General features: G+C 60.9%; 57 protein-coding genes, 4 tRNA genes and 3 rRNA genes (2 of these 64 running past the window's edge). 24 read left to right on the top strand and 40 right to left on the bottom strand.

Features of this window, described 5'->3' with window-relative positions; genetic code table 11:
- Positions 1 to 67 carry the 3' portion of a TetR/AcrR family transcriptional regulator gene (locus tag ACLQ8T_RS01175; protein WP_413455414.1) on the top strand. It extends 467 nt beyond the left edge of the window, so the window shows 67 of its 534 coding nt (coding positions 468–534); its start codon lies beyond the left edge, outside the window; it ends in the stop codon at positions 65 to 67.
- A 118-nt stretch (positions 68 to 185) separates the two neighbouring features.
- Here the strand turns inward: ACLQ8T_RS01175 and ACLQ8T_RS01170 are convergent, their stop codons facing one another.
- Together ACLQ8T_RS01170 and ACLQ8T_RS01165 are read right to left on the bottom strand one after the other, a co-directional pair.
- On the bottom strand, positions 186 to 425 hold the full coding sequence (locus ACLQ8T_RS01170; RefSeq protein WP_413455413.1) for a hypothetical protein: 240 nt from the start codon (positions 423 to 425) through the stop codon (positions 186 to 188).
- Between the two features lie 186 nt (positions 426 to 611).
- Complete coding sequence (locus tag ACLQ8T_RS01165; RefSeq protein WP_128470770.1) at positions 612 to 1,019, bottom strand: winged helix-turn-helix transcriptional regulator; 408 nt, start codon at positions 1,017 to 1,019, stop codon at positions 612 to 614.
- A gap of 87 nt (positions 1,020 to 1,106) precedes the next feature.
- Between ACLQ8T_RS01165 and ACLQ8T_RS01160 the strand changes: the two genes are divergently transcribed.
- Positions 1,107 to 1,511, top strand: coding sequence for a RidA family protein (locus ACLQ8T_RS01160; protein ID WP_190264420.1), 405 nt, complete (start codon positions 1,107 to 1,109; stop codon positions 1,509 to 1,511).
- Positions 1,512 to 1,632: 121 nt separating this feature from the next.
- Here ACLQ8T_RS01160 and ACLQ8T_RS01155 read toward each other — a convergent pair whose 3' ends face one another.
- The 3 genes from ACLQ8T_RS01155 to kynU all read right to left on the bottom strand — a co-directional run bounded on the left by ACLQ8T_RS01155 (position 1,633) and on the right by kynU (position 5,148).
- Positions 1,633 to 2,256 carry a thymidine kinase gene (locus tag ACLQ8T_RS01155; RefSeq protein WP_128470772.1) on the bottom strand — a complete coding sequence of 208 codons (624 nt, stop codon included), beginning with the start codon at positions 2,254 to 2,256 and terminating at the stop codon, positions 1,633 to 1,635.
- A gap of 105 nt (positions 2,257 to 2,361) precedes the next feature.
- Positions 2,362 to 3,744, bottom strand: coding sequence for an amino acid permease (locus ACLQ8T_RS01150; protein ID WP_413455412.1), 1,383 nt, complete (start codon positions 3,742 to 3,744; stop codon positions 2,362 to 2,364).
- A gap of 123 nt (positions 3,745 to 3,867) precedes the next feature.
- On the bottom strand, positions 3,868 to 5,148 hold the full coding sequence (gene kynU / locus ACLQ8T_RS01145) for a kynureninase (protein WP_413455411.1): 1,281 nt from the start codon (positions 5,146 to 5,148) through the stop codon (positions 3,868 to 3,870).
- 128 nt (positions 5,149 to 5,276) lie between these two features.
- Here kynU and ACLQ8T_RS01140 point away from each other — a divergent pair, with 128 nt between their 5' ends.
- The 4 genes from ACLQ8T_RS01140 to ACLQ8T_RS01125 all read left to right on the top strand — a co-directional run bounded on the left by ACLQ8T_RS01140 (position 5,277) and on the right by ACLQ8T_RS01125 (position 8,371).
- Entirely contained in the window at positions 5,277 to 5,762 is a 486-nt protein-coding gene (locus ACLQ8T_RS01140) for an Lrp/AsnC family transcriptional regulator (RefSeq protein WP_413455410.1), read from the top strand.
- A gap of 71 nt (positions 5,763 to 5,833) precedes the next feature.
- Positions 5,834 to 6,265 (top strand): hypothetical protein, encoded by a 432-nt coding sequence (locus tag ACLQ8T_RS01135; protein WP_413455409.1) that lies wholly within the window; start codon positions 5,834 to 5,836, stop codon positions 6,263 to 6,265.
- The gene (locus ACLQ8T_RS01130) at positions 6,258 to 7,706 is read left to right on the top strand and encodes a sensor histidine kinase (RefSeq protein WP_413455408.1); all 1,449 of its coding nucleotides are present in this window, start codon (positions 6,258 to 6,260) and stop codon (positions 7,704 to 7,706) included. The genes ACLQ8T_RS01135 and ACLQ8T_RS01130 overlap by 8 nt, the downstream gene beginning before the upstream one ends.
- On the top strand, positions 7,703 to 8,371 hold the full coding sequence (locus ACLQ8T_RS01125) for a response regulator transcription factor (protein ID WP_413455407.1): 669 nt from the start codon (positions 7,703 to 7,705) through the stop codon (positions 8,369 to 8,371). The genes ACLQ8T_RS01130 and ACLQ8T_RS01125 overlap by 4 nt, the downstream gene beginning before the upstream one ends.
- An 18-nt stretch (positions 8,372 to 8,389) precedes the next feature.
- Here the strand turns inward: ACLQ8T_RS01125 and ACLQ8T_RS01120 are convergent, their stop codons facing one another.
- The 6 genes from ACLQ8T_RS01120 to ACLQ8T_RS01095 form a co-directional block, all read right to left on the bottom strand.
- Positions 8,390 to 9,208, bottom strand: coding sequence for a polyphosphate polymerase domain-containing protein (locus ACLQ8T_RS01120; RefSeq protein ID WP_413456360.1), 819 nt, complete (start codon positions 9,206 to 9,208; stop codon positions 8,390 to 8,392).
- Entirely contained in the window at positions 9,208 to 9,876 is a 669-nt protein-coding gene (locus tag ACLQ8T_RS01115) for a DUF4956 domain-containing protein (protein ID WP_204720041.1), read from the bottom strand. Before ACLQ8T_RS01115 ends, ACLQ8T_RS01120 begins: the two co-directional genes overlap by 1 nt.
- Positions 9,877 to 10,119: 243 nt before the next feature.
- Complete coding sequence (locus ACLQ8T_RS01110; protein ID WP_413455406.1) at positions 10,120 to 10,536, bottom strand: DUF3151 domain-containing protein; 417 nt, start codon at positions 10,534 to 10,536, stop codon at positions 10,120 to 10,122.
- A gap of 2 nt (positions 10,537 to 10,538) precedes the next feature.
- Positions 10,539 to 11,561 (bottom strand): class II fructose-bisphosphate aldolase, encoded by a 1,023-nt coding sequence (gene fbaA / locus ACLQ8T_RS01105; RefSeq protein WP_413455405.1) that lies wholly within the window; start codon positions 11,559 to 11,561, stop codon positions 10,539 to 10,541.
- A 196-nt stretch (positions 11,562 to 11,757) separates the two neighbouring features.
- The gene (locus ACLQ8T_RS01100) at positions 11,758 to 13,044 is read right to left on the bottom strand and encodes a peptidoglycan DD-metalloendopeptidase family protein (protein ID WP_413455404.1); all 1,287 of its coding nucleotides are present in this window, start codon (positions 13,042 to 13,044) and stop codon (positions 11,758 to 11,760) included.
- A gap of 222 nt (positions 13,045 to 13,266) precedes the next feature.
- Positions 13,267 to 13,923, bottom strand: coding sequence for a TrmH family RNA methyltransferase (locus ACLQ8T_RS01095; protein WP_128470782.1), 657 nt, complete (start codon positions 13,921 to 13,923; stop codon positions 13,267 to 13,269).
- A 200-nt stretch (positions 13,924 to 14,123) separates the two neighbouring features.
- On the opposite strand from ACLQ8T_RS01095, the gene ACLQ8T_RS01090 reads away from it, so the two are divergent.
- The 4 genes from ACLQ8T_RS01090 (at position 14,124) to ACLQ8T_RS01075 (ending at position 17,158) form a co-directional block, all read left to right on the top strand.
- Positions 14,124 to 14,906: an HAD-IIA family hydrolase gene (locus ACLQ8T_RS01090; protein ID WP_239543551.1), complete on the top strand. Its 783-nt coding sequence runs from the start codon at positions 14,124 to 14,126 to the stop codon at positions 14,904 to 14,906.
- 79 nt (positions 14,907 to 14,985) lie between these two features.
- Positions 14,986 to 15,615 carry a TetR family transcriptional regulator gene (locus ACLQ8T_RS01085; protein ID WP_413455403.1) on the top strand — a complete coding sequence of 210 codons (630 nt, stop codon included), beginning with the start codon at positions 14,986 to 14,988 and terminating at the stop codon, positions 15,613 to 15,615.
- A 191-nt stretch (positions 15,616 to 15,806) separates the two neighbouring features.
- Positions 15,807 to 16,436: an ABC transporter ATP-binding protein gene (locus ACLQ8T_RS01080; RefSeq protein ID WP_236641122.1), complete on the top strand. Its 630-nt coding sequence runs from the start codon at positions 15,807 to 15,809 to the stop codon at positions 16,434 to 16,436.
- Complete coding sequence (locus tag ACLQ8T_RS01075; protein WP_413455402.1) at positions 16,433 to 17,158, top strand: ABC transporter permease; 726 nt, start codon at positions 16,433 to 16,435, stop codon at positions 17,156 to 17,158. The genes ACLQ8T_RS01080 and ACLQ8T_RS01075 overlap by 4 nt, the downstream gene beginning before the upstream one ends.
- A gap of 3 nt (positions 17,159 to 17,161) precedes the next feature.
- Here the strand turns inward: ACLQ8T_RS01075 and ACLQ8T_RS01070 are convergent, their stop codons facing one another.
- Genes ACLQ8T_RS01070 through ACLQ8T_RS01055 form a run of 4 tightly spaced genes read right to left on the bottom strand, consistent with a single transcriptional unit; the run spans position 17,162 to position 22,775 of the window.
- The gene (locus ACLQ8T_RS01070) at positions 17,162 to 19,492 is read right to left on the bottom strand and encodes a glycoside hydrolase family 3 N-terminal domain-containing protein (RefSeq protein WP_413455401.1); all 2,331 of its coding nucleotides are present in this window, start codon (positions 19,490 to 19,492) and stop codon (positions 17,162 to 17,164) included.
- 48 nt (positions 19,493 to 19,540) lie between these two features.
- Positions 19,541 to 20,428, bottom strand: a complete 888-nt coding sequence (locus tag ACLQ8T_RS01065; RefSeq protein ID WP_128470787.1) for a carbohydrate ABC transporter permease — start codon at positions 20,426 to 20,428, stop codon at positions 19,541 to 19,543.
- On the bottom strand, positions 20,425 to 21,468 hold the full coding sequence (locus tag ACLQ8T_RS01060; RefSeq protein WP_413455400.1) for a carbohydrate ABC transporter permease: 1,044 nt from the start codon (positions 21,466 to 21,468) through the stop codon (positions 20,425 to 20,427). The genes ACLQ8T_RS01065 and ACLQ8T_RS01060 overlap by 4 nt, the downstream gene beginning before the upstream one ends.
- An 8-nt stretch (positions 21,469 to 21,476) precedes the next feature.
- Positions 21,477 to 22,775, bottom strand: a complete 1,299-nt coding sequence (locus tag ACLQ8T_RS01055) for an extracellular solute-binding protein (protein ID WP_413455399.1) — start codon at positions 22,773 to 22,775, stop codon at positions 21,477 to 21,479.
- 216 nt (positions 22,776 to 22,991) lie between these two features.
- Here ACLQ8T_RS01055 and ACLQ8T_RS01050 point away from each other — a divergent pair, with 216 nt between their 5' ends.
- Positions 22,992 to 24,056, top strand: a complete 1,065-nt coding sequence (locus ACLQ8T_RS01050; protein ID WP_413455398.1) for a LacI family DNA-binding transcriptional regulator — start codon at positions 22,992 to 22,994, stop codon at positions 24,054 to 24,056.
- 80 nt (positions 24,057 to 24,136) lie between these two features.
- Here the strand turns inward: ACLQ8T_RS01050 and pyrE are convergent, their stop codons facing one another.
- Entirely contained in the window at positions 24,137 to 24,694 is a 558-nt protein-coding gene (gene pyrE / locus ACLQ8T_RS01045; RefSeq protein WP_174787674.1) for an orotate phosphoribosyltransferase, read from the bottom strand.
- 39 nt (positions 24,695 to 24,733) lie between these two features.
- Here pyrE and ACLQ8T_RS01040 point away from each other — a divergent pair, with 39 nt between their 5' ends.
- Positions 24,734 to 25,171, top strand: a complete 438-nt coding sequence (locus ACLQ8T_RS01040) for a MarR family winged helix-turn-helix transcriptional regulator (RefSeq protein WP_038992004.1) — start codon at positions 24,734 to 24,736, stop codon at positions 25,169 to 25,171.
- Between the two features lie 92 nt (positions 25,172 to 25,263).
- On the top strand, positions 25,264 to 26,088 hold the full coding sequence (gene nadE / locus ACLQ8T_RS01035) for an ammonia-dependent NAD(+) synthetase (protein WP_413455397.1): 825 nt from the start codon (positions 25,264 to 25,266) through the stop codon (positions 26,086 to 26,088).
- A 3-nt stretch (positions 26,089 to 26,091) separates the two neighbouring features.
- On the opposite strand, the gene ACLQ8T_RS01030 is transcribed toward nadE, so the two are convergent.
- From ACLQ8T_RS01030 to ACLQ8T_RS01015, 4 genes are all read right to left on the bottom strand, one after another.
- A complete protein-coding gene (locus tag ACLQ8T_RS01030) occupies positions 26,092 to 26,391 on the bottom strand; it encodes a transcriptional regulator (protein WP_204720021.1) in 300 nt (99 codons plus the stop codon).
- Complete coding sequence (locus tag ACLQ8T_RS01025) at positions 26,388 to 26,828, bottom strand: hypothetical protein (protein ID WP_204720019.1); 441 nt, start codon at positions 26,826 to 26,828, stop codon at positions 26,388 to 26,390. Before ACLQ8T_RS01025 ends, ACLQ8T_RS01030 begins: the two co-directional genes overlap by 4 nt.
- Positions 26,825 to 27,028 (bottom strand): hypothetical protein, encoded by a 204-nt coding sequence (locus ACLQ8T_RS01020; protein WP_413455396.1) that lies wholly within the window; start codon positions 27,026 to 27,028, stop codon positions 26,825 to 26,827. Before ACLQ8T_RS01020 ends, ACLQ8T_RS01025 begins: the two co-directional genes overlap by 4 nt.
- Positions 27,029 to 27,144: 116 nt before the next feature.
- The gene (locus ACLQ8T_RS01015) at positions 27,145 to 28,287 is read right to left on the bottom strand and encodes an acyl-CoA dehydrogenase family protein (RefSeq protein ID WP_413455395.1); all 1,143 of its coding nucleotides are present in this window, start codon (positions 28,285 to 28,287) and stop codon (positions 27,145 to 27,147) included.
- A 72-nt stretch (positions 28,288 to 28,359) separates the two neighbouring features.
- On the opposite strand from ACLQ8T_RS01015, the gene ACLQ8T_RS01010 reads away from it, so the two are divergent.
- Positions 28,360 to 28,863, top strand: a complete 504-nt coding sequence (locus ACLQ8T_RS01010; protein ID WP_066143502.1) for a MarR family winged helix-turn-helix transcriptional regulator — start codon at positions 28,360 to 28,362, stop codon at positions 28,861 to 28,863.
- Here the strand turns inward: ACLQ8T_RS01010 and mmsB are convergent.
- Positions 28,858 to 29,754 (bottom strand): 3-hydroxyisobutyrate dehydrogenase, encoded by an 897-nt coding sequence (gene mmsB / locus ACLQ8T_RS01005; RefSeq protein ID WP_204720013.1) that lies wholly within the window; start codon positions 29,752 to 29,754, stop codon positions 28,858 to 28,860. The two genes, ACLQ8T_RS01010 and mmsB, sit on opposite strands and share 6 nt — an antisense overlap.
- The gene (locus tag ACLQ8T_RS01000) at positions 29,751 to 30,803 is read right to left on the bottom strand and encodes a 3-hydroxyisobutyryl-CoA hydrolase (RefSeq protein ID WP_413455394.1); all 1,053 of its coding nucleotides are present in this window, start codon (positions 30,801 to 30,803) and stop codon (positions 29,751 to 29,753) included. Before ACLQ8T_RS01000 ends, mmsB begins: the two co-directional genes overlap by 4 nt.
- 105 nt (positions 30,804 to 30,908) lie before the next feature.
- On the opposite strand from ACLQ8T_RS01000, the gene ACLQ8T_RS00995 reads away from it, so the two are divergent.
- The gene (locus ACLQ8T_RS00995) at positions 30,909 to 31,709 is read left to right on the top strand and encodes an exodeoxyribonuclease III (protein ID WP_413455393.1); all 801 of its coding nucleotides are present in this window, start codon (positions 30,909 to 30,911) and stop codon (positions 31,707 to 31,709) included.
- 14 nt (positions 31,710 to 31,723) lie between these two features.
- Positions 31,724 to 32,566, top strand: a complete 843-nt coding sequence (locus ACLQ8T_RS00990) for a hypothetical protein (protein ID WP_413455392.1) — start codon at positions 31,724 to 31,726, stop codon at positions 32,564 to 32,566.
- Between the two features lie 56 nt (positions 32,567 to 32,622).
- Here the strand turns inward: ACLQ8T_RS00990 and ACLQ8T_RS00985 are convergent.
- From ACLQ8T_RS00985 to ACLQ8T_RS00970, 4 genes are all read right to left on the bottom strand, one after another.
- Positions 32,623 to 32,696, bottom strand: a tRNA-Asp gene (locus ACLQ8T_RS00985).
- A gap of 61 nt (positions 32,697 to 32,757) precedes the next feature.
- Positions 32,758 to 32,830 (bottom strand) — tRNA-Phe (locus ACLQ8T_RS00980).
- 49 nt (positions 32,831 to 32,879) lie between these two features.
- Positions 32,880 to 32,953 (bottom strand) — tRNA-Asp (locus ACLQ8T_RS00975).
- A gap of 55 nt (positions 32,954 to 33,008) precedes the next feature.
- Positions 33,009 to 33,081 (bottom strand) — tRNA-Glu (locus ACLQ8T_RS00970).
- A gap of 138 nt (positions 33,082 to 33,219) precedes the next feature.
- On the opposite strand from ACLQ8T_RS00970, the gene ACLQ8T_RS00965 reads away from it, so the two are divergent.
- Complete coding sequence (locus ACLQ8T_RS00965; protein ID WP_204720005.1) at positions 33,220 to 33,591, top strand: metallopeptidase family protein; 372 nt, start codon at positions 33,220 to 33,222, stop codon at positions 33,589 to 33,591.
- A 678-nt stretch (positions 33,592 to 34,269) separates the two neighbouring features.
- Complete coding sequence (locus ACLQ8T_RS00960) at positions 34,270 to 36,027, top strand: NlpC/P60 family protein (protein WP_413455391.1); 1,758 nt, start codon at positions 34,270 to 34,272, stop codon at positions 36,025 to 36,027.
- Positions 36,028 to 36,104: 77 nt separating this feature from the next.
- Here ACLQ8T_RS00960 and ACLQ8T_RS00955 read toward each other — a convergent pair whose 3' ends face one another.
- A complete protein-coding gene (locus ACLQ8T_RS00955) occupies positions 36,105 to 37,082 on the bottom strand; it encodes a universal stress protein (RefSeq protein ID WP_204720001.1) in 978 nt (325 codons plus the stop codon).
- A gap of 169 nt (positions 37,083 to 37,251) precedes the next feature.
- Between ACLQ8T_RS00955 and ACLQ8T_RS00950 the strand changes: the two genes are divergently transcribed.
- Both ACLQ8T_RS00950 and ACLQ8T_RS00945 read left to right on the top strand, forming a co-directional pair.
- Entirely contained in the window at positions 37,252 to 38,703 is a 1,452-nt protein-coding gene (locus tag ACLQ8T_RS00950) for an NCS2 family permease (RefSeq protein WP_413455390.1), read from the top strand.
- A 92-nt stretch (positions 38,704 to 38,795) separates the two neighbouring features.
- Positions 38,796 to 39,305, top strand: coding sequence for a DUF2087 domain-containing protein (locus tag ACLQ8T_RS00945; protein WP_204719996.1), 510 nt, complete (start codon positions 38,796 to 38,798; stop codon positions 39,303 to 39,305).
- Here ACLQ8T_RS00945 and ACLQ8T_RS00940 read toward each other — a convergent pair.
- Entirely contained in the window at positions 39,302 to 40,129 is an 828-nt protein-coding gene (locus ACLQ8T_RS00940; RefSeq protein ID WP_338085731.1) for a fused MFS/spermidine synthase, read from the bottom strand. The two genes, ACLQ8T_RS00945 and ACLQ8T_RS00940, sit on opposite strands and share 4 nt — an antisense overlap.
- The gene (locus ACLQ8T_RS00935; RefSeq protein ID WP_223308856.1) at positions 40,122 to 40,628 is read right to left on the bottom strand and encodes a GNAT family N-acetyltransferase; all 507 of its coding nucleotides are present in this window, start codon (positions 40,626 to 40,628) and stop codon (positions 40,122 to 40,124) included. Before ACLQ8T_RS00935 ends, ACLQ8T_RS00940 begins: the two co-directional genes overlap by 8 nt.
- 152 nt (positions 40,629 to 40,780) lie before the next feature.
- Between ACLQ8T_RS00935 and ACLQ8T_RS00930 the strand changes: the two genes are divergently transcribed.
- Positions 40,781 to 41,161, top strand: a complete 381-nt coding sequence (locus tag ACLQ8T_RS00930; protein WP_413455389.1) for a hypothetical protein — start codon at positions 40,781 to 40,783, stop codon at positions 41,159 to 41,161.
- Positions 41,162 to 41,170: 9 nt separating this feature from the next.
- Here the strand turns inward: ACLQ8T_RS00930 and ACLQ8T_RS00925 are convergent, their stop codons facing one another.
- From ACLQ8T_RS00925 to ACLQ8T_RS00895, 7 genes are all read right to left on the bottom strand, one after another.
- Entirely contained in the window at positions 41,171 to 41,860 is a 690-nt protein-coding gene (locus ACLQ8T_RS00925; RefSeq protein ID WP_204719992.1) for an O-methyltransferase, read from the bottom strand.
- Positions 41,857 to 42,177: an MTH1187 family thiamine-binding protein gene (locus ACLQ8T_RS00920; protein ID WP_128470802.1), complete on the bottom strand. Its 321-nt coding sequence runs from the start codon at positions 42,175 to 42,177 to the stop codon at positions 41,857 to 41,859. The genes ACLQ8T_RS00925 and ACLQ8T_RS00920 overlap by 4 nt, the downstream gene beginning before the upstream one ends.
- Positions 42,178 to 42,230: 53 nt before the next feature.
- Positions 42,231 to 42,548 (bottom strand): AzlD domain-containing protein, encoded by a 318-nt coding sequence (locus ACLQ8T_RS00915; RefSeq protein ID WP_204719991.1) that lies wholly within the window; start codon positions 42,546 to 42,548, stop codon positions 42,231 to 42,233.
- Positions 42,545 to 43,276 (bottom strand): AzlC family ABC transporter permease, encoded by a 732-nt coding sequence (locus tag ACLQ8T_RS00910; protein WP_239543140.1) that lies wholly within the window; start codon positions 43,274 to 43,276, stop codon positions 42,545 to 42,547. The genes ACLQ8T_RS00915 and ACLQ8T_RS00910 overlap by 4 nt, the downstream gene beginning before the upstream one ends.
- Entirely contained in the window at positions 43,257 to 43,943 is a 687-nt protein-coding gene (locus ACLQ8T_RS00905; protein WP_204719989.1) for a hypothetical protein, read from the bottom strand. The genes ACLQ8T_RS00910 and ACLQ8T_RS00905 overlap by 20 nt, the downstream gene beginning before the upstream one ends.
- 5 nt (positions 43,944 to 43,948) lie before the next feature.
- Positions 43,949 to 44,818: a glycerophosphodiester phosphodiesterase gene (locus tag ACLQ8T_RS00900; RefSeq protein WP_204719987.1), complete on the bottom strand. Its 870-nt coding sequence runs from the start codon at positions 44,816 to 44,818 to the stop codon at positions 43,949 to 43,951.
- Between the two features lie 208 nt (positions 44,819 to 45,026).
- A complete protein-coding gene (locus ACLQ8T_RS00895; protein WP_204719985.1) occupies positions 45,027 to 45,584 on the bottom strand; it encodes a dihydrofolate reductase family protein in 558 nt (185 codons plus the stop codon).
- Positions 45,585 to 45,818: 234 nt separating this feature from the next.
- Between ACLQ8T_RS00895 and ACLQ8T_RS00890 the strand changes: the two genes are divergently transcribed.
- Positions 45,819 to 46,340, top strand: coding sequence for a hypothetical protein (locus tag ACLQ8T_RS00890; protein WP_204719983.1), 522 nt, complete (start codon positions 45,819 to 45,821; stop codon positions 46,338 to 46,340).
- A gap of 377 nt (positions 46,341 to 46,717) precedes the next feature.
- Here the strand turns inward: ACLQ8T_RS00890 and rrf are convergent.
- From rrf to ACLQ8T_RS00875, 3 genes are all read right to left on the bottom strand, one after another.
- Positions 46,718 to 46,834 (bottom strand): 5S ribosomal RNA (gene rrf / locus ACLQ8T_RS00885).
- Positions 46,835 to 46,998: 164 nt separating this feature from the next.
- A 23S ribosomal RNA gene (locus ACLQ8T_RS00880) occupies positions 46,999 to 50,133 on the bottom strand.
- Between the two features lie 596 nt (positions 50,134 to 50,729).
- Positions 50,730 to 52,255 (bottom strand): 16S ribosomal RNA (locus tag ACLQ8T_RS00875).
- Together the 16S, 23S and 5S rRNA genes form the textbook arrangement of a ribosomal RNA operon.
- A gap of 97 nt (positions 52,256 to 52,352) precedes the next feature.
- Here ACLQ8T_RS00875 and ACLQ8T_RS00870 point away from each other — a divergent pair.
- The gene (locus tag ACLQ8T_RS00870; protein ID WP_413455388.1) at positions 52,353 to 52,877 is read left to right on the top strand and encodes a hypothetical protein; all 525 of its coding nucleotides are present in this window, start codon (positions 52,353 to 52,355) and stop codon (positions 52,875 to 52,877) included.
- Here the strand turns inward: ACLQ8T_RS00870 and ACLQ8T_RS00865 are convergent.
- Positions 52,874 to 53,638 carry a hypothetical protein gene (locus ACLQ8T_RS00865; protein WP_204719981.1) on the bottom strand — a complete coding sequence of 255 codons (765 nt, stop codon included), beginning with the start codon at positions 53,636 to 53,638 and terminating at the stop codon, positions 52,874 to 52,876. The genes ACLQ8T_RS00870 and ACLQ8T_RS00865 overlap by 4 nt on opposite strands.
- 113 nt (positions 53,639 to 53,751) lie before the next feature.
- On the opposite strand from ACLQ8T_RS00865, the gene ACLQ8T_RS00860 reads away from it, so the two are divergent.
- On the top strand, positions 53,752 to 54,406 hold the 5' portion of the coding sequence (locus ACLQ8T_RS00860; protein WP_413455387.1) for an alanine racemase. 536 nt of this gene lie beyond the right edge of the window; only the first 655 of its 1,191 coding nucleotides appear in the window; the start codon lies at positions 53,752 to 53,754; the stop codon falls past the right edge of the window.

Below are 54,406 nucleotides of genomic sequence, written 5' to 3'. Positions count from 1 at the left end.
CGACGCACCCCTGGCTGATGGCTTCGACTGGGGGCTGCAGCGGGCCGTTGCCGGCCTCATCGGCTAACGCCTCGCGCCGGGAATTCCCAGCTCTGCCAACTCCCGCGCGCTAGCGGTCAATTCTCGAACTTCCTTTTTGGCCAAGGCAGCTTCCGGGTTATCGCTCAGGACCGAGACGTCCTCAATCAAACTTGCCAGGTAGTTCTTCGCTTCCTGCACCGAGTCGACAAGCAGCTGGGCTTGTCGAGCACCCGAGCGGCAGCGATCCATTCCTGCGCGAAGTCCCAGTACGGTTGGGCGTCCTGCGTGATCCGGTGGTGGTCGAGCTCTTCGACCAGCATGCCAGGGTCGTGGAGCACTGCCATGGCAACAGCTTCGGCTGCACGCCCTTTCTCGATCGCACCATGCATCAATTCCTTGTTCACGACTCGCTCCAGGAATCTCTGGTATTTGCCTGCGGCCGCAAGCAGGCGATTCCTTCCGCAATGGGTTTTGCGCCCTCTAGCTGTCCGGCATGAATCGGTGTCGATGAATATTCGAATCCGTGGCCTTCGGTACCGCGCCTTCGGGAGACCCCGATGCGCCGGAAGCAGGGCCAGCGGGATGAATCCTCATTCTGGAGGTTCTTCCTGGAATGAGCCATCGCCGTTCTGTTCTTCGAGCTGGTCGTATCGTTCCCGCGCTTGTTCGATATCGGGCATATGGCTCACTGTCCAGTCGAGGAGCGCATCGATCGGTGCGCGCATGGTCTTGCCAATCGGCGCAACACGGTACTCGACTGCTACCGGACGGGAGCGCAATACCCTGCGGTCGATGACGCCATTTCGCTCCAGTCGGCGCAGCGTATTGGTCAAGGACTTCTGGCTGACTCCCGGAACGGCTCGCCGCAGCTCGTTGAATCGCTTGGGCGATTCGCAAAGCTGGCTCAAGACATGCAAAGACCACTTGTCCAAGACCTGGTCGAGCAGTTCGCGGTGGGAAGCCGATATGCCCAGCGGCGATTCGGAGGTTTCTTCCATTGCACCTAGTTTCGTTGCAGTTGCTTTTGTAGACCAAGTATAAGTTTTATACCTGCAGAAAGCAGCGAACTGCTGAAGGAGAATTCCATGCCAGTGAATTATTCAAGCCCCGCCGGAATGCTCCCCGGAACTCCCTACCACCACGTAGCGGTGGGATCCGGCACGCGGCATATCCACATCGCGGGACAGGTAGCGCACATGCCCGACGGCTCCAGGATCCCCGACGATTTGGCTGGCCAGGTGGCGCAGGCGCTACGCAACGTTTCCGCAGGCTTGAACTCGGCAGGGGCGGAGTTCCAAGACGTCGTCAGGCTGACCGTATACGTAACCGACTGGGAAACCAGCAAAATATCGGAGTTCATGCAAGGAGTCGAATCCGTCGCGGAGGAAATCGGGTTGCAGCTTCCAATGCCGCCTGCATCGTTGATCGCCGTGGCCCAACTGTACGAGCCAGCAGTTCTCGTGGAGATCGAAGCTACAGCGATACTCTGACCCGCAGCGAAAACGCCGAATGGGCCGCGGCCAGCGCCTTACCCGGCTGGCCTCCACTGGGTGGACCGGCCGCCGGCGGCTATCGGCCGGCGCGAGGCTTCCGGTCCGAAAGGCTACCGAGCTAGCTCAGCTTGCCGCCGGAGGCTTCCAGATAGCAGGCAGCGCACAGCGACTCGTACCAGACCTCTTCGCCGTCGATCGCAACTTGGTCCCCATCAAAGACAATCGTCTCCCCCGAGCGGCGGGTATTGAACATGGCCTTGCGCCCGCAACGGCAAATGGTCTTCAGCTCTTCAAGGGAGTGCGCCAGTTCCATCAAGCGCGCCGAGCCAGGGAAGGCACGGGTACGGAAATCAGTGCGGATGCCGTAGGCAAGCACCGGGACATCATCGAGCACGGCAATGCGCAGCAGGTCATCGACCTGGGCTCGGGAGAGGAACTGCGCTTCATCCACCAGCAGGCAGGCCACCGGCGGCGCATCCACATGCGGCAGTAAGGCATCAGGGTCATCACCCAGGGAGTGGGCCGCGAACTTCTCGCGCAGGTTTTCCTCCGGGCCCACGCTGAAGTCGACCTCGCGTTCGATTCCGAGCCGGGAAACGATGGAGCTCTCGCCCTTGGTGTCGATCCCGGGCTTGGCCAGCAGGATGCGCTGGCCGCGTTCCTCGTAGTTGAAGGCAGCCTGCAGCAAACTCGTGGATTTGCCCGAGTTCATCGCTCCGTAGCGGAAATACAGCTTGGCCACCATTGCTCCTCGATAGTTTCGGCTCCTGCCAACTGGCACGCCCTTTAAGATCTTAGTGCCCGTGCAGCCGTTCACCCCTGGAACAGCACGCGGCAGCCAGCTCCGCTACTTCGCCGCCGGCTGCTTCTTGCCGGCGAAGACCAGCTTGTAGAGCACCGACATCACGATCACGAACGGCACTCCGAAGATCAGCGTGTACTTGAATTCCGGCACGAAGAACGAGGTCACCAGCAGGCTGGCCAGCAGCACCGCGCCGAGCATCGAAGCGGCCGGGTAGCCCGGCAGCTTGAATTCCAGGGCGGCCTTCTCCAGGCGCACCCTGCGGCGGAAGGACACATGGGTCAGCAGGATCATCAACCACGTGGCCAATGCGCCGAAGGTGGCCAGCGACATCATGATGCCGAAGCCCCCTTCCGGCACCATCGCATACACCCCGGCCGCCACTGCGATGCCGCCTGCTGACATCCACACCGCATGCACCGGTGCGCCCGCGCGGTTGGTCCGGTGCGCCAGGCGCGGCGCGTGGCCGGAATCGGCCAGCGAGTGCAGCATCCGCGTTGCCGCGTACAGCTGGGCGTTCATCGCCGAGAGCGCTGCGATGATGAGCACGAAGTTCAGCACCGAGTCGGCGAACGGGATGCCGATCTGCGACATCACAGTGACAAATGGCGAACCCCCGGCCAGCAGTTCGCTGGTTGGGGCCACCGCGAGGATCAGGGCCATGGTGAACACGTAGAAGAGCAGCAATCGCAGGAAGGAGACCTTGAAGGCCTTGCGCACCGCGAGCTTCGGGTTCTTCGCCTCGGCGGCGGCAATGGAGATCGCCTCGACGCCCATGTAGGAGAAGATCGCTACGATGACAGCGCTCCACATGCCGAACGGGCCGTTGGCGAAGAAGCCGCCCTCGGCCGAATAGTTATGGAACCCGAACTGGTCGCGGGAGTCGTGGAAGACCAGCCAGAGGGCGATGATGATGAACGCGATCACCGCGAAGACCTTGATCGCGGAGAACCAGTATTCGGTGGTTCCGAAGATCTTCACGCTGCAGAAGTTCACCCCCAAAAGCGCGGCCGAGAATACCAGGACCCACACCAGCCCGGGGATTTCAGGGAACCAGTACTGCATGTACTCGCCCACGGCGCTGACTTCGGTGCCCACCGCGAAGATCAGCGCCGACCAGTACAGGTACTTGGTCAGGTATCCGGCAAACCGTCCCAGATAGCGTTCGGCATAGACGCCGAAGGAACCTGCCACCGGCTGCTTGACGGTCGTTTCAGCCAAGGCGCCCATGACAAGCAAGGCGACGACGCCGCCAATGAGGTAGCTGATGATCACCGAAGGGCCGGCCATGGCGATGGCGAGCTTGCTGCCGGCAAAAAGGCCGGTACCGATGGCGCTGCCCAGCGCGATCATAGACATCTGCCCAGGAGTCAGCGACTTGTTCAAACCCGAACCGACTTCAGTGGCGCGTACCGGCTGCTTGCCCAACAATGCTCCCTTTAGACCTATGCGAACAGCACGGCATCGAAAATGCCGTGCTGTTCTCAAGGTTACTCTCGCGCGGATTCGCTGGCTTCGGGGCACGATGGTCCCAAAGCGGCGGAATTTGCGTCATGTCACGGCATTACGCACGGCGTACTCTTCGCGCTGCCACGCATTGGTGTGCAGAATTTCACGCAGTTTCTCTACCGCATCCCAGATATCGGTGCGCGCCAGGTACAGCGGGGTGATGCCAAAGCGCAGCACTTCCGGTTCGCGGTAGTCTCCGATGACGCCCTGGTCAATGAGGGCTGCGATGATTTCGTAACCATGCTCATGGCGGAAGCTGACGTGGCTGCCGCGGGCCGCATGCTCGCGCGGGGTCACCAGTTCCAGTCCGTAGCCGGCGCAACGGGTTTCCACCAGCTTGATGAACAGGTCAACCAGCTCCAAGGAGTTGGCGCGCACCTTGCCCATGTCAGCTTCCAGGGCAATATCCAGGCCGACTTCAACCATTGCCAGCGAGGTGACCGGCTGGGTGCCGCACATGAAGCGGCGGATGTCGTTGGCTGGGGTGTAGCTATCGGCCATCTCGAAGGGCGACTTGTGCGACCACCAGCCGGAGAGAGGCTGCCAGAAGCGTTCATGGTGGCGGGCATTGACCCAGATGAACGCCGGGGAGCCCGGGCCGCCATTGAGGTATTTGTAGGTGCAGCCCACGGCGTAGTCGGCATCTGCCGCATTCAGGTCGATCGGCACGGCCCCCGCAGCATGGGCCAAGTCCCAGACCACCAGGGCACCCGAGGCGTGGATGGCCGCGGTGACTTGGTCCATGTCCCACATGGATCCTGTGCGGTAGTTCACGTGCGACAGGGCCACCACAGCCACGGTTTCGTCCAGTGCGGCACGCAGCTGCGCCTCGGAGTCGATGAGCTTCACTTCATAGGCGACGCCGGTTTCCTGCGAGAGCGAGTTGACCAGATCGGCCAGACCCTGCGCGATATAGATGTCGGTTGGGAAGTTATCGCGTTCGGTGAGAATCACCCGGCGCTGCGGGGCATCGGCCTTCTGCGTGCGCAGTGCCGAGGCCAGGGCCTTGAACAGGTTCAGCGTGGTGGTGTCGGTGATCGCGGTTTCGCCGGGGTTCGCGCCCAGCAGGCGCCCCAGCTTGTCGCCGAGCTTCAGCGGCATCTCGAACCAGCCGGCGGTGTTCCAGGAACGGATCAGGCCCTGGCCCCATTCTTCGGTGACTACCTGGGCGGCCCGTTCGGCTGCTCCCTTGGGCAGCGCACCCAGGGAATTGCCGTCGAGGTAGATGAAGCCTTCCGGGAGGTTGAAGCGGTCGCCGAACGCCACCAGCGGGTCTGCCGCGTCCAACTGTGCAAGCGACTGGCGGGTCAGTGGGGTGGTCATTGGATCTCCTGTTCGGCCACGATCAAGGATGGAAAACTTCCAGTTCTCCATGATGAATCCATCGTAGAATCAGATTCGATACTGTGCGAGTAGAACTGAAGTTTTTAGAAGAATCGAGTTGATCAGCCGTGCCAGGTTCATTATGGACGGTTCAAGGCGACGCCCTGCCGAATCCTGTTCGTGTCGACGAAACGGACTTGTCCATCCTTGCTGAGCTGAGCCAGGATGCGCGGATCGCCAACAATGTCCTGGCCGCAAAGGTCGGACTGGCACCCTCCACCTGCCTGGGCCGGGTCAAGGCCCTCTCCAAGGCCGGAGTGATCACCGGCTACCACGCTGCGATCAATGAGCGGCTGCTCGGCGTTGCCGTCAACGCCATGATCTCCGTCGTGGTCTCCTCCACTGCCCGGGACCGCCTGCTGTCGTCGGCGCATCAGCTCAAGGAGCTCGCCGAGGTCAAGGAAGTCTTCGTACTCGGCGGGTCTCCGGATTTGCTGGTGCGGGTGTCGACCCGGAGCATCGAAGATTTGCGGACATTCGTGGCCACGCACTTGGGGTCCAACCGCGCGTTCGCTTCCACCCAGACGGTCATCATCTTCGAGCATTTGGCCTAGCACCGGGAAGCCTTCGTCATCTAACGGCATCTCTCATCTGGATCTCATTTATTTCAGCCACAATGAAAAACATGGGAAAGGAAGCTTTGCGCCGTGTCTTTGCGACGATCGCTGTCGTGGTAGTCGTATGCCTGGGCGCGTTCGGAATCAGCCAAGCCTTGGAAGGCCCGGCGGACCAAGACCTCGGTGAAGGGTTCATCTTCGAAGAAGCCACCCCTGCTCCGACCAGCAGCACCCCCAACGGCCCATCCTCCTCGCCTTCCGCTTCTGCGGCCGAATCCCCGAAGCCGTCGTCCAGCCCGAGCAGCTCGAAAAAGCCCGAGCCTTCGGAGAAACCCAAGCCGAGCGCTACTCGCAAGCCGGAACCGAAACCTGCTCCGCCACCCCCGCCGAAGAAGACCGTCGTCCCATTGCCTCCATCCGGCAACCAGTACGACGACGATGACGACGATGACGACGATGACGATTACGAAGAAGCCGACGACGACGGTGACGATGACTAGCCCACCCGAACGCCGGTGGTCCATCCGGGCCCGGGTGCTGACAGGCATGATGCTGCTCGTGGGTCTGGCTCTGCTGGTGGCGGGCACCGCAAGCTTTGCCGTGCAGCGCCACGAACTGAATCAACGCCTCGACGAGTCGTTGACTCGCACCGTCAAGGAATTCAAGGTCCTCACCGAAACCGGTGTCGACCCGCGGACCATGGAGCGCTTCAAGCACGCAGAGGACCTGCTGTACATCGCCATGCAGCGCACCCTGCCGTCCCCGAAGCAGGGCATGCTCGCACTGGTTGGCAACGAGGTGCGCTGGACCGCACCGGATATCGTCAACACCCGGCTGGAAGATGATCCGGAGTTCCTCGAATGGGCCAGGACCGTCCAGGATGCCAACCATATCCGCCTGGGAACTGTAGACACGGACATCACTACCTATCGCGCAGTGGTCGTTCCGGTCAGCCTTCCTGCCGACCATGAACACGGCGCCTTCGTGCTGGCCTACGACTACTCGGCCGAGGCCATCGCCAACGACCGCAACTTAATGATCTACGCCGCCGTCGGCGGCTCGGTCATGCTCGTCGCCGCGCTGGCCGCCTGGCTGGTGGTGGGACGGATGCTCGACCCGATTCGCCGCCTGCAAACCACAGCGCAGCAGATTTCCGAGACCGATGTCTCCCAGCGCATCGAGGTTTCCGGAAATGACGAGTTCGCCGAACTGACCGTCACCGTCAACGAGATGCTGGACCGCTTGGAAGGCGCGATGAGCTCGCAGCGCCAGCTGCTCGATGATGTCGGGCACGAATTGCGCACGCCGGTGACGATCATCAACGGGCATCTCGAACTGTTGGACCCCAGCGATCCAGAAGATGTCGCGCAGAGCCGCGATATCGCCATCGACGAGCTCGGGCGCATGTCCTTGCTGATCAACGACCTGGTGACCCTGGCGAAATCCAACCGCATGGACTTCCTCCAGGTTGAGCCGACGGAAGTCGGCAAGCTGCTGGACGACATCCTCGACAAGGCCCGCGGCCTGGGACCGCGCCAGTGGCGCGTCGACTACCGCACCGAAGCCACCGTGTCGCTCGACCCGGTCCGGACCACCCAGGCCATGCTGCAGCTGTGCGCCAATGCGGTGAAGTTCTCGGCCGAGGGCAGCCGCATCGGCTTGGGCAACGAGATTGTCCGTGATGGCCAGGGCAACACCACCTTGCGCTGGTGGGTTTCCGATGCGGGCGTGGGCATCCAGGCCGAAGATCTTGAACGCATCTTCGAGCGCTTTGGACGTGGCCAGAACTCTGTGCGTTCCTCCGGTTCCGGCCTGGGGCTGAACATCGTGCAGGCCATCGCTGAAACCCACGGCGGACGAGTGTGGGTGAATTCGGAGCATGGCAAGGGATCCACGTTCTACATAGACATGCCGTTGTCGACTGGAAGCAAGGAAGCATGAGCCAGATACTGATTATTGAAGATGAGCCGCGCATCAGTTCGTTCGTTGCCAAGGGGCTGCGTGCCGCGGGACTGACCTCATCCATCGCGGAAACCGGGCATGACGGTTTCAGCCAGGCCATAGAAGGCGACCATGAGCTGATCATCCTCGATCTGGGCCTGCCCGATGAGGACGGATTCTCGGTGCTGCGCCGCCTGCGCGGCGCGCAGATCGATACGCCGGTAATCATCCTGACCGCGCGCGGCAGCGTAGAAGACACGGTCGCCGGCCTGCAGAACGGCGCCGATGACTACATGGCCAAGCCGTTCCACTTCGACGAGCTGCTGGCCCGCGTGCGCTTGCGCCTGCGCTCGGAGGACAATGCCCCCGAGGTGTCCTCGCTGGCCCACGAGAACCTGCATATGGATTTGCTGCGCCGCCGCGTGATGGTCGATGAACGCGAGGTCGACCTGTCCGCGCGCGAGTTCGCGCTGGCCGAAGCGTTCTTGCGCAACCCCGGCCAGGTGCTCAGCCGAGAGCAGCTGCTGTCCCGGGTCTGGGGGTACGACTTCGATCCCGGATCCAACGTGGTGGACGTGTATGTCCGCTACCTGCGCAACAAGCTCGGCACTGAACGCTTTGAGACGGTCCGTGGATTCGGCTACCGTCTCGCCTCGGAGCGGTAGCCGAATCCGCTGATGGCCCTAGCGCAGCGTCGGATCCGGGACGAAGCTCTGCTGCAGCAGCCTGCTCCAGCGGTTGGCCGGCAGCCGCGGGTTCAGCAGCGCAATACCGATGCAGTACTTGGACATCGACACCTCGCGGATGCCCAGCTCTGCCAGGGCCTGGTCCGAAACGCCGCGGCCGTCGGCTGACTTGGTTTCCACGACAATCAGGTCCGGCCCGTCGACTTTCGCCTCGCCATGGGCGTATTCCAGCTCGACGTCGCAGGTCAGCCGTTCACCATCGATCGGGTTCACGAACGTAGCGCGGCGGTAGGCGCTGTCCAGGACCGGCTGCAATTGGGGTGCTTCCTGCCCGTACTCGCTGCGCAGCACCGATTCGAGGAATTCCAGGTTTTCCTCGGTCAGTTCGCCAGCGGTGTCCAAGTCCTGCTCTACGCGGTGCTTCACCGTGGCGCCACGCAGCCCCTTGGTCTTGATCTCGAACATCGACAGCCCGGTGTCCGCATAGGTTCGCGAGCGCACCTTGTAGCGCCGGCGCCGGCCCTGGCGGTGGGCGCGGTACTGGTCGTAGTCCTCGGTGTCGAAATACACCGATTCGTAGCGGAAGGTGCGGCGGCCGTCGATCTGCATGATCTTGAACTGGTCGCCCAAGCGCTCGGATAGCGCGGTGAATTCCTCCGGGGTCAGCAGGAACTTCTTGTCCACGCGGGTCTGCAGCGCGGCTTCGGAGATCACATCTTCGAGGCTGATTGACTCCCGGCCGATGACGGCTGCCTCCAGAGCGACCCTGGCTTGGGAGGAGGCGAGGTCCACACGCTTGTCGGCAAGGGCAGTCATCAGGACCACGACCCCTGCTTCGCTCCGTTCTGCGTGGCCGGGGCGGTCTGGCTGTTGGCCAGTTCATAGGTGCCGGAGAAGCTCTCGGAGGCGCTGGCCTTGGACGCAGGCTTGCTGCCGGCGGCGTTGGTGCGGAAGCGGACATCGACGATGGTCAGGTCGCGCACCATGTCCAGCTCGACAACCACGGTTCGCAGCACCTTGGCATCCAGCAGTTCTTCAAGCGCGGCCTGCATGTCGGCCTTCTTCGGGTAGGCGCGTTCCAGGGTCACGGTCTGGCGTTCGGTGCGCGGGGCGAAGCTCGGGTGGTCGGCAAGGAACATCACCAGAACCAGGGCCGCGGTCGCTGCCGGAGCCAGCCATGCAGGTTCCGGGTGCAGGCCGTTGACCAAGCCGATGGCCAGCGAGATGAAGTAGTAGGCCACTTCTTCCTGGGTCAGGGTGTCCGACCGAAGACGGATGATCGAGAGGATGCCGAAGAGGCCGAGGCCCAGTCCCATGCCCGCACCGCTGCCCGAGAGCAGCAAGGTGACTGCGAAGATGCCCATGCTCAAGGCGATGTAGGCCAGCACGAGGTCGCGGCGGAAGTGGCGGCGGAAGTATACGAAGTACACGAGAACCGTAATGCCGATGATGTTGGAGCCCAGTCCCATCCAGAATGACAACATTGCTCTCCCTTTCGAAGACGTGAGGTGATGATCTCTTCGAAATGAACTCTAGGTGAACTAGATGAGTCCAAAAGTAGAACAACATGAGAACGCCCTCATGTTTCTTAATGAGTCACGACCTGACGGTTTGCTGTTTGTTGAACGAGAGGACGAGACCTTCACAGGGTTGGAAGCCTGCGTTAAATACCGCTCGGCGGCTCTTCTCCTTGCGGGAAGAGCCGCCGAGCGGTGTTGCGGAATTGGCTACTTGCCGGCTTCGATTTCAGCCTTGGCGGTAGCATCCGAGTCGTTCAGGAACTTGCCGATGCGCTCGACTTCCTCGGTCTCGCCGATGGCGGCAGCCGCCCGGCCCAGCGCGTACAGCGAGCGCAGGAAGCCGCGGTTCGGCTCGTGGCGCCAAGGCACTGGGCCCTGTCCGCGCCAGCCGGCCTTGCGCAGCGAGTCCAGGCCGCGGTGGTAGCCCACGCGTGCGAACGCATAGGACTCCACGATGCGGCCTTCGTTATGCGCTTCGTTGGCAAGCAGTGCCCAAGCCAGTGACGAGGCAGGGAATTTTGCCGCCAAGTCCGTGGCTTCGTCCCCGGCTTCGTGGCGTGCCAGCACTGCGGTTTCTTCCGGAAGCAAGGTTTCCGGGATTCCCAGCAGGTTTTCTCCGACCATGATTACTTCAGCGACTTTCCGGCCGAGCCGAGCTGCTGGGCAGCTTCGACGATGCGTGCGGCCATGGATTCCTCAGCCTTGGCGCCCCAGACGCGTGGGTCATAGATCTTCTTGTTGCCAACTTCGCCGTCGACCTTCAGCACGCCGTCGTAGTTGGAGAACATGTGGCCGGCCACTGGGCGGGTGAAGGCGTACTGGGTATCGGTATCGATATTCATCTTGATTACGCCGAAGGAGACCGCATCGGCGATTTCCTGCTCCGAGGAGCCCGAGCCGCCGTGGAACACCAGGTCGAATGGGTTGTCCTTGCCGATCTTGGCGCCGACCTGTGCCTGGATGTCCTTCAGGATCTCAGGGCGCAGCTTCACGTTGCCCGGCTTGTACACGCCGTGCACGTTGCCGAAGGTCAGCGCGGTGATGTAGCGGCCCTTCTCGCCGGAGCCCAGGGCCTCAATGGTGGCCAGAGCGTCTTCGACTGTGGTGTAGAGCTTGTCGTTAATGGCGTTTTCCACGCCGTCTTCCTCGCCGCCCACGGTGCCGATCTCGACCTCGAGGATCTGCTTGGCGGCATGGGTGCGCGGCAGCAGTTCTGCGGCAATGCGCAGGTTCTCTTCGAGGGTTTCAGCCGAACCATCCCACATGTGGGAGTTGAAGAATGGATCGCGGCCTGCGGCAACTTCGGCTTCCGAAGCGGCCAGCAGCGGCAGCACGAAACCCTCCAGCTTGTCGGCTGGGCAGTGGTCGGTGTGCAGCGCGATGTTCACGCCGTAGTTCTTGGCAACCTGGCGGGCGAAGGCCGCGAAGCCCAGCGAGCCGGCAACCATGTCCTTGATGGACGCACCCGACCAGTATGCGGCGCCGCCGGTGGAGACCTGGATGATGCCGTCGGATTCAGCCTCTGCGAAACCGCGGATTGCGGCGTTCAAAGTCTGCGAGCTGGTCACGTTCACTGCTGGGAAGGCGTAGCCGCCTGCCTTGGCAGCATCGATCATTGCATTGTACTTATCGGGGGTTGCGATAGGCATGCTTCACTCCTGGTGATTAGCGAGGTTACGCGTCTCCATTGACGGCGGTTCGCCATCCATCCTATCGGCTATGGCACTGGCTGAGTCCTAAATCTCAGATCATGACACGGGGATTTCCGAGGTTTACGGCAAAGCGAACGGCCAACCCAGACGAGAACTAGTCTCATGACGGTTGGCCGTTGGCTTATTGCGTTCTTTATTCGTTTGTTGCGCTCTGGGAACTGCTTCCCGATGGAGCCACCTGCGTGGTGCCAGTTGTGCTTGGAGCTGGCGCCGAGCTCGTGGACGCATTCGGAGTTTCGCTTCCGGTTGACGTCGACTTCGAGGAATCCGCTTCAGTCTCAGGAGCTGGATTCGTTGGGGAATCCGTAACTGCTTCGTCCTTGGACTTCGTTGGGGTTTCGTCGACCGGCGTTTCCTCAGTGGGTGCAGGAGAAGCCGGGGCAGGCGCCGTTGGCGAGCTCTCGTCCGGGCTCGTCGAACCCTCTGGGCTCTGCGACTCGCTGGGACTTGTCGACTCGTCCGGGCTCTTGGAGCTATCCGGGCTTTCCGAACCGTCAGGGCTCTGCGAGCCAACTGGCGACTGCGAACCGCTTGGGGATTCGCTCTCGCTTGGCGACGGGCGCTTCGTTTCCGATGGGGTCGGTTTCGGCCGAGGAATGACTGGAGTATCGTCCTCGGGAACGATCACATCTGGATCCGGGCCGCTTGGAGCGCGATCTGGCGTCTGGGAGCCGTTGCCCTTCGGAGCGGTGCCGGCGTTGACCGTCAGGCGCTGCGAATTAATCATTGCCTGGCGCTGTCCAGGAATGGTTGGCAGGTAGTTGCGCGGATCGTGCCAACGGCCATCGATGATGACCTCGAAGTGCACATGGCAACCGGTCGAGTTGCCGGTAGTGCCAGCTAAGGCAATCAGCTCCCCCTGTTCGACCCGCTGCCCCACCTTGGCAATCAACTTTGAATTGTGGCTGTAGCCAGTCTGGACATTGCTGCCGTGATCAATGGTCACACGCATGCCTGAGTGGCCTGCCCATGAGGATACGGTGACCGTTCCAGCCTCGGAAGCGTAAACGGGCGAGCCGCAGGCAATCGGGTAGTCCTGGCCGATGTGGATCTGGTTGCCCGGACCGGTTGGGTTGGCACGCCAGCCGTAGGGGCTGGAAATCTTGCGCGTCTTGACCGGGTGCATCAGCTGCAGGTCACCGGGCAGCTTGCCCAGTTCACCGACCATGCCGGCGAGCAATGCGGAGGATTCGTTGTCATCGCCGGATGCTTCGGATTCAGCATCAGCGCCATCGATCATGCCCACTGGACGTCCGTCAATTGCCAGTTCCTTGCCGGAACCGCCGAAGGCGTTCAGTGGAGCGTCGGCGCTGACATAGACGGGCCCGTTGAACATCGACGGATCAGCGACAGCATCTATGCCTACGGGGATATTTCCCTGCCTGGCATCTCCGACCTGCGCCATGATTGGGATCGCCAAGGCTCCTGTCAGCCCGAGCGCAGCGACTATAGAAGTCGACCATATAACCAATGGTTTCCTGCGTCGCGGCAAACCCGGCAACAACAAGTCGTGGTTCACTTGATGACGTCGTTTCACGACCGCCCTCTCCCAGATCACGTTTTCATAACCAAAATCTAGCGTAGGCCGAAAATGGTAACTAATCCAGATGCTCGACTAAACTCGCCAGTATTAAATTTCCAGTTACCCTACTTTTTGCCCGAACACGTGCCTGCGCACCCATGCGTGCATGGCAATCCCGGCGGCGGAAGCCGCATTGATTGAACGAGTCGACCCGAACTGCTCGATGGACAAGGTGTCCTTGGCTGCGGCATGGACTTCCGGGCTGAGTCCGGGACCTTCTTGCCCGAAGACCAGCACGCAGTTCTTCGGAAGATCGTAGGTTTCCAATGGAACGGAATCCGGGAAGATATCGATGCCCAGAATGGTCAGCCCTTCACCTTCGGCCCAGGCAACGAACTCCTCCACCGTTGCATGGTGGCGTACATGCTGGTAACGATCCGTGACCATGGCGCCTCGCCGATTCCAGCGGCGGCGGCCGATGATATGGACTTCCTTGGCCAAGAAGGCATTAGCGCTGCGCACCACAGTGCCGATGTTCATATCGTGCTGCCAGTTTTCAATCGCGATATGGAAATCGTGGCGGCGTTCGTCAAGATCAGCAATGATGGCGTCCATCTTCCAGTAGCGGTATTTGTCCGCGACGTTGCGCCGGTCGCCCTCGGCAAGCAGCTGAGGATCGTATCTTCCGTCGGTAGGCAGCTCCCCTTCCCAGGGGCCCACACCGATGACATGCTGCGCACCGGGATCATTCACTGGTTCATGCGTTTCTTCGTTCACAGCATTAAGCCTAGTTCGTTATGTTCGTGCCCTTGTTCACGGCGCATTTGCGTGAGCCTGTGTAATCTCTTAATAGATACGGGATACTTTCAGTGCCGATAGCTCCCACCACATACTTTCTTAGGGAGGATCCACGCCTCGTGACAACTTCAATCCGCGGTACACGTACCGTCCACGACATCAAATGCTGGCTCACCGACATGGACGGCGTATTGGTGCACGAGAACCAGGCCATCAAGGGCGCCGCCGAGCTGCTGGGCTACTGGCGCAAAAACAACCTGCGCTTCCTGGTGCTGACCAACAACTCCATCTTCACCCCGCGCGATTTGCGCGCCCGCTTGCTGGCCTCGGGCCTGGACGTCCCGGAGGAGAACATCTGGACCTCCGCGATGGCCACCGCCGAGTTCCTGGCTCGCCAGCGTCCAGGTGGCCGCACCTTCGTCATCGGCGAAGCCGGCCTGACCACCGCACTGCACGACGCAGGTTTCATCATGACCGATCAGAACCCTGACTACGTGGTTCTGGGCGAAACCCGCACTTACTCTTTTGAAGCCATCACCAAGGCCATCCGGCTGATCGAAGGCGGGGCGAAGTTCATCGCCACGAATCCGGACGCCACCGGCCCCTCCACCGAGGGCATCATGCCGGCCACCGGCGCCATCGCGGCCCTGATCTCGCGTGCAACCAACCGCGACCCGTACGTGGTGGGCAAGCCGAACCCGATGATGTTCCGCTCCGCCTTGAACCGGATCGATGCGCACTCGGAGACCACCGCGATGATCGGCGACCGCATGGACACCGATATCGTTGCGGGCATGGAAGCCGGACTCCTGACGGCATTGGTGTACACCGGCATCACCACCCGGGAAGACATGGATACCTTCCCGTTCCGCCCGGACCTTCAGTTCCCTTCCGTGGCGAACCTGCATGCCGAACTCGCCAAGGACTCCGCAGCATCGGAAGCGTCCGCTTCCAAGAAGTAGCACTCGCTGATCCATGAGAGGCCGGGCTTTTGCCCGGCCTCTCTGCGTTGGCGCACGGTTCCGGACGTATGCTGAAACCGTGAGCGAGCAAGCACCGAACGAGGTCCCGGATGCGCGGAAGCGCGGGCGGCCCAAGGGCAGCACCACGGGGACAACCAAAGCGGCGATCCTCAGGGCCGCCTCCAAGGAATTTTCCCATGCCGGATACGAGGCAGCCAGCCTCCGTTCGGTAGCGCGCCGGGCCGGGGTGGATCCTGCGCTGGTGCACCACTACTTCAAGGACAAGGACGATCTGTTCGTCCAGACCATGCATATCCGCGTCAATCCAGGGGAAATCATCGCCCAGGGCCCCGCCGGAGCAGATGGGCGAGGCGCTGGTTCGCGCCTGCTCACCACCTGGCGCAAGCCCGCCTTCCGCACTGCGGCAACGGCCATAATCCGGGGACTGATTTCCAGCAGCAGCGCGACGAAGATCCTCCGCCCCTTCCTGCAGAAGGAGATCTTCTCGCGCTTGGGTTCGCGTTTGCCTGAAGAAAGCGCCGAACCCCGGGTTGCCCTGGTCGCCAGCCAGATCATTGGGCTCATTGTCGCCCGCTACATCATTGACTTGGAGCCTTTGGCCTCCATGGATGACGAGCAGGTGATCGAGCTGGTAGCTCCCGCCATCCAGCGCTACCTCACCGGGGAATTGCCTGCACTGGACCATTGACATGCTGCTGGCGGAGGTCTCCAATTCATTATGTGATGAATAAAAAGGCTTGTGTCGATGTGCAGCGGCTCGACGTCAGACGCGGAAGGGCATTGGTCCTGGACCAGGTGGGCTTCCAACTGGCGCCGGGACGGATCATCGGCTAGCTCGGACCCAGCGGCAGCGGCAAGAGCACCCTGCTGCGCAGCATCGTGGGCAACCAGATCATCAGCGGCGGAACTGTCACCGTTCTCGGAAAGCCCGCCGGGCACAAATCGCTGCGCCATCGGGTCGGCTACATGACCCAGGCCGCCAGCGTCTATGACGATTTGAGCGTCAAGCAGAACATCGCCTACTTCGCCAAGATCCTCGGGCAGCCGGCAGCCGAAGTGGAGCGGGTCATGGAAACCACGGACCTCGCGGATCACTCCGACCGGCTAGCCATGGATCTATCCGGCGGGCAGCGCAATCGCGTGTCCTTGGCCATCGCATTGCTCGGCTCGCCGGACATTGTCATCCTGGATGAACCCACGGTGGGCTTGGACCCTGTCCTGCGGGCGGATTTGTGGGCGATGTTCTCGCGACTGGCGGCCACCGGCCTTTGCCTTGTCGTCTCCAGCCATGTCATGGACGAAGCCATGCGGTGCGATGAAGTACTGCTGTTGCGCGAGGGGAAACTGCTCGGCCAGATGACCCCGGAAGCGTTGATGGAATCAACCGGTGCGCAGAATCCCGAAGATGCTTTCGTTGCGCTGATCGAAGCAGGCGGCGCCGCGCAGCTGCCAAGCCGCAATGCATCTGCTCCGAAGCATCGGGCCTCGGCAGAAGGGACGCAGCCATGAAACGCACACTCGCCACCACCGCTCGGGTCTTGGCCCAGGTGCGCCACGATCCGCAGACCATCGCCTTGATGCTCATCGTGCCCAGCCTGCTGATCGGCCTGATCGCCTGGATCTTCACCGACACCCCGGCCTTCAGCCGCATCGGCCCGGCAATGATCGCATTGTTCCCGTTCGTGGTGATGTTCCTGGTCACCAGCATCTCGACCCTGCGCGAGCGGCGCAGCGGAACCCTCGAGTGCCTGCTGAGCATGCCGCTGGCCAAGGGCGAGTTCATCTTCGGCTTTGCGCTGGCCTTCACCCTGGTTGCGATCCTCCAGACGATGATCGCGGTCGTTTTCGCCATTTGGGTTTGCGGCTTGGAAATCGAGGGCAGCTTCTGGCTGCTGTTTGCCGTGGCAGCCCTCGACGCGTTGCTGGGCATCAGCCTCGGGTTGATGGCCAGCGCCTTCGCACGCACCGAATTCCAAGTAGTCCAGTTCATGCCTGCACTGGTCATCCCGCAGTTCCTGCTGGCCGGAATCATCCTGCCCCGCGACCAGCTGCCCGGAGTGTTGGATGCCATTGGAGACTGGCTTCCGCTGTCCCACGCCATCGACGCCCTCTCAGATGTCGCGGCGGGAACAGTGGATTCCGCGACGGCCAGCAGCATGCTGGTCATCGTCGCCTGGATCGCTGCAGCACTGCTGGTCGGATCCCTGACGCTGCGGCGACGTACCGCCTAGCGGCTACGCGATAGCCACCGGGGTGTCCATCACGCGGCCCTCGGCCACTTCACGCACCGTCCCGGTGATCTCGAAATCGGCTTGCACTGCGAGATCTTCGCTGCTCGAGCCCACCATCGCCGTGAACGTTCCCGGTTCCACGATGCGCTTTCCGGACAGGCCGGTGAACGAGGTGCGGTCGGCGTGAAGCGTGAAGGTGACCCGCTTCGACTCCCCTGCTTCGAGCTGCACCTTGGCGAAACCGGCAAGCCAGCGGCGCGGACGCACCACCTGCGACACCGCATCAGCCAGATACAGCTGCACTACCTCGGCGCCGGACCGCGCCCCGGTGTTCGCAACGGTGGCGCTGATCTGGAGGGTGCCATCGGTGGCGATTGACGCCTGCGACAGCTCAAGGCCGGAGATGCCGAAACTGGTATAGGAGCTGCCGTAGCCGAAGGGGTACAGCGGACGCGGATCGAGGTTGGTGACGCCTTCGGCATGCCAGGCCAGCTTGGAGGCCAAGTAGGTCCCCGGCTGCCCGCCGACATGGTGGGGAATCTGCACCGGCAGCTTGCCCGAGGGATTGATCTCGCCAGTCAGCACGCTGGCCAGCGCCGGCCCGCCTTCCACGCCCGGCATGAAGCACTGGACGATGGCCGCGGTGCGATCCGCGTACTGTCCCAGCGCGTACGGGCGCCCGGTGACCAGCACCAGCACCGTCGGGGTGCCGGTCGCCAGCACCGCTTCCACCAGCTCCCCCTGCCGCCCGGGCAGGCTAAGGTCGGCAACGTCACAGCCCTCTCCCGAGGTGCCGCGTCCAAAGAGGCCGGCGAGGTCGCCGACGGCAACCACCGCGACGTCGGCATGGCGCGCCGTGTCGACGGCCTGGGCGATACCCGAATCATCGAGGTCGGTGAAGTCCACGCCGCGGGCATACTCGATCTGTGATCCGGCGAGCGCGGGAGCTTGCTGCAGGGATTCGAGGATGGAGGCCATCGGCACGCCGTAGTCCTGCTGCTCGGCAAAACGCGAGTAGACGTGGTTGGTGAAGGAGTAGCAGCCTAGATGGGTGCGCGGCTGGGAGGCGCTGGGGCCGATGACCGCCAGGCGCGCCGGGTTCTTTAAGGGGAGGATCTGCTGATTGCGCAGCAGGATGATGGATTCCCCAGCCATGGTCCGGGCCTGGGCGCGGTTATCCGCCGAATCCAGTTCCACATCCTCGCCAAGCCAGGCCTTGCGCGGATTCCAGCCGGGATCCAGCAAGCCCATGTCGAGCTTCTGGGCCAGCACCCGGCGCACCGCGGTGTCCAGGACTTCCTGCTCCAGCGCGCCAGCGCGGACGGCCTGGGCGAGGTTGGCGAAGGCGGTGGTCTCCGGCAGCTCAACGTCCATGCCGGCTTCCAGGGACAGCCGGCCGGCCGCGTCCTCGTCTGCGGCGACTTCATGCATGCTGTGCAGGAAGCTGACGGACCAGTAGTCGGCCACGACGGTTCCCTTGAACCCCCAGCGTCCGCGCAGCACGTCGGTGAGCAACCGGCGGCTGCCCGCTGGCGCTTCGCCATCCAGGTCAGCATAGGAATTCATTACTGACTTCACGCCGGCTTCGCGCACTGCGCGTTCGAACGGAGGGAAGACGGTGTCTTCCACGGCGCGCGGGCCCAGGGAGACCGGCGCGTGGTTGCGTCCGGCTTGCGAGGCCGCGTAGCCGGCGAAGTGCTTCAAGGTGGCATGCACCCCGGAGTCCTGCAGGCCGCGCACATAGGCTACTGCCAGCTCGCCCACCAGGTGGGGGTCTTCGCCCATGGTCTCTTCCACCCGGCCCCAGCGGTAGTCCCGGGCCACGTCAAGGACCGGGGACAGCCCCTGGTGCACGCCCATCTTCAGCATGTCGGCACCGATGCGCCGGGCCATGCCTCCAATGAGTTCCGGATTGAAGGTGGCGCCCCAGGCGATGGACGCCGGATAGCAGGTGGCCCCCAGGGTGGTGAAGCCGGTCAGGCACTCCTCGTGGGCAATGGCCGGGATGCCCAGGCGGTTGGCGGTGATGACCTGCTCTTGCAGTTCAACCAGGCGTTGGCGGCCCTCGGCGGGAGCCAGTGGGATAGTGCCGAAGGCGCGGGTGATATGTCCCAATCCGTCCTTGATGGCGTCTTCGAAACTGGGGCTGGCGCTGAAGGTGTCGGCCATCGGCGCGACATTGGCCTCGCCATCGTGGCGTTCTTCCTCCGGGCGGATCCAGTACGAGCCCAGCTGCGCGGCTTTCTCTTCCAGGGTCATTTCATCCATCAGCGCGGCGACGCGTTGCTCGGCCGGAAGGGAGATGTCGTGCCAGGCTTGCTCGACGGTTTTCATTCACAGTTCCTTATCTTCAAAGATTTCGATAGCTTCAGGCGGGCTGGATCAGCCCTTGACCGCGCCCTGCAGGCCGTTGACGATGCGTTTCTGCATGGCCAGGAAGAAGATCAGTGCCGGGATCATGGCCAGCGCGGTGAACGCGAAGACTCCGGCGGTATCCGCCGAGTGTTCGCTGGAGTAGTCGGCGACGCCCAGCGGCAAGGTGCGCATGTCGCCTTGCAGGAGCAGCAGCGGAAGCAGGTACGCATTCCACGAACCCACGAAGGCCAGCACGCCGACGGTGACCATGCCCGGTCCGGACAGCGGCAACAGGATCTTCCAGAAGAAGCCCATGCGGCTGGCGCCATCGAGCTGGGCCGCTTCTTCCAGCTCCTGCGGCAATGCCATCAGGAACGGACGCAGGATGACCACTGTCATCGGCAGCGCGAAGGCCGCCTGCGGCAGCGCCACGCCCCACCAGGTGTTGCCCAGGCCCAGGTCGCGGGTAATCAGGATGAATAGCGGAACGATCGCCACAGTGGCGGGGAACAGCAAGCCGAGCACGAAGACCATGAAGATCGGTTCACGCAGGCGGAACTGGTAGCGGGCCAGCGGGTAAGCGGCCATGATGCCGAAGACCACGACGATGATGGTGGTGATCAGCGCGATCATCGTGGAGTTCAGCGCGTACTGCCAGAAGTCCGGGTTCTTCAGCACGCCCGCGTAATTGTCCAGCACCCACGGCGCGGGAAGGCCTGCCGGGTTCTCGGCCAGCTGGGCATTGGTGCGGAATCCTCCCAGCACGCCGTAGAGGACCGGCCCCAGGGTGATCGCGACGACCGCCAAGGCGATGGCGTAGACCAGGGCGTTTCCGCCCTGCCGGCGGCTGCGCTTCTTGGCGCGGAGGGCCTGGGCCGGGGTGTGCTGCGGGCGGGTTTCCAGGGTGGTGCTCATGCTTTGGGCTTCTTCCGCTTCGGTCGCTCGCCGTCCGGTTGCGCATCGCGCTTGAGGATGAACTGCTGGTAGGAGATGGCCAGCACCAGTGCGACGATGAACAAGATGACCGAGGCTGCCGCGGCAATGCCGAAGTTCTGGCGCTTGGTTCCTTCCGAAACCAGGAAGCTGGCCATGGTGGTCGTGGCGTTCGCCGGGCCGCCGCCGGTGAGGATCCAGACCATGTCGAAAAGCTGGAGCGATCCGATCATGGACAAAAAGCCCCAGGTGCGCAGGGTGGGTCCCAACAGCGGGATGGTGATCTTCCGCTGGATCTGCCACCAGGAGGCGCCGTCGATTTCCGCCGCTTCGTAGAGTTCGGAAGGCACGCCCTGCAGTCCGGCAAGGAACAGGATCACCGCCAGCCCAAGGTACTTCCAGGTCAGTACGCCCAGCACCGTCCACAAGGCCAGTTCCGGCGTGCCCAGCCAGCCTTGGGCCGGCCCTTGGATCCCCAGCTTGGACAAGATGGTGTCGATGACCCCGTATTGCGGCTGCAGCAACTGGAACCAGACCACACCGGCAATGACTTCGGAGAGCACGTAGGGCACGAAGATGATGGTGCGCAGCAAGGACTGGATCTTCATCTTCCGATTCAGCAGCAGCGCGATGCCCAGACCGATCGGGAGCTGCAGGGCGATGGAACCGCCGATGATGACCAGGTTATGGACCAGGGCATCGGTGAACACCTCGTTGCCCAGCACCCGCACGTAGTTCTTGAAGCCTACGAAGTCCACCAGCGGGCCGAAGCCCTTCCAGTTGTACACCGAGAAGCGCACCGCCTGGATGATGGGGATCAGCATGAAGACCGCGATCAGCAGCAATGCCGGGCTGACGAAGAACAGGATCTCCAGATTCTTGCGCCGCTCAGCGGGCTTGCGTGTGCGCTTGGCACCACTGGGCGGTGGCGGTGCGCTGGCCGCCTGGGCGGGCTCGCTGTCGGAATGCCCGCCCAGGCCGCTGGCGGGCGGGCTGGCTGCATAGGTTGCTTCTGGGGCCACGGCTCGGATCACTTCTCCAGGTCAGCGGCATCTTGGCTGGCGTCGACGATCTTCTGCGCATCGGACTTGCCGGCGAAGAGCAGGGCAATTTCATCGTTCATCGCGCCGCCAATCGATGCACCGAAAGCGGTGTCGAAGTAGAGCTGGAAGTACGGCGCGTCATCCCGCACGTCCATCAACGAGGCCAGTGCCGGGTCAGAGATCGCGTCTTTGGCCTCCGGGTTGGTCGGCAGGCCCATGTCCAGTTCGGCGAATCCGCGCTGGACCTCGGTGGAGAGCATGTACTTCACGAAGTCGACGGCCGCATCTGGTGCACCTTCGGAAACTGCCCAGGCATCGCCACCGCCAAGCTGCGCGGCAGGGTCGCCCTGGCCTCCCTCGATGGCGGGGAATGGGAACCACCCGGTGTCCTCGCCCAAGCCGGTGCCATCTTCGGTCAGTCCCTGCATGACTCCTGGTTCCCAGTGGCCAGCCAGCTCCATGGCGACCTTGCCGGTGGCCAGCAAGCCGGAAGCGGACGTGGGGCCGGACTGCGCCGGGGTGGAGAGGAAGCCCGGGTTGAATGGCTCGGCCTTGATCAGCTTCTCCACCTCCTCCCCGGCCGCCACGAAGCACTGGTCGCTGAAGTCGAGGTTGGCGACCGCGTCGGCAAGGGTCTGCTGGGAGCATTCGCGCACCGCCGCGTAGTACCAATAGTGGGCTGCTGGCCACTTGTCGCCTGCTCCAATGGACATCGGGTCGATGCCGGCCTGCTTCAGCTTGCCGGTGGCTTCGATCAGTTCATCGAAGGTCTGCGGAGCCGAGTCGATGCCCGCTTCCTTGAACAAGGCCTTGTTGTACCAGAATCCGGCCCCACCCAGCGAGAACGGCAAGGCGTAGGTCTTGCCGTCGAGCTGCCAGCCTCCCGCGCTCTCGCCGAGGAAGGCGATTTCCTCGGAGGCCGCGTCGGTCAGGTCCTTGGTCAGTCCCGCGGCCACGTGGGCCGCGAGCTCTCCGCCGCCGCGTTCCATGTAGACATCCGGGGCGTCCCCGCTTTGGAAAGCCGCATCGAGCTTGGTGAGCATGTCCTCGTGCTGCATTGCGCTGACTTCGACTTCCACCCCTTCGTGGGCGGCTTCGAAGTCGGCGGCCACTTTTTCGTAGTAGGCCTTGCCGTCGCCGTTGTTGGAGTTGTGCCACCAGGTGATGGTGGTCGTTCCGTCGGCCGAGGACCCATCCTCGTTTGCGCCGGAGGCGCAGCCAGTGGCCAGCAAGGCAGTTGTTGCGGCCAGCGCCAGAATCTGCGCACCTCGGGTCTTGGATAACATGCTCGTGCTCCTCAGCTGTGATGATGGCCTGTCGACCTCGGGCGGCAGGCGATTGGCTCCACCAAGAATTGCACCGTGACGCAGGTCATGTCAATCGTTTTCGATAACGTTTTCCAAATCCATTACGAAAACGTTATCGGAAAGTTTGCGATTCCCCGCCATTTCCCCGTGAAGTCACGGATTTCCAGAGTGTTTTGCGCTACTGTTGGTCGAGTGATGACCCCTCAGACCGGAATTCCCGAGATTCCCGCCCATCAGAAGCTTTCCGGCGAGCCCTCCGGCTCACGCGTGACCATCAACGACGTCGCGCGCGCCGCGCAGGTCTCGGTCTCAACCGTGTCGAAGGTCGTCAACGGCCGCTACGGAGTTGCCCCGGACACCATCGCCAAGGTCCATCAGGTCATCAGCGAGCTGGGTTATGAGACTTCGCTGGTCGCTTCCTCGCTGCGCAGCACCCGCACCAATATCATCGGCATCCTGGTTGCGGAATTCGAGCCCTTCTCGCTGGGCCTGCTCAACGGCATCTCCGCAACCCTGCGCGGAACGCAATACGATCTGATGGCCTACGCGGGCAACCTTTCGCCGGACGGGCATGCCGGCTGGGAGCGCCGTTCGCTGTCCCGTTTGGGCGGAACGCTGATCGACGGGGCGATCATCGTCACCCCGACGGTGGAGGTCCCGCACAGCTCGGTTCCGGTTGTGGCCATCGACCCGCATGCGGGGCCGGAAATGCCACTGGCCATCGATGTGGATAACCGCGCCGGAGCCTACACTGCCACCAAGCACCTGCTGGATCTGGGCCATCGCCGCATCGGGCATATCCGCGGACGAGCAGATCTGGCTTCCGCGCAGCTGCGCGAGCAGGGCTACCGCCAAGCGCTGGAAGAGGTCGGCGTGGACTTCGACCCGCATTTGGCCCACGACGGCGATTACCAGCATGACACCGCTGTGCAGGCCACCAATAACCTGCTCGATCTTCCCGAACCGCCCACCGCAATCTTTGCGGCCAACGACCTTTCGGCCCTGGCCGCGTTGGAAGTTGCCGGCGAACGCGGGCTGCAGGTCCCCGGCGACCTCTCGATCATCGGCTTCGACGACATTCCCGAGGCGGCGCAGGCCACTCCCCCGCTGAGCACCGTGCGCCAGCCACTGCATGAGATGGGTGCCCAAGCGGTGAACATGCTGCTGGGCCTGCTTGCCGGCGAGAACGTCCAATCACCGGACCACCTGCCAGCGGTGCTCGTTCCGCGCGAGACCACCTCACATCCGCGCAACAGCTAGCGGGCAAAGCAAAGCACCCCGCCGCGCACCGGAAATATTCCACTGCGCAACGAGGTGCCCTCCGTGCAAATCTGCGCTGGCTACAGGCCCAGCTCGTCCTTGCCGTAGGCGAAGAGGTAGGGAACGCCGGCTTCTTCCTCGATGCGTTCCTTGGCTCCGGTGTCGCGGTCAACGATCACTGCCACGGCAATGACGTTGCCGCCTGCCTTGCGCACACCTTCTACAGCGGTCAGCGCGGAGCCGCCAGTGGTGGAAGTATCCTCAAGCACGATGACATCGCGGCCCTCGACGCTTGGCCCCTCGACCTGGCGGCCCATGCCGTAGGACTTCTGCGCCTTGCGGACCACGAATGCATCGATGGCGCGCTGCTTGGCACGTGCGGTGTGCATGATGGCGGTGCCTACCGGGTCGGCGCCCATGGTCAGGCCGCCGACATTGGTGAATTCCAACTTGGCCTCGTCCAGCAGGTCAAGCATGACTTCGCCAACGAGTCCGGATGCTTCCTGATGCAGGGTGACACGGCGCAGATCGATGTAGTAATCGGCCTCCTTGCCCGAGGACAAGGTGACCTTGCCGCGCACAATGGCTAGTTCTTGGATCAGTTCTTTTAGTCGCTCACGCGCGCTGGTTTCGCTCATACCCTCGATTCTAGTCGGCATCATGGCTAGGCTGTTTTCATGAACGCAAAACGCCCCTTGGGTTACTGGTTGAAATTGGTGGATTCGCTGATTGACGAGCAGTTTGCAGCGACTCTGGAAGAACACGGTGTGACGCGCAGGCAATGGCAGGTGCTCAACCTGCTGGAGCAGCAGCCTGCCACCGAGGCGCAGCTGGACGCCGGGCTTTCCCCATTCTTCGCCTCCCCGGATGAACCGCAATCATTGCGGGAACACCTTGCCGAGCTGATCGAATCAGGTTGGGTTACGGCAGTGAACGGCGAATATTCCATCACCGAGCGTGGGCACACTTCGCTGCTCAAGCTCAGCGAGCTGGTGGAGAAGATCCGCACCCAGTTCGGCCAGGACCTGGATGGTTCCGAATATGACGCTGTGGTTGAAACCCTGGAGAAGATCGCCCGGAACCTGGGCTGGGATCCCGACCGGGAATCAGCATAGCCCCGCCGGGATTTGTTGAGAACAGATTAACTTTCGTTCCCAACCGGTGCAGCGGTACCGCACGGGGATGGCTCATGCCTAGGATTAGAAGCATGCGTGAACTGCAAGCAAAGATCATTGAAGAGCTGGGCGTGCGCCCGGAAATCGACCCGGCCGGCGAGATCCGCCGGCGCATCGACTTCCTCAAGGACTATCTGTCCGCCACCGGTGCGAAGGGATTCGTGCTGGGTATTTCCGGCGGCATCGATTCGACGCTGGCTGGCCGTCTGGCCCAGCTGGCAGTTGAAGAGGTGCGAGTTGCCGGCGGGGAGGCCCGCTTCGTGTCGGTGCGCCTGCCGCATGGCGTGCAGAAGGATGCTGCCGATGCTCAAGCCGCCATGGATTTCGTGGCTGCCGACGAGCAGTTCGAGGTGAACATCCAGAAGCCGGTCGCCGCCTTCGACGAGGCCCTGGCTGATGCAGGGCACCCGGCGCTGAGCGATTTCAACCGCGGCAACCTCAAGGCCCGCTCCCGAATGCTGACGCAGTATGCCATGGCCGGCGACCGCGGGATGCTGGTCCTGGGCACTGACCACGCGGCCGAGTCGGTCACCGGCTTCTTCACCAAGTTCGGCGACGGTGCAGCGGATCTGCTGCCCTTGGCCGGGCTGAACAAGCGCCAGAACCAGGCGCTGCTGCGCGAGCTGCAGGCCCCTGAGCTGCTGTGGGCCAAGGAGCCGACCGCGGATCTGCTGGATGGCCAGCCCCTGCGCGCAGATGAAGACGAGCTCGGCCTGACCTATCCGCAGATTGACGATTACCTCGAGGGCCGAGAGATCGATCCGTCCGCTGCCGAAGCCATCGAGCGGCGCTTCCTGGGATCACGGCATAAGCGCACCGTGCCTGCCACCTACTGGGACAAGTGGTGGCGCGCCTAGCAGTTATCCCAATCCGGTAATTTCCTTCAGCGCCTGGACATGTTGCGCAAAGGCCTCCTGCCCGGACGAAGTCAGCTTCGCCCAGGTGCGGGGCCTTTTGCCCACGTACCCCTTCTTGATCTGCACGTACCCTCCGGCCTCCAGTGCGCTCAAATGCCTCGACAGCACCGAATCCGAAATGCCGATGGCTTCCTTCAAGGATTTGAAGTCAGCTTCGTCTACTGCGTGCAGGGAACCCATTAGCGAAAGCCGCACCGGGTTGGAGAAATCGTCATTGAGCCGTTCACGGGCATGGGAACTCACTTGCGCACCATCGCAATTCCGGTCAGCGACAACGGTGCGGCAACGATGATCCAGATCAACGCGATGACGCCCCAGCCCATGGATCCGGCTCCGAGCAACGCAACTGCCACCGCGTAAAGCACCATGCTGATAGTAAATCCCCGGAGGTACATTTTTGAATGCCCGCGCGGCAGCGAGCGGTAGAGCTTCCCGTAGGCCAAGGAAATAGCTATAACGGCTATGGCAAACAAAACCATGATGACGATGAAGCCGGTGAAATTCTCGTCGGGGCGATAGAGCTGCAGCAGCGCCGCCAGCCCGCCCATGAGGACCCCCAGGATGATGCAATAGGTGCCCAGCAATTTGGCACCGTATCCGGCAGCCCGCTGCATTCCCTGTTGCGCCATCCCCAGGGCGGCGAGTTGCTCTTGGGGAGTCATTTCCTTGTCGGAGCTCATTTGATGGCCGCCTTGCGGGCCTTCTGCTGACGTTGGGCATGGATGGAAGTCATGGTCATGCAAAGGGCCATGAAGAAGCCCATGCCGATGAAGAGCAGCGAGTTGTTGCCCGTGGCATAGGAGGTCAAGGCCATTGCCGCGAAGGCCAGGCCTGCCGAAACGATGATGACGGTGTACCAAGTGCTGAATGGAATCTTCATTGTCCTGCTCCTTTGACTTCGATCTTCCTTGTTCCTAAACCATAACAAGTACTTTCCATTTAGGAAAGTACTTGTTATGGATTGGAAAGGAAAATCTTGAAGGACGCTGGAGCCGGCTACACGAAGGCGCTCACTCCGGTCAGCGCGCGCCCGACGATCAGCGAGTTGATCTCATAGGTGCCTTCATAGGTATGGAGAATTTCGACATCGCAGAAGACCTTGGCCATTTCGAAATCGCTCACCACGCCATTGCCGCCAAGCATCGCCCGGCCTAACGCGGCCGACTCCCTTGCCAGGCGGGTGGCAGCCGACTTCGCCATGGCAGCATCCTCCATGCGCAGTTTTCCACGCTCTTGCTTGCGGGCAATCTCGCACATCATGGAGAGGCAGGCGCCCAGATTGCCTGCGATTTCGGCCAGCGGCTGCTGAATCAGCTGGAAGGCGGCCAACGGCTTGCCGAACTGCTGGCGCTGCGTGGCGTAGGCCTTGCAAATGTCGAGCGTGGCCATCATCGCGCCGGCAGCCTGCCATCCCACCCAAGCGCGCGATTGCATCAGCAGCTGGTTTGCGGCGGCGAAGCTGGTGGCCCCGGGCAACTTGTTCGCTACTGGAATCCGCACATTCTCCAGCCGGATATCCGCATTCTGCATGCCGCGCAGCCCGATCTTGTTTTCAATCTTGGTGGCACTGTATCCAGGGCGGTCCGATTCAACGAGGTACGCCCCGATCTGCGCAGTCTCCTCGTCCTTGGCCCAGACCAGCGCGAAATCGCTCAGCGTACCCATGCCGATCCAGCGCTTGGCGCCGTTAATGAGGTACTCGTCCCCGACGCGGTGCGCGGTGGTGCCTATGCCTCCGGCGATATCCGACCCATGCTCCGGTTCGGTCAGCGCAAATGCGCCGAAGGCTTCGAACCCGGCGAGCTTGTCCTGCCACAGCGCCCGCTGCTGCTCCGACCCCAGTTCGTGGATCATCCCGAGCACCAGTTCGTTATGGATGCCGACCACTGATGAGGTTGAAATATCGGCCCGGGCGAGTTCAGCGTGAATGAGCCCGCGCAGCAGATGAGAGCTGTCCTCCAGCTGCAAACCACCCAGTCCCAATTCAGCCAGCTTGCCGATCAGCTCGGCGGGAAATTCTTCGCGGTTCCAGTAGCCAATCGACTGGCGGCGCACCTCGCTCTGCGCCACCTGGCTGATTTCACGCAGCCGTTGCCGTTCGGCTTCCTCCAGTTGTCCGGCCATATTCAAGAGGTCCATTCGGGGATTCCTTCCAAACCATAGGAAGTCCAAGTATATTGTTGGACTAAGTCTTCTTTTGGGGGTATGCAAATGACTTCTCCGCTGCCGCGCGATCCAATCGCGCAAGCCAGGGAACAGTGGATTTCCCACGGGTGGTCAGCCGAGGCCGACTCCATGGCCGCGATTACCGCGGTGATGCGCACAGCATCGATCTACTTGCAGCGGGCCGACGCCATCCTCAAGCCGCATGGGCTGACGTTTGCGAGATTCGAAGTACTAGCCCTGCTCGGCTTCTCGAAGCGCGGTTCCCTGCCCATGAGCCAGGCCAGCCAGCTCCTGCAGGTTCACGCAACCAGCCTGACCAATTCGGTAGACCGGCTGGAAGCCACCGGCTTGGTGCGGCGCATCCCGCACCCAACCGATGGCCGCACCCGGCTATTGGAGCTCACGGCCGCAGGCCAGCAGGTGCTGCCCGCGGCCCGTGACGACCTGAACGAAAAGCTCTTCGCCCGAAGCAATCTTTCGGGCACCGACGCAACCGAAATCTTCGAGATCCTGGCCCGCTTCCGCAAGGCCTCCGGGGACTTCCTATAGCGAGCCGTCGCGGATCGCATTGATGATCCCGGAGAAGTCGGTGCCCGCATTGCCTTCATCGCTGAATTTGCGGTACAGCGCCGCGGCAAGGGAGCCGAGCTGGGCATCGGTCGTCGTATGCTCCAGCGCACTGGCCGCCAGGCCCAGGTCCTTGGCCATCAATGCGGCAGCGAACCCCGGCTGGTAATCGCGATTAGCTGGAGAAGCTGGCACCGGCCCAGGCACAGGGCAATTGGTCGTCACCGACCAGCACTGTCCCGAGGCCGAGGAAATGACATCAAACAGCGCCTGGTGCTCCAGGCCCAGCCGTTCTCCCAGCACGAACGCCTCGGCAGCGCCAATCATCGAGATGCCCAGCAGCATGTTGTTGCAGACCTTCGCGGCCTGGCCGGCGCCGTATCCGCCGCAATGCACGATGCGCTTGCCCATATGCTCAAGCACGCCGGTGATCTCCTCGAGATCCTCGGGCTGCGCACCGAGCATGAAGGTCAGGGTCCCCGCTTCCGCCCCGACGACGCCTCCGGAAACCGGGGCATCGGCACTGCGATGCCCCGCGTCAACCGCTAGCTGCGCCGCTTCACGGGCCTGCGCTACATCGATGGTGGAGCACTCCAGGAAGAGCGTATTGGGCTTGGCGCTCTCCAGCAGGTATTCACGGTAGGCATCGAGCACGTGCTTTCCCGAGGGGAACATGGTGATGACGATATCGACATCAGTGGCTGCTTCTGCGCCGGTCGCCACAGTGGCTATGCCTGCTTCCCCGGCGGCCTGCACCGCTGCAGGAATCACGTCGAAGCCCTTGATCCGGTAGCCGGCCTTGTGCAGATTGATGGCCATGGGCAGTCCCATATGGCCCATGCCGAGGAATCCGATGACTGGCTTGACGCTCATGAGTGGCTCTTTTCCTCTAGATCTTCAGCGAGCAGTGCGAAAGTCAGTTCTGCTCCCGGCAAGGGTGCCAGGTGCCTTTGCGTGCGTTGGGCCGCAGTTTGCCCGGGGACCGTTTCGGTCCATTGCGGATTGCGGTCCTTGTCGACCACTGCGGCGCGAATGCCCTCGGCGAAATCCGGGTCGTCGAGCCGATGCACGGCGGCCCGGTATTCCCGCTGCAGATCCGTTCTCAAATCGGTTCCAGCCAGGCGAATGAGTTCTTCGACTAGTCGTACCGAGCTTGGGCAGGCAGCTACCAGGGCCTTCAGCGCTTCCTGGGCTTGCGGGGAGTCGTTGTGCTCCAGTGCATGCACTACCGCTGGGATGCTTTCTTCGCCAAAGGACTGCACCCATTCTTCGTGCAGGAATCCCGGCTCCGGGCTCTGCGCATAGTCGGCCAGCACTGCCGCGGCGGGCCGGGTTTCCAGCGCGGCGAGCAAGACAGGGATCTTCTCCTGCGGCACATAGGAGTCGGCCAGGCCCAAGGCGATGGTGTCGGCGGCACCGAATTTCATTCCGGTCAATGCCGCCAAGCGCCCGGCGGCATGCGGCGCACGCGCCAGCAAATGCGTTCCACCCACGTCCGGGAAGAATCCGATGCCGACTTCCGGCATGCCGCACCGGCTGGCTTCGGTAACAATGCGATGGCTGCCGTGCGCCGAAATGCCGATGCCGCCGCCAAGGACAATTCCGTCCATGAGCGCAATGTACGGCTTGGGGTACTCGTCGATCAGGACATTGAGCTGGTATTCGATGCGCCAGAAGTCGGCCGAAGCGCCACTGCGGTCCAGGATGTCCCGGTAGATCGCCACGATATCCCCTCCGGCGCACAGGCCGCGCTCCCCAGCGCCGACGACCGCTACTTGGGCGATCTCCGGGTCATTGCGCCACTGGAGCAGGGCATCGAGGAATTCCCGGCACATGTCCGTGGTGAGCGCATTCAGTGCCTTGGGCCGGTTCAGCGTTATGAGCCCCAGGTGTCCCCGGCGTTCGGTCAGAATCTCAGGCAACAGCCTCTCCTTTGAGTGATTGAGGTCACCTACTGGTGTCGAATATACTCGGACTTCCAACTAAATTGAAGTGGCACAGGACAGCAAACTTGATAGGTTGAACTAGTGAAGATTGCAACCTGGAATGTGAACTCCCTGCGAGCCCGCGCCGACCGTGTTGAGGATTGGCTGCGACGCACCGATGTAGATGTCCTGGCTATCCAGGAAACTAAGTGCAAAGACGACAATTTCCCCTGGGAACTGTTCGAGAACAACGACTACGAGGTGGCGCACTTCGGAGTCAACCAGTGGAATGGCGTTGCCATCGCCTCCCGCGTTGGCCTCGAAGATGTTGAACGCACCTTCCCTGGGCAGCCGGAGTTCGGCAAGGCCGGAAAGAACCCGATCCAAGAGCCTCGCGCCATCGCGGCAACCTGCGGCGGGGTACGCATCTGGAGCCTTTACGTCCCGAACGGACGCGCGCTGGATGATGAGCACATGGGCTACAAGCTGAACTGGCTGGACGCGCTCAAGCAGGAATCCGCCGGCTGGCTGGCGCAGAATCCCGAGGCGCAGATTGCCTTGATGGGCGATTGGAACATCGCGCCAAAGGACGAAGACGTCTGGGACATCGACTTCTTCATCGAGAACAAGATGACCCACGTATCAGCGCCAGAGCGCGCCGCCTTCACCGCCTTCGAGGAGCTCGGCTTCACCGATGTGGTGCGTCCGCATACCGAAGGCCAATACACCTATTGGGACTACACGCAGTTGCGTTTCCCGAAGGGCGAAGGCATGCGCATCGATTTCTCGCTCACTTCGCCGGCGCTCACCGCACGGGTAATCGGTGCGAGCATTGATCGCGAGGAACGCAAGGGCAAGGGCGCCAGCGACCACGCCCCGGTTATCGTGGAGCTGGCCGACTAGTCATGACACCAAAGATGACTGGGCCCGCCGCAGAGCTGACCGCCGCCACAGCGCACCTTCGCGTCTATGAGCCGCTGGACGCCTTTGAGGATTGGGCCCAGTCCATCATCTTGCGCACTCCCCGGCGCACCGGGGAGCAATGGGACGCCTTCGAGAACGAGCGGCTCTGGAGCCGCACCCTGCGCAACGTCTCCGACCCGTTCCCGCACGACGAGCCGGAATTCTTCCGCACCGTGAAGTCCTTGGACTACCAAGGCACCGAGCACACCCGGTACTGCCCTGGACAACTACAGGCACGCAGCCTGCTCGCCGCCGAACAAGCCGAAGAAGCCATGCGGACCGAGGTGTTCGACCTGCTGGTGCCGCCGACAGCGCGGCAGGCCAATGCCCAACGCGTTGATGCCGACCGCCTGGCCAAAGACCTGACCCATCTGCACACGAGGACCTCGTCGTGGGGCATCCCGCTGGGCTGGTTCGCCCTCTTCCGCGAGGACGACGAGCACGAACTGGTGCATAGCGGTGAGCAGCTGAAGACCGTTCGCATGTATGCCTCCTTCGAACAGGCCATTAATCGCCTGTCTTGGGCAGTGCAGACGCTGGCGACCCATGCGCCGCAGTCGCAGCTTTTCGAGGAGCTGGGCAGCCTGGGCGGCTGGCTGGAAACTTTCGACAGCCGCTCGGTGATTGAACTGGATTATGGACTGCTGGCAGAAATTGTGTGGCCAGATGAATCCGTGAATGATCTGATGCACGGTATTCAGGCATTGGAAGACGAGGACCTGACGAGCGCCGCTGCGGCATACCGCCGGCTGAGCAGTCGCTGGATCGGCCCGCGGCATCTGGGTCGCGCAAACTAGCTCCCTGTCCCCGGATACAGCAAAAGCTCCGGAATCCGGAGCTTCTGTTTAGTATGCGACCCTGACGGGACTTGAACCCGCGACCTCCGCCGTGACAGGGCGGCGCGCTAACCAACTGCGCTACAGGGCCTGGTGCTTTGAATAAATTCAAGTCACACAGTAAAACCCCCGGGATGAACCGAGGGCCTGCGTGGCTCCGACCGGCGTCGATCCGGTGACCTTTCGATTTTCAGTCGAACGCTCTACCAACTGAGCTACAGAGCCTGGTACCACTAAGTGGACACCAAATTTACTATTGGAATAGTAAATTGAGCGACCCTGACGGGACTTGAACCCGCGACCTCCGCCGTGACAGGGCGGCGCGCTAACCAACTGCGCTACAGGGCCTTGCTTTCGCAAGCCAATGGATTTCTCCATCTGGCAACCACTAAGTGGTTGCTTGTACCCCCAACGGGATTCGAACCCGTGCCGCTGCCGTGAAAGGGCAGTGTCCTTGGCCGCTAGACGATGGGGGCCTAAGTTGTTCGCTTCGGTTTCTTGCTTCTCCGTAGCGGACTCCAATAACTATACGCAGTGTTTTTTGCTTTTGCAAAATCGGCTCCTGGACGGGTTTTGCCCATGCCAAATCGGGTGCACAGGCATAGTCTGGAACCATGCTTTTCGAGATGGATGACGACGAATTCCAGGCCCTGGTCGAACAGGCTATCGACGCGATTCCAGAGGCCGCCTTCGCAATGATGGACAACGTCATCTTCTTCATTGAAGACGAGTACGAGCCTCTCCCTGGAGAGCCGGAAAACCCTGAGATTCTGGGGTTATACGAGGGTGTCGCACTCACGGAACGGGACCTGGATTGGGGCGTCGGAGCACTCCCGGATCGCATTACGATCTTCAAGAATCCGACGCTTCGAGCCTGCGAAACACGTGAAGAAGTAGTGCGGGAAATCGGGATTACGGTGATGCACGAAGTGGCCCACCACTTCGGAATCGACGATGCAAAATTACACGAATTAGGGTGGTCGTAGCGTCGAAATCGCGAAATCTTCTTTTGAGATCTGCCTCACAAAACAATTAGATTCCGGCGGCATGTTTCCAGCTGAGAGAGACCCGGGCCACAGGCCAGCGATCGAAACTAGCCGCTGGGGCACATCCTCCACCCGGAAGGCGACGCGGCTCAATTGCGATGCCCATAACCAAAGTGGTGTTTAATAGGCCGGCACCTGCCGCACTCGCGCCGGCCTAACTCGGCGAGACGAGAAATTGCCGCCGGAAGAACTTGGCATGGCCACTTTCCCTTGCCGCCACAGCCAAGTCCGGAGGGCAGTAAAGGATCTTCATGCACTTCGAGAGAAGATCTCTTTTAAAGGCAACGCTTTGAGCCGCACCTATTGATCCCGCACGTTACCCAAACTTCATGGCAAGTAAGCCCTTGGTAACGAAGCGAGACGCATCTATTAGTTATTTCCCAATTGCTCTCGATAAGTCACACAGGCCCGAAAAACCATTATCTGTGCAGATCACCGCCGAATAGGCCCGAGAATTACACGGATGGGATTCATGTGACTGATGTGAACAGTGTTGCCAAGCGTGTCTTAATTGGCCTAATGTGCTATTTGGAGTCTTATCCGAATCGTGACCTTCATATTGCTGAAAGTCACGACTCACGCACTCCGCGTCATCCATGTACTTTAGTGAGGAACGATATGGCTACTCGCCACACGCTCGGTGTTGCTGCAAGCACCCTGGCCCTAGCGGTGTCCTGCCTTGCAGGCGCTTTGCCCGCTTCCGCATCCACTTCAGCTTCACTCCCTCAGTCTGTGGCGATCGCTGCCGCACCAAGCACTTCTGCGCTGCCGTCGGACGCGGAAATCCAGGAAGCAAAGAAGGACAAAGCTTCGACTAACGCGATGATCGCGCGAATCGAAGCTTCTCTTGCTTCCAGCCGTGCCGAGTTGCAGCGCGTTGAAACCGAAGCCGCTCAGGCCCAGGAATCCCTGCTTACTGCCGGCGAAGAGCGCGATCTGCGCACCACTGCAGCTGAGAAGGCCGTTGAACAGCTTGAGTACGCAAAGACTTACTTGGAGCAGAGCCGCAACGATCTGGGCGCTATCGCCTCAGATATCTACCGCAACGGCGCTGGCACCTCAACCCTGAGCCTGCTCCTTGATGACAACCAGGAAGGCGACCTGTTCTACAAGGCCGCTACCATCGACGCATTGAGCGAACAGAAGGTTCAGTCCGTCAACACCGCCACCGAGGCCGAGGGCCTCGTTTCGGCTTGGCAGGAGTACGCCGACGCGGCACAGAATGCCGCGCAGGAAGCCGCAGCGAACTATGACGCCGCTGCAGCGACCGCGAACAGCACCTTGGCAACCTACGAAGCGGCTATCGAACCTGAGCAGCAGCTGCGCGATGAATTGATCGGCCACCTTGCTACCTTGAAGCAGAAGGAAGAAGCCGAGGTCCGCCAGGCGGTTGAAGAGCGCGAGGCGCAGGAGCAGGAAGAAACTCTTGCGAAAGTGATCGCCGAAGAGGAAAACGTCAACGTTCCCGAAAAGGACATCTTCACCATTCAGCCGCTCACGATTGAAAAGCCTCGCGAGCTGCAGCAGACCGAACCTGAAGAGGAAACGGTCGAGCCTGAGCCTGAGCAGGTTGAAGAAGAACCGGAAGCCACCGAGCCACCTGCAGCTCCAAAGCCAGAGCCAACCAAGAAGGCCGAACCGAAGCCAGAGCCAACCAAAAAGGCCGAACCGAAGCCAGAGCCAACCAAAAAGGCCGAACCGAAGCCAGAGCCAACCAAAAAGGCCGAACCGAAGCCAGAGCCAACCAAAAAGGCCGAACCGAAGCCAGAGCCAACCAAAAAGGCCGAACCGAAGCCAGAGCCAACCAAAAAGGCCGAACCGAAGCCGGAGCCGAAGCCCAAGGTCACCCCGAAGCCGGAGCCGAAGCCCAAGGTCACCCCGAAGCCGGAGCCGAAGCCCAAGGTCACCCCGAAGCCGGAGCCGAAGCCCAAGGTCACCCCGAAGCCGACCCCCAAGCCAGAACCAAAGCCAGAGCCGAAGCCTGAGATTGCTCCGCAGTCCAGCAACTACTCGGCAGCGATTTCCTGGGCCTTGAAGACGGCAGATGATCCAAGCAAGTACTACGTCTACGGCGCCAACGGACCGGATGCCTTCGACTGCTCGAGCTTCTCGCAGCGCGCCTTCGGCAAGTCCGGCATCAGCTTGCCACGCACCTCGTCGCAGCAGTTCGCCAGCGCCCCGCAGTACGTCTCGCTGAGCAATCTGCGCCCAGGCGATCTGGTGTTCTCATCATCCAACGGCGGATCCTCGTTCTACCACGTAGCCATCTACATCGGCAACGGCCAGGTAGTCCACGCTCGCAACCCGAGCGCCGGCATCTCGGTGGCTCCGCTGAGCCACGTCAACAACCTCTACCCGAAGGCAGCCCGCTACTAAGCTGGTTGCCCTCGAGCACGAAGGCCGCGCACCCGGTGGGTGCGCGGCCTTCGTGCATGCTGGCTGTTGCGGCGCGGCTACTGCTCCTGCGCCCTGGTGTCGAAGTCCTTGCGGTTCTCCAGCCGTGGATCTTCCGAGTCCGGCACAACCATGACCGGGCCCTTGGAGTGGTGCAAGACGCCCTGCGAGGTCGAGCCGAGCAGCATCCCGGTAAAGCCGCCACGGCCACGAGAGCCGGTCACGGTCAGCACCGCATGCTCGGACTCGCGGATCAGCACCTCAACCGGCGGCCCGGAGACCACATCGGTTTCGATCTTTACCGTCGGATAATGCGACTTGAGCCATTTGGTGCCCACGCTCATCTGGTAGCGCACGTCTTCGAGCACAGCTTCCTGGTCCACTGTCGCCGGCATCCAGGCCAGCGCCGCTCCCACCGGCGGCACCGCGCAGATCAGCCGCAGCGTCAGGTCGCTGGCGATGGCCGCCTCCGCTGCCGCCAGCACCGCAGAACGGGCGCGGTCCGAGCCGTCGACGCCGACCACGATGCATTTGCGGTTCGCCGCGACAGCGGCGCCGGCTTCCTCCTGCTCCTTGGCCATGGCCAGCGGAACCACGACAGTTGGGCACTTGGAGTGCGCTGGCAGCGCCGAGGAGACCGAACCGAGCAGGCGGCCCACGAAGCCACCGCGGCCGCGGGTTCCGACTACTACCAATTCCGCGTCCTGGCTCAGATCCAGCAGCACGCCCGACGGGTCCCCGGACTCGATATAGGTGCGGATGGTCGCGGTGCTGCCTTCGAGCTCTGCACGGGCCTGGCGCACAATGTCCTCGGCACCCCCGCGGATCAGATCGTCGTCCAGGGTAGAGTAGCCGGCGTCCATGGAGGATGCGGCAAACACCGGGATGGTATAGGCGGACACGATATTCAATACGCTGCCGCGGCGTACCGCTTCGCGTTCGGCCCAGCGCAAAGCGCATTTGCTCTGCTGGGAACCGTCTACGCCAACGACAATTCCTTCGATCTTCTCTGCTGCTACTGGTGCTTCGTCACTCATCAGACTCGCTCCTCAAATACCTCAGATACAACGGGTTGTGACTTCCCTTACCACCAATGTACTTGCTTCCGCAGTTCCAGGTGTGAGTTGGGTCTAAAGTTTTCGCGTACAGCCTACTGAATAGCTGGATCGATATGAATCAGCGGCTGAAACGTCATAGAATTTTTCCATGCCCTCCTCAACAAAATCCCCGTCCGAGACTGCTGTAAGCGCACGCATCGACCGATATTTCAAGATTTCGGAACGGCGTTCAACATTCTCCACCGAAGTTCGCGGCGGCATCGCCACCTTCTTCGCGATGAGCTACATCGTCGTCCTCAACCCGCTGGTTCTTTCCGGTGCCGATTCCTCGGGCGGCGAGTTGGGCATCCAGCGCGTTGCCGCAGTGACCGCATTTGTCGCCGGCATCCTGACCATCCTGATGGGCATCTGGGCCCGTCACCCATTCGCCATGGCCACCGGCTTGGGCGTCAATGCCTTCGTGGCCATCACCGTGGCCACGAACCCGGAACTGGCCTGGGCCGACGTCATGGGCTTGGTGCTCATTGCCGGTGTGGTCATGTTCGGCCTGGTGCTTACCGGATTCCGAACCGCGGTGTTCAACGCGGTTCCCGCCGGGCTGAAGACCGCGATCGTGGTGGGCATCGGCATGTTCATCGCCCTGATCGGCCTGGTCAATGCCGGATTCGTCCAGCGCCTTCCGGATGCCGCGAACACCACCGTGCCGGTGGGCCTGGGCTTCGACGGCGAGCTGATGGGCTGGCCGATCCTGGTCTTCGTCGTCGGCCTGCTGCTGACCATGGCCCTGGTGGTGCGCAAGGTCAAGGGCGCAATCCTGATCGGCATCGTCGTTTCCGCGATCCTCGCCAACATCCTCGAAGCCGTCTTCCACATCGGCGCGATGGAAACCAACACCTGGTCGCTGGTGGTTCCGTCGCTGCCTGAATGGACCCTGCCGGATTTGTCGCTGATCGGCCAGGTCAGCGTGTTCGGCGCCTTCAGCAAGATCGGCGTCACCGCCGCCTCGCTGCTGGCCTTCGTCATCCTGCTCTCGATCTTCTTCGACGCCATGGGCACCATGGTGGGTCTGGCTTCCGAAGCCGGTTCCATGGACGAGAACGGGCAGATCCCCGATGTGGACAAGGTCCTGCTGGTCGACGCGGCCGGCGCAATCGTCGGCGGCGGCACCTCCAGCTCCTCGGCGCAGATCTTCGTGGAGTCCGGCGCCGGCATCGGCGAGGGCGCCCGCACCGGTCTGGCCTCGGTGGTCACCGGCCTGCTGATGATCGTGGCGATGTTCCTGAGCCCGCTGATCTACCTGGTGCCTTTCGAAGCCGTGGCTCCGGCCCTGGTGGTCGTCGGCTTCATGATGATCACACAGGTATCCAAGATCGACTGGAACGACTGGGGCATCGCGCTGCCGGCCTTCCTGACCTTCACCCTGATGCCGTTCACCTACTCGATCGCCAATGGCATCGGCGCCGGCTTCATCTCCTACGTGTTCATCCGGGCCACCCAGGGACGAGCCAAGGAAATCCACCCATTGATGTGGGTTGTTTCCGCGGCCTTCGTGCTGTTCTTCGGCATCGGGCTGATTGAAATGTGGGCCGGGGTCAAGTAGCCCCGCAACCCTTCGGCGCCCCGCCATCGCGACTGCGATGGCGGGGCGCCTTTTTGCCCTCGCACCGGCGGAAAATGGCTAGGATGGGCTTCATGAGCGAACAGCAGAATACCGCCGGGCAGTGGATCCAGGTGGCAGCAGGCTTGAAGAACCCCTCGATGCGCCGGCTTCTCGGCACGGTGCTCAGCGGACAGGGGTTGCCCGAGTCGGCCAGCAAGTCCGAGCGCAAGGACTTGGAGCGCTGGGCCAGCATCGGGCTGCTGCGCCACGACGGCTCCGACTGGGCGCTGGATGATGAACTGCTGGAGAAGACATTGTCGTTAGCCTCGGCCGCGAAGACCGACCGCAGCGGGATCCGCCGCTTCTTCGACGGGCACCGGCTGCAATCCCTCCCGGCGAAGCCGGTGGACCGCCACGAGGTGGTTCTCTACCTGCGCAACGCGGTCATCGGCGATACGGAAGAGCTGCGCGAAGAGCAGCTCAATGAACGGCTGCGGGTGTTCCACCCGGATGTCGCGCTGCTGCGCCGCTACATGGTCGACCACGGCCTGCTGCAGCGCGCCGACGACGGCACCGGCTATCGGATGGGCGCCGTCAGCTAGCCGGCAATCGGCGCGGCGCCGGTGGCGAAGCGGCGCACGGCTTCGCCGGCAACCAGCTGCGCGGGCAACGGCGCGGTCCGCAGGCTGCGCTCGAAGGCCGGGCCGAGCTTGAGCGGCTCGTCGCTGGCCAGGAACACGATGTTCCCGTAGCGGCGGCCCTTGAGCATCGGCGGGTCCGCGACCATGGCCACATGCTCGAAGACCTCCAGCAGCGTCGCGGCTTCCGCCTTGGCGCCGGCCAGGTCCGCGGTATCGCCGCAATTCATGATGTAGACGCCACCGGCGTCCAGCACCCGCTGCGCTTCACGGGCGTAGGAGGCAGTGGTCAGCTCGCGCGGGGTGGTGCTGCCGGCAAAGACATCGCGGATGATCACATCGCGGCTCGCATCGCTCAAGGTGGGCAGCACCTGCGCCGCATCCCCCACACGCAGGCGCACCAGCGGGGCACGCGGCACCTCGAAGTTCACGCGCACCAGCTCCGCCAGCTTGGCATCCAGCTCCACGACGACTTGGCGGGCGTTTTCATAGCTGGCGGCAACCCAGCGGGCCATGGAGCAGCCGCCTCCGCCGAGGTGGAGCACGCGCAGCTTGCGGGCGCGGCCATCAAATTGTCCGGCAGGAAAACCGATGGTGAAGATCGGTTCCATCCAGCGCATGTACTCGAAATCGAGATAGGTCGGATCATCCAAATCCACGTGCGAGGACGGCACGCCGTTGACCTTCAGGATGTAGCGGCTGGCACCGTAGGGATCGGCCTCGATCACCGCCGTACCGGTGTCGATCGGAAATTCTCCGAGCATTGATTCCTTGGTATCCCTAGCCACGTGCGCGCACCATCCGTTGCTCGATCAAGCCTTTCCAGCTGCCAGCCAGGGCTTCGCTGGTTCCATCGGGGGTGAATCCCTGCTTCGCGAAGAAGGCCAGGGCCCGCTCGTTGCCCTGCAAGACCCAGACCAGCGCATCGCGCTCGCCCAGGACCACGTCGAAGAGGTGCTGGCCCAGCCCGGTGCCGTAATACTCAGCCAGGACATAGAGCATGCCCAATTCGATGTCTACCCCGGCGTCCTTGTCCTCGTCGATGGCCGGTGTGCCGCCGGCTAGACCGATGATGCGTCCATCGCGGTCTTCGGCGATGAAGAATTGCGCGCCGGATGCCAGCCCGCGTTCCCACCAGGCTACCTGGCCATCGAGCTGGCCTTCATGGTGGGTGAAAAATGATTCATCTCGAAGTTCGGCGTACGCTTCCCTCCAGGCTTGCAATTTCATCTGCAGTGCGGGGCGGACGTCTTGTTCAGTAGCCAGTCGGATTCGATAGTCGTTCATTTGCGGCACTTCTCTAGCCTACGGCAGTGGCTTCGCTAATTTCTTCCAACTCACCAAGGCACCCTCCTACTTAAGTAGGATTGCGGACTATCCAGATGTTTGAAAAACTTTTAATGTAGTTGCAAATTTCTTGGCTCAAAAGGGGGTCGGGCTTGGACCGGAATACAAAGTACGCTGCCTTGACCGGTGGCTTTGTCGGTTCACTGACCCTGACCATCAGCCTTTCCTCGACCTTCTGGGTGATTTTGCTCAGTTGCGTCCTCTTGGCCGCCGGCTTCAGCATTCTTGCCAGATTCGAACGCTTCTGGGGCCCTGCCGAGCCGGACCACTACTACTACATCGTTCCCATGCTGGTTGGCCCAGTTGTTGCGGGCTTGGTGCGCAATACCGAGCAGGCCCTGTGGGTAGGACCGCCGATGGGCGTGCTTTGCGGATTGGGCGTGTACTTCTTGATCCTGAAATCGCCGCCGTTCAAGCAAGACGAAGCCGGGGAACTCGATGCCGAGCTCCCCGAGCACTCTCCTACGCGATAGCTGTGACCACTAGAGGACGCGTGCGAGCGCGAATCCGTCCCATCCTTTGACGCCCACTGTCTGCAGGGCGGTGGCTGATACGCGCGGATCATCGCGCAACCACCGCAAGGAGTCCTGGATCCCCCGCACATCGGCCTCCTGGGTCCCGTGCCCAGCAGGGTCATCCAAGACTGCACCGCTGCGCACCACGTTGTCGAGCACCAGCACGGTCCCCGGATGCGACAGTTTCATTGCCCGTTCGAGATAGGCCACGTTATTGCGCTTATCTGCATCAATGAAGATCAGATCAAATGGAGCAACTCGCTTGGAAATCAGCGAATCCAGCGAACCCTGGGCCGCACCCAACTTGATTTCAACACGTTCGGACAGCCCTGCCCGCTGCAAATTCTCGCGTGCAACCGAGGCATGCAGCGGCTCGAATTCGCAACTGATGACGGTACCGGCTTCTCCCACGCCCAAGGCAAGCCAGCTGGTCGAATAGCCGCCGAGGGTTCCGATTTCCAGGACCCTGCGTGCGCCTGTGATCTCGACGAGCAGCTGGAGAAACTTTCCCTGGGCCGGGCTCACTTCAATTCGCGGCAACCCGGCGCTATGGGAATGCTCGCGGCCTGCTTCCAACGCTGCAACGCGCAGCCCCAGCTCCCGCTCCAGGTATTCGTCGACTGCACCGGCATCATGTTCGGCTGAATGGTGGATCATGACGACATGTTCTCCTCACTATCCTTTATAGCCTTCTCGAGCCGCTGGATCTTGCCGTCGAGCTCGCCCTCGTAGCCGGGGCGGATATCGGCTTTCAGCACCAGCGATACGCGCGAACCGAATCGGCCAGCAGCCAAGGTGGCTTGCTTGACCACCTCCATGACTTCATCCCATTCGCCTTCGATCTCGGTGAACATGGAGCTGGTGCGATTGGGAAGGCCAGAATCCCGGACGACTTTCACCGCTTCAGCCACTGCGTCATGGACCGAACCGTTGGGGTTGTCATTACTAGGTGCTACTGAGAAAGCTACAATCATGCTTCCACTGTCCCACTACGCGCTGGGCTTGTCATCCGCCTTGCAGGCAATATCTAGGCAGCCAGTCCACTGGCCCTGAGCACGATCGCGGCCAGGGCGCCGGTAACAACGACGACAAGATAAGGTGCCTTGAAAACCAGCGCGATGATCGCGGCCGCGAGGGCGCCGATCCGGGCATCGATGACCAGTTCCTGTCCCGAGGTGAAGGCATTCACCGTCACCAAGGAAGCCAGCAGCGCGATGGTCAGCGTGGCGGCGACATGGGACATGGTCGGCGAGTCCAAGACCCTGCGGGGCACAAAGAAGCCGCAGAGCTTGATGGCGTAGGCCGTCAGGCAGGCCCCGAGAATCCACCAGCTCAGCTCGTTCACGCTTTCTGCTCCTCAATGCTTTCCAGTTCGCCATGCTCGGTCGCCGCCGGGGCAAGGCGGCCGGTGGCCACGGCGTAGATCGCCGCGCAGGCCGCCGTCACCAGAATCGGCAAGCCCGGCGCGGTCACCGGTACCGCCAGCGCGGTGAGGATCGCCGCGGCAATTGCGATCATGATCGGTTCAACTGATTTCAGCCGCGGCCAGAGCAGCCCGATGAAGGCCGCAACCGCGGCGCCATCCAGGCCCCACGCAGCAGGGTCGCCCATGCGTTCGCCGAGCAAGGCGCCAACGAGGGTGAACAGGTTCCATAGGACGTAGACGCCGGCGCCGGCGGCGATGAATCCGCGGCGCTTCTCAGCAGGGTCGGATTGCCCCAAGCTCACCGCAGTGGACTCGTCGATGGTCACCTGGGCCATCCACGGCACCTGCCGCCCCAACGGGCGCAAGGTTTGCTTGATCTGCATCCCGTACACGGCATTGCGGATGCCCAGCAGCGAAGCCGCGGAGAATGCCGCCGCGGCGGCACCGCCACCGGAGATGACCCCGATGAAGGCGAACTGCGAGCCACCGGTGAACATCAGGGCGCTCAGCGCAACGGTTTGCCATAGATTCAGGCCCGCGGCGATGGACAGCGCCCCGAAGGAAATGCCGTAGAGCCCGGTGGCAATCGCGATGGAAAGGCCCATCTTGGTCGCCGGCGTGAACCAGCTAGCGGACGTGGCGGGCATCGTACCTGACCTTGTAGACACCGCGTTTGACCTTCGCCTCGCCGATTTCAACGTGCTCCAGCTGGTCAAGATGCTTCACGTGGGTGCCACCGCATGGTTCAGCATTCACCCCGGCGATGGTGACTGTGCGGATGCCCTGGTCATCGGTGGTGGTCGTGACTTCTCCGCCACCAGCAATGAGTTCATTGACGCGTTCTTGGATGTTGGCCTTCGCCGCTGCCCGTTCGTTCTCATCGCCCAGTGGCAGATCAACGGTGGCCGGATCGAAGTCGAGCCGGGATTGCCCGGGGAAGTGCGAGTGGCCCTTGTGCTGCCAGCCGCGATCTTCGCCGGCGAAGCCCAGGACGTGCCCGGCGGTGTGCAGGGCTGCATGGGAAAGACGCAGCTCGCCGTCGATCTCGGCTTGGACTTGGTCGCCCACCTGCTTAGCGCCGGCGCCATACAGGATCACCAATCCGTTCTCACCGCGCTGGACCGCTACCGGCAGCCCGTCCACGGTTCCCGAGTCTTCGGGCTGGCCGCCACCGCGGGGATGGAAGATATTCGGGCTCAGCGCAATCCACTGGCCTTCGTCGTCGCTGCCCGCAGCAATGACTTCAGCCTCGGTGGCGAAAACATAGGTGTCCTGCAGGTACAGATTGACCTGTGCGGTTTCCTCGGTGCTCATGTTTCCTAGCTCAGCTCCAGTTCTTTGCGTAGTTCCGCCGGACGGTTGCTGGTCAGTTCCCCAACGCCCAGGTCCACCAGGAATTGTGCATCTGAGGGACGGTCGACCGTCCAGATCCGTGCCTTCAACCCCTGCTCCAGCCACCGGCGCACTAGATGATCATTGGCTCGGGTCCAGGCGACGCCGGATCCGATGATTCCAGCTCCCCCTGCGTTGATCAGTTCAATTCCTTCAGGCACGGAGCGGTACAGCACATCGTAGACGCCGGCCCTACCCACGTCGCCAGAGTCGATCAACTGCTGGACGTAGTCCGGGTTGACCTCGGTCATCAATTGGCACAATAGCGAAGTGCTGACCGTGCGGGCCAGGTAGCGCAGGGAGTTTGGCTCGAAGCTCATCAGCGTCACGGCAATCTGTCCCTGCGAGCCGGCAGTCCCGGTTTGCGGGTCGAACCCGTGCGCTGCAAGGACCTGCAGCACGCCCCTTTCCAACAGGTGGCCATAGGGGCTTGGATGCTTGATTTCGATGGCCAAACCAATTGGCTTGCCGCGTTCTTCAATGAGAGCGAAAAGCTCGCCGAGGCTCAGGAGCTGCTCGTTTTCTGTCCCATACTCGGCCGGGACGATGCTCGGTACGACTCCGGTGAAGTCCATGGCTTTCATTTCCGCCAGGGTATATCCGGCAACGAGACCGGATGAATCGGAGGTGCGGTCGACCGTTGGATCGTGGTGGCAAACAACGATTCCGTCTTTGCTCAGATGGACGTCGCATTCAATTCCATCGGCACCCTCGTCGATGGCCTGTAGATAGGCGGCACGAGTGTTCTCCGAATATTTATGGGAGCTGCCTCGATGGGCGAAGAAAAGCGTATCCATGCTTCCTACGCTACGCGATCCCCGCTCCTTGATACTGCAGATTAGGCTTGGCTCGACGGATATTTCATCAACTGTGTTCAAGTCCTTGGCCTGCAGTTGCAAGCTCCTGCGGCCATCATGCAAAACTCGAAACTCCCCGGCAAGAAAAGGTGTCTGCGTTTCCGATTCTGCTCCGGATTTCCAAGGCGAAATCGTCATCCGCATGGGTTCAGCGAACCCGCCGATAACTGGCTGCAATTGCACCGCTGGAGAGCGGTTGCGCTGAGATCAATTCCAGATGACGGGATTTCTGCAACCCTGCCTGGTAAAGCGTTGGACCATGGCCGGCGATAACTGGGTGAATTAGGAAATGGTACTCATCGATGAGCTCCATCCTGTCCAGAGCTGTTGCCAGCTTGCCGCTACCAAGAAGCACACCTTCGGGGTACTGGTCTTTCAGCCTCAGTACACAGGCGCGCAGCTCTCCACTCAGCAGGTGGGAGTTATTCCATGAATATGCCGTGCGAGTGCTCGAGACAACGTATTTGGGCTTCGCCTTCAGATGCTGTGCCCAGCGTAGCAGTGCTGGCGTCGCCGAGCTGTCGCCCCGAGCCACAGCTGGCCAGTACTCCTCCATCAGTTCGTAGGTAACACGTCCCCAGAGCATCCCTTCATGCGCATTCATCAGACCCGTGAAATAGTCGTGCGATTCATCGTCGGCGATGCCTTCTCGATGATCGACGCAGCCATCCAGCATGACGTTGTAGCTAAATGCCAGTAAACCCATCAGAAGCTCCTGCAGCCATTTGCTTGCCGGACGATCCCCGGTGCCCTGACTCTAGGATTAGGCGCTTACTGCGTCAAGCAGCTGTCTTAGGGCAGCAGGGAATTTGCGGTGAACGGGGACTGCACGATCGCGATAGAAATAACTGTCCACAGTCCAAGACCGGGGTACTCGCTGCCGGGCAGCCATGCCGTGTTCGGCTTCCGCGATCCTATGCATCAAAGGTAGGCTCGCCGCATGACACTGCCAGACTCAGTCATCAGTTTGTCCCCTGTCCCACACGACCTTATGCCCATTATCCAGGGCTTAGTCCAAGGCTCTTGGCCAAAGACTGAAGTTGAGCGTCAGGCCCTGTTCGATGCGCTTGGATTCATATCAGGCGCCGCGATTGATTCCGAAGACCAGGATTCACCTCATAAGATGACGAGCCTGGACCTCGGACTGCCAGGAAAAATATCGAGTACTTGGGATACATACCGTCAACAATTCCTGAGTGTCTGTACGTTCCTCTACAGTTCTCGGGTCCCTCAAGATCCAGTCACCCGGTCTGGGTTTGCTGTTTTGCAGGCAGAACTCTCAGAGCTGTATGGCGCTCCGGAACGCCCCTGGGAAGACGAGAATCAGCCCATTCGCATTTGGCGATGCAATGGCCGAAGCATCACCTTGCAGTTATTCAACCGGCGGGATAGTACCGTGATGCTCACGGTTGAAGATTTGGCGCTCGCTTCAGTCATTGAATCTGAAGAAGCAGCCCATTAGCCCTCTCAATTCTTGGATGGGATGAATCAAGCCATTGCCACGGCGATTGATCCCGCGGCAGCGTCAATCAACGCGACGGGAAGCACGATATAAAGAACTTTGATCAGGGTCTACGGGATATCCAGCGTGAACAACGCTATTCCGATAGCAACAACGTCATTAAACACCAGTGATGCGATCGCCGGTCCTGCGGACAGGAGGGACGCTTTCTCGACCATACCTCGATGATGGGCCGGCTGCGAGGCAGGACAACAGCTGCGGCAATTAAACGAGTGCAGGGTCAGACGTTGCGCCTGGCCACCCCGCACCACCATCACGGGTTAAACAGGTGAGGCTCCAACCATCACTGGTTAGAGCCTCAAACCCACTTAGGTTAAGTCCGGCGGTGACCTACTCTCCCACACCCTCACGAGTGCAGTACCATCGGCGCAATGGGCCTTAGCTTCCGGGTTCGGTATGGGACCGGGCGTTTCCCCCACGCTATGACCGCCGTAACAATCACGAAGCACACAAACCAAATATTTCCTGGTCAGTGTTTTCCGGTGCTACAAAGTCTTGTAACTCATCTTGCATTTATTGGTTAGAGGTTGTTGTCTCGTAACCGTATAGTGAACGCGAACAGCATTGAAATCATCAGTTCAAATTATTGTTTTATTGTGTGTTGTAAGTCATCGGCCTATTAGTACAGGTCAGCTGCACAAGTCTTCAGTTCTTGCTTCCACATCCTGCCTATCAACCCAGTGGTCTAGCTGGGGGCCTCTCACACACAATGGTGCATGGAAATCTCATCTCGAAGCAGGCTTCCCGCTTAGATGCTTTCAGCGGTTATCCCTTCCAAACGTAGCTAATCAGCGATGCACTTGGCAGTACAACTGACACACCAGAGGTTCGTCCGTCCCGGTCCTCTCGTACTAAGGACAGCCCTTCTCAAATTTCCAACGCGCGCAGCGGATAGGGACCGAACTGTCTCACGACGTTCTAAACCCAGCTCGCGTACCGCTTTAATGGGCGAACAGCCCAACCCTTGGGACCTACTCCAGCCCCAGGATGCGACGAGCCGACATCGAGGTGCCAAACCATGCCGTCGATATGGACTCTTGGGCAAGATCAGCCTGTTATCCCCGAGGTACCTTTTATCCGTTGAGCGACGGCCCTTCCACGAGGTGCCGCCGGATCACTAGTCCCGACTTTCGTCCCTGCTCGAGCTGTCACTCTCACAGTCAAGCTCCCTTGTGCACTTACACTCGACACCTGATTGCCAACCAGGCTGAGGGAACCTTTGGGCGCCTCCGTTACATTTTAGGAGGCAACCGCCCCAGTTAAACTACCCATCAGGCACTGTCCCTGAACCAGATCATGGTCCGAAGTTAGGTGACCGGTACAGCCAGAGTGGTATTTCAACGATGACTCCACCTGAACTAGCGTCCAAGCTTCACAGTCTCCCACCTATCCTACACAAGCTGCACCGAACACCAATACCAAACTATAGTAAAGGTCTCGGGGTCTTTCCGTCCTGCTGCGCGTAACGAGCATCTTTACTCGTACTGCAATTTCGCCGAGTTCATGGTTGAGACAGCGGGGAAGTCGTTACTCCATTCGTGCAGGTCGGAACTTACCCGACAAGGAATTTCGCTACCTTAGGATGGTTATAGTTACCACCGCCGTTTACTGGGGCTTAAATTCTCAGCTTCGCCACAAGGGCTAACCAGTCCTCTTAACCTTCCAGCACCGGGCAGGAGTCAGTCCGTATACATCGTCTTGCGACTTCGCACGGACCTGTGTTTTTAGTAAACAGTCGCTTCCCCCTGGTCTCTGCGGCCCACACCCGCCTCCGGAGAGCACGTCTCCATCACGGGGCAGGCCCCCCTTCTTCCGAAGTTACGGGGGCATTTTGCCGAGTTCCTTAACCATGATTCTCTCGATCGCCTTAGTATTCTCTACCTGATCACCTGTGTCGGTTTGGGGTACGGGCGGACTGGGACCTCGCGCCGATGCTTTTCTAGGCAGCATAGGATCACCGAATCACCCCATAAACGGGGCGCCTATCAGGTCTCAGAACATATGAGCGGCGGATTTGCCAACCACTCTTCCTACACCCTTGGACCAGGTCAATTCCATTGCCTGGCTCGGCTACCTTCCTGCGTCACACCTGTTAATACGCTGACCTCACTGCATCGGTTCCCACCACATCACACAACCAGCAACCCGAAGGCCGCAACAGCCATGATCCGTCATGGTTAGCATCCACAGCTTGGTATGGGCGGTCCTTCGCCGGTACGGGAATATCAACCCGTTGTCCATCGACTACGCCTGTCGGCCTCGCCTTAGGTCCCGACTAACCCAGGGCAGATTAGCTTAACCCTGGAACCCTTGATCATTCGGCGGACGGGTTTCTCACCCGTCATTCGCTACTCATGCCTGCATTCTCACTCGTGTGGCCTCCACCGCTGGTTTCCACCGCGACTTCACCGTCCACACGACGCTCCCCTACCCATCCAAGCACCCAATCGAAACCAGGCTAATACTTGAATGACGCAACTTCGGCGGTGTGCTTGAGCCCCGCTACATTATCGGCGCGGAATCACTTGACCAGTGAGCTATTACGCACTCTTTCAAGGGTGGCTGCTTCTAAGCCAACCTCCTGGTTGTCACAGCAACTCCACATCCTTTTCCACTTAGCACACGCTTAGGGGCCTTAGTTGGCGTTCTGGGCTGTTTCCCTCTCGACTATGAAGCTTATCCCCCACAGTCTCACTGCTGCGCTCTCACTTGCCGGCATTCGGAGTTTGGCTAAGGTCAGTAACCTTGTAGGGCCCATCGCCTATCCAGTAGCTCTACCTCCAGCAAGAAACACGCAACGCTGCACCTAAATGCATTTCGGGGAGAACCAGCTATCACGAAGTTTGATTGGCCTTTCACCCCTACCCACAGCTCATCCCCTCCATTTTCAACTGAAGTGGGTTCGGTCCTCCACACGCTCTTACACGCGCTTCAACCTGGCCATGGGTAGATCACTTCGCTTCGGGTCTAGATCACGCCACTCAAACGCCCTATTCAGACTCGCTTTCGCTACGGCTTCCCCACACGGGTTAACCTCGCGACGTAACACTAACTCGCAGGCTCATTCTTCAAAAGGCACGCCATCACCCAGGAACAAGTCCCAGGCTCTAACGGATTGTAAGCGCACGGTTTCAGGTACTATTTCACTCCCCTCCCGGGGTACTTTTCACCATTCCCTCACGGTACTGATTCACTATCGGTCATCAAGTAGTATTCAGGCTTACCAGGTGGTCCTGGCAGATTCACACAAGGTTTCACGGGCCCCGTGCTACTCGGGTATCAACACTAGAACGGCAGACACGCATTACACCTACGGGACTATCACCCTCTCTGGTCCGGCATTCCAACCGATTCACCTATACGCCTGCACCTCATCCCACCAGCAAGATAGCGCTGGTACATGTCAACCCCACAACCCCGGTGATGCAACGCCTATCCGCTATCACACACCAACCGGTTTAGCCCCATCCGCGTTCGCTCGCCACTACTAACGGAATCACTGTTGTTTTCTCTTCCTGCGGGTACTGAGATGTTTCACTTCCCCGCGTTCCCTCCACACAGCCTATACATTCAGCTGCAGGTCACACCACATAACATGGTGCGGGGTTCCCCCATTCGGAAATCCTGGTCTCAACGTCCGGTTATCGACTCCACCAGGCTTATCGCAGATTCCCACGTCCTTCATCGGCTCTTGATGCCAAGGCATCCACCGTGCGCCCTTAAAAACTTCAACACAAATCAAAGTCTCAGAATTGAGCAATAAAACAATCTAACAAAATCACGCAGACAAGACTCCAACACCAGGCAATCCCAGGAAAAGGACTACCCAGCTCATCTCATCTGCAAGATGCTCGCGTTCACTATACAGTTCCCAAACAACAACCCCGCACCCCCGCAACAACACCCCAAAACCAACACCAACCAAAGGCCAGCATCAATCCAACAGGACATCCTTGCAGCAAACACAGGACAAACACCGAAACACCAAGAACCCCTCACCCAAGCGAACACCACCAGGACCCTCCCCACAGGAAGAACCCCGGCAACCATTCACCAGGAAAGGAGGCTTGTTGCCTCAAAACCCAACAGCATGCCAAACCATACAAACCACACAACACCCACACACCGCATTCCAGCACCGCAAGAAGAAAACCCCCTGCAATGCGTACTAGCAGATGCCCAAGCACCACGCAGCCACAGCCAATACCCCGCACCAGCATCAGCCAGCACGTTTTCCAGTATTGAGTCCATTGATATTCCACCCATGAGCAACCCACCCGGACAACACTCGTGTCCAGCATGGGCAACCAATAATGGTTAGCTCCTTAGAAAGGAGGTGATCCAGCCGCACCTTCCGGTACGGCTACCTTGTTACGACTTAGTCCCAATCGCCAGTCCCACCTTCGACGACTCCCCCCACACAAGGTGGTTAGGCCATCGGCTTCGGGTGTTACCAACTTTCGTGACTTGACGGGCGGTGTGTACAAGGCCCGGGAACGTATTCACCGCAGCGTTGCTGATCTGCGATTACTAGCGACTCCGACTTCATGGGGTCGAGTTGCAGACCCCAATCCGAACTGAGACCGGCTTTTAGGGATTAGCTCCACCTCACAGTATCGCAACCCATTGTACCGGCCATTGTAGCATGCGTGAAGCCCAAGACATAAGGGGCATGATGATTTGACGTCATCCCCACCTTCCTCCGAGTTGACCCCGGCAGTCTCCCATGAGTCCCCACCACTACGTGCTGGCAACATGGAACGAGGGTTGCGCTCGTTGCGGGACTTAACCCAACATCTCACGACACGAGCTGACGACAACCATGCACCACCTGTGAACCAGCCCCGAAGGGAAACCCCATCTCTGGAGCGGTCTGGCACATGTCAAGCCTTGGTAAGGTTCTTCGCGTTGCATCGAATTAATCCGCATGCTCCGCCGCTTGTGCGGGCCCCCGTCAATTCCTTTGAGTTTTAGCCTTGCGGCCGTACTCCCCAGGCGGGGCACTTAATGCGTTAGCTACGGCGCGGAAAACGTGGAATGTCCCCCACACCTAGTGCCCAACGTTTACGGCATGGACTACCAGGGTATCTAATCCTGTTCGCTCCCCATGCTTTCGCTCCTCAGCGTCAGTAAATGCCCAGAGACCTGCCTTCGCCATCGGTGTTCCTCCTGATATCTGCGCATTTCACCGCTACACCAGGAATTCCAGTCTCCCCTACATCACTCTAGTCTGCCCGTACCCACCGCAGATCCGAGGTTGAGCCTCGGACTTTCACGGCAGACGCGACAAACCGCCTACGAGCTCTTTACGCCCAATAAATCCGGATAACGCTTGCGCCCTACGTATTACCGCGGCTGCTGGCACGTAGTTAGCCGGCGCTTCTTCTGCAGGTACCGTCACTTTCGCTTCTTCCCTACTGAAAGAGGTTTACAACCCGAAGGCCGTCATCCCTCACGCGGCGTCGCTGCATCAGGCTTTCGCCCATTGTGCAATATTCCCCACTGCTGCCTCCCGTAGGAGTCTGGGCCGTGTCTCAGTCCCAGTGTGGCCGGTCACCCTCTCAGGCCGGCTACCCGTCGTCGCCTTGGTGAGCCATTACCTCACCAACAAGCTGATAGGCCGCGAGTCCATCCCCCACCGATAAATCTTTCCACCACAAAACATGCGTTCCATGGTCATATCCGGTATTAGACCCAGTTTCCCGGGCTTATCCCAGAGTCGGGGGCAGGTTACTCACGTGTTACTCACCCGTTCGCCACTAATCCACCCAGCAAGCTGGGCTTCATCGTTCGACTTGCATGTGTTAAGCACGCCGCCAGCGTTCATCCTGAGCCAGGATCAAACTCTCCATAAAAAATAAAAAGCCACCAGCAACCCCTTGGAAAAGAAGGGCGAAGCCGATGAAGTCCTGGCGAATAATAAAACACTCAAGAACACTGCACGGGGGTGCAATGCCTCAAGCAAATGTTATGTATTCACCAAATAAAAATATTCGGTATCAACAAACTTGGCACACTATTGAGTTCTCAAACAACAAACACTTACCGGTTCTTTACCCACCATTCCAGGCGGTAATTTCGTCCAGCGTTATATTCATATTCTATAACCGTGAATTTCTGGAAGTCAAATCTATTGTTTGTGATTTGAACCAGTATTCTTGGTTCCCATTCTTTTCAATTCTTTATCCACAAGACTGTGGAAAAACCTTGATTTTCTGGGGTTCTGCCGCCGTTGAGCTACGGGTTTTTTGTTCCGTTTTGTTCTCGGCGACAAGGAAAAACTATACACGGGTTTGCGGGGTGCTGCAAATCGGCGGGGTGGTTTTGACGGGTGACCGTGCACACTTAATTCCGCAAAGCCGATTAAGGCGCGAGTTCTTGCGGATCGCTCCCCGAAAAAGTTTCTTGCAACGCACTAAAACTGACTTAAAGACGGAAGCCGACCACCAAGGTGGTCAGCAATCCCTGTACAGCTAGTCTTCGACGATCTCAGCGTCGATGACCCGCGGGTCATCCAGCGGCAACGAACTGGGCACCACCGTAGGGATTCCCTCGAAGGCAACCGCGGCATTCTCGATCACGCGCTTGGCCATGTACCGATTGCCGACACCGCCGATGGCCGCGCCAACGCCAAACGGAACCAGACGGCCCATGGTGCTGGCAGCCTGGGTGCCGATGATCTTGCGCAAGAACTTCTTCTGCATGGTGCGCTGCATGGCGGAATAGATGCTCGTGGACTTGCCGGCACCGAAGGACCTGGCCCAGCCCTGGATCGGGCCTCCGCCACGGCCTGCGGCTTGGGCAGTCAATCCGGCAATCATCGAGCTGCCTTCCTCGCCCATCATGATGCCCATTACCAGCATTCGTGACCGATCCGGGTCGTCGATGGCAATGCCGTGCAGTTCTGCCAGGCTCTGCGCATACAGCGCAGAAGCTTCCAGGAAGCCCAGCGTTGCAGCAACGGAAAGTCCCAGCGCGACGCCGGTGCCGACAGCAGGAACGGCTGCGGTTCCACCCACGGCTGCACCGGTGCCGGTAACCACACGCAGGTAATCGCGCTCGACAATGGCTGCCAGCTCGGCTGCCGTGGCTTCCGGGTGCTTCTTGCGCAACCGCTTGATGTAGGCAAGCACCATCGGGCGCTGCACGCCGATGCCCTTCATGATGGCATCCTGCACGCCGGAGCGCGGCTTTCCATCCTTGCCAAGCAACGTCATTGAAATCGGATCGTTTTTCATGATGGCTCCAGCTTATCCGCAAGACCCTGAGAGTTGCCTTGAACGCTCTGCCTTCACACAAGCGTCTTGAAAAATTCCTTGAAACGCCCCGAAGCTGGTGAAAGAGTTGGCTTATGAAGAACGCTCAGGCCAAACGGTATAACCGTGCCTTGAAAAGCGTCGGGATCTCGGAGCACCCGGTCGCTTTGCTCGATCTCGATGCCTTCGATTCCAACGTGATCGCCCTACGCGAACGGGCCGGCGGCGTGCCGATCCGCATCGCTTCCAAGTCCCTGCGTCTACGCAAGGCGTTGGAGCGGGCGCTCGACGAGCCAGGCTTCCGCGGCGTTCTCTGCTTCACGTTGGCCGAAGCATTATGGCTGGCAAGCCACGGTTTGAAGGACCTGGTGGTTGCGTACCCGCAAACGGATGCCGAAGCGATCAGCCGGTGGGCGGCCATCGAGCAGGCCTGCGAAGCTGTCACCCTCATGGTGGATACCGAAGAGCAACTGGACCTGATCGACAGAATCGCGCCGGGTCACCCGCCGCTGAAGGTCGCCTTGGAACTGGATGCCGCCTATTACCCCAGCGGCAATATCCGCATCGGTGCCGCGCGTTCGCCGCTGAGCCGGCCGGAACAGGTCGCGGCGCTGGCCGCCGAGGTGCACCGTCGCCGCAACTTCATCCTGGACGGGTTGATGGGCTACGAATCCCAGATCGCTTCGGTTCCCGATGGAGGGTTCAGCCCCAAGGCGCTGATCGCGCGCAAGCTGCGCCAAGCCAGCGCCG

Source organism: Glutamicibacter sp. FR1 (assembly GCF_047300825.1).
Lineage (GTDB): Bacteria > Actinomycetota > Actinomycetes > Actinomycetales > Micrococcaceae > Glutamicibacter > Glutamicibacter nicotianae.
This window is presented reverse-complemented; position numbering and strand designations above follow the sequence as displayed.

Excerpts from the sequence above, each read along its gene's own strand:
- ACLQ8T_RS01165 (WP_128470770.1), bottom strand. The coding sequence starts at position 1,019 with ATGGAAGAAACCTCCGAATCGCCGCTGGGCATATCGGCTTCCCACCGC.
- ACLQ8T_RS01160 (WP_190264420.1), top strand. The coding sequence starts at position 1,107 with ATGCCAGTGAATTATTCAAGCCCCGCCGGAATGCTCCCCGGAACTCCC.
- kynU (WP_413455411.1), bottom strand. The coding sequence starts at position 5,148 with ATGACCACCCCACTGACCCGCCAGTCGCTTGCACAGTTGGACGCGGCA.
- ACLQ8T_RS01135 (WP_413455409.1), top strand. The coding sequence starts at position 5,834 with ATGGGAAAGGAAGCTTTGCGCCGTGTCTTTGCGACGATCGCTGTCGTG.
- ACLQ8T_RS01130 (WP_413455408.1), top strand. The coding sequence starts at position 6,258 with ATGACTAGCCCACCCGAACGCCGGTGGTCCATCCGGGCCCGGGTGCTG.
- ACLQ8T_RS01125 (WP_413455407.1), top strand. The coding sequence starts at position 7,703 with ATGAGCCAGATACTGATTATTGAAGATGAGCCGCGCATCAGTTCGTTC.
- ACLQ8T_RS01120 (WP_413456360.1), bottom strand. The coding sequence starts at position 9,208 with ATGACTGCCCTTGCCGACAAGCGTGTGGACCTCGCCTCCTCCCAAGCC.
- ACLQ8T_RS01115 (WP_204720041.1), bottom strand. The coding sequence starts at position 9,876 with ATGTTGTCATTCTGGATGGGACTGGGCTCCAACATCATCGGCATTACG.
- ACLQ8T_RS01110 (WP_413455406.1), bottom strand. The coding sequence starts at position 10,536 with ATGGTCGGAGAAAACCTGCTGGGAATCCCGGAAACCTTGCTTCCGGAA.
- fbaA (WP_413455405.1), bottom strand. The coding sequence starts at position 11,561 with ATGCCTATCGCAACCCCCGATAAGTACAATGCAATGATCGATGCTGCC.
- ACLQ8T_RS01090 (WP_239543551.1), top strand. The coding sequence starts at position 14,124 with ATGGACGGCGTATTGGTGCACGAGAACCAGGCCATCAAGGGCGCCGCC.
- ACLQ8T_RS01075 (WP_413455402.1), top strand. The coding sequence starts at position 16,433 with ATGAAACGCACACTCGCCACCACCGCTCGGGTCTTGGCCCAGGTGCGC.
- ACLQ8T_RS01070 (WP_413455401.1), bottom strand. The coding sequence starts at position 19,492 with ATGAAAACCGTCGAGCAAGCCTGGCACGACATCTCCCTTCCGGCCGAG.
- ACLQ8T_RS01065 (WP_128470787.1), bottom strand. The coding sequence starts at position 20,428 with ATGAGCACCACCCTGGAAACCCGCCCGCAGCACACCCCGGCCCAGGCC.
- ACLQ8T_RS01055 (WP_413455399.1), bottom strand. The coding sequence starts at position 22,775 with ATGTTATCCAAGACCCGAGGTGCGCAGATTCTGGCGCTGGCCGCAACA.
- ACLQ8T_RS01050 (WP_413455398.1), top strand. The coding sequence starts at position 22,992 with ATGACCCCTCAGACCGGAATTCCCGAGATTCCCGCCCATCAGAAGCTT.
- pyrE (WP_174787674.1), bottom strand. The coding sequence starts at position 24,694 with ATGAGCGAAACCAGCGCGCGTGAGCGACTAAAAGAACTGATCCAAGAA.
- ACLQ8T_RS01040 (WP_038992004.1), top strand. The coding sequence starts at position 24,734 with ATGAACGCAAAACGCCCCTTGGGTTACTGGTTGAAATTGGTGGATTCG.
- nadE (WP_413455397.1), top strand. The coding sequence starts at position 25,264 with ATGCGTGAACTGCAAGCAAAGATCATTGAAGAGCTGGGCGTGCGCCCG.
- ACLQ8T_RS01025 (WP_204720019.1), bottom strand. The coding sequence starts at position 26,828 with ATGAGCTCCGACAAGGAAATGACTCCCCAAGAGCAACTCGCCGCCCTG.
- ACLQ8T_RS01020 (WP_413455396.1), bottom strand. The coding sequence starts at position 27,028 with ATGAAGATTCCATTCAGCACTTGGTACACCGTCATCATCGTTTCGGCA.
- ACLQ8T_RS01015 (WP_413455395.1), bottom strand. The coding sequence starts at position 28,287 with ATGGACCTCTTGAATATGGCCGGACAACTGGAGGAAGCCGAACGGCAA.
- ACLQ8T_RS01010 (WP_066143502.1), top strand. The coding sequence starts at position 28,360 with ATGACTTCTCCGCTGCCGCGCGATCCAATCGCGCAAGCCAGGGAACAG.
- mmsB (WP_204720013.1), bottom strand. The coding sequence starts at position 29,754 with ATGAGCGTCAAGCCAGTCATCGGATTCCTCGGCATGGGCCATATGGGA.
- ACLQ8T_RS00990 (WP_413455392.1), top strand. The coding sequence starts at position 31,724 with ATGACTGGGCCCGCCGCAGAGCTGACCGCCGCCACAGCGCACCTTCGC.
- ACLQ8T_RS00965 (WP_204720005.1), top strand. The coding sequence starts at position 33,220 with ATGCTTTTCGAGATGGATGACGACGAATTCCAGGCCCTGGTCGAACAG.
- ACLQ8T_RS00960 (WP_413455391.1), top strand. The coding sequence starts at position 34,270 with ATGGCTACTCGCCACACGCTCGGTGTTGCTGCAAGCACCCTGGCCCTA.
- ACLQ8T_RS00955 (WP_204720001.1), bottom strand. The coding sequence starts at position 37,082 with ATGAGTGACGAAGCACCAGTAGCAGCAGAGAAGATCGAAGGAATTGTC.
- ACLQ8T_RS00950 (WP_413455390.1), top strand. The coding sequence starts at position 37,252 with ATGCCCTCCTCAACAAAATCCCCGTCCGAGACTGCTGTAAGCGCACGC.
- ACLQ8T_RS00945 (WP_204719996.1), top strand. The coding sequence starts at position 38,796 with ATGAGCGAACAGCAGAATACCGCCGGGCAGTGGATCCAGGTGGCAGCA.
- ACLQ8T_RS00935 (WP_223308856.1), bottom strand. The coding sequence starts at position 40,628 with ATGAACGACTATCGAATCCGACTGGCTACTGAACAAGACGTCCGCCCC.
- ACLQ8T_RS00925 (WP_204719992.1), bottom strand. The coding sequence starts at position 41,860 with ATGATCCACCATTCAGCCGAACATGATGCCGGTGCAGTCGACGAATAC.
- ACLQ8T_RS00920 (WP_128470802.1), bottom strand. The coding sequence starts at position 42,177 with ATGATTGTAGCTTTCTCAGTAGCACCTAGTAATGACAACCCCAACGGT.
- ACLQ8T_RS00910 (WP_239543140.1), bottom strand. The coding sequence starts at position 43,276 with ATGCCCGCCACGTCCGCTAGCTGGTTCACGCCGGCGACCAAGATGGGC.
- ACLQ8T_RS00905 (WP_204719989.1), bottom strand. The coding sequence starts at position 43,943 with ATGAGCACCGAGGAAACCGCACAGGTCAATCTGTACCTGCAGGACACC.
- ACLQ8T_RS00900 (WP_204719987.1), bottom strand. The coding sequence starts at position 44,818 with ATGGATACGCTTTTCTTCGCCCATCGAGGCAGCTCCCATAAATATTCG.
- ACLQ8T_RS00895 (WP_204719985.1), bottom strand. The coding sequence starts at position 45,584 with ATGGGTTTACTGGCATTTAGCTACAACGTCATGCTGGATGGCTGCGTC.
- ACLQ8T_RS00890 (WP_204719983.1), top strand. The coding sequence starts at position 45,819 with ATGACACTGCCAGACTCAGTCATCAGTTTGTCCCCTGTCCCACACGAC.
- ACLQ8T_RS00870 (WP_413455388.1), top strand. The coding sequence starts at position 52,353 with ATGCCTCAAGCAAATGTTATGTATTCACCAAATAAAAATATTCGGTAT.
- ACLQ8T_RS00865 (WP_204719981.1), bottom strand. The coding sequence starts at position 53,638 with ATGAAAAACGATCCGATTTCAATGACGTTGCTTGGCAAGGATGGAAAG.